Annotated in this window: 51 protein-coding genes and 1 pseudogene (2 of these 52 only partly in view); 40 read left to right on the top strand and 12 right to left on the bottom strand. The window is 60.6% G+C overall.

The genetic code is table 11. The features are described from left to right. The 4 genes from GTQ41_RS27830 to aspA form a co-directional block, all read right to left on the bottom strand. Nucleotides 1-419 carry the beginning of an AraC family transcriptional regulator gene (locus GTQ41_RS27830; protein WP_047297321.1) on the bottom strand. The gene continues 574 nt to the left of window position 1, outside the view, so 419 of the gene's 993 nt are visible here — the first part of the coding sequence; it begins with the start codon at nt 417-419; the stop codon falls past the left edge of the window. A gap of 139 nt (nt 420-558) precedes the next feature. Continuing rightward, the gene (locus GTQ41_RS27825; protein ID WP_047297320.1) at nt 559-1,563 is read right to left on the bottom strand and encodes an asparaginase; all 1,005 of its coding nucleotides are present in this window, start codon (nt 1,561-1,563) and stop codon (nt 559-561) included. A gap of 172 nt (nt 1,564-1,735) precedes the next feature. Next, complete coding sequence (locus GTQ41_RS27820; RefSeq protein ID WP_047297319.1) at nt 1,736-3,181, bottom strand: sodium:alanine symporter family protein; 1,446 nt, start codon at nt 3,179-3,181, stop codon at nt 1,736-1,738. A gap of 486 nt (nt 3,182-3,667) precedes the next feature. Next, entirely contained in the window at nt 3,668-5,092 is a 1,425-nt protein-coding gene (aspA, locus tag GTQ41_RS27815) for an aspartate ammonia-lyase (protein ID WP_041474969.1), read from the bottom strand. Nucleotides 5,093-5,272: 180 nt separating this feature from the next. On the opposite strand from aspA, the gene GTQ41_RS27810 reads away from it, so the two are divergent. The 5 genes from GTQ41_RS27810 to GTQ41_RS27790 all read left to right on the top strand — a co-directional run bounded on the left by GTQ41_RS27810 (nt 5,273) and on the right by GTQ41_RS27790 (nt 9,097). Beyond that, a complete protein-coding gene (locus GTQ41_RS27810) occupies nt 5,273-6,181 on the top strand; it encodes a LysR substrate-binding domain-containing protein (RefSeq protein ID WP_041071648.1) in 909 nt (302 codons plus the stop codon). A 331-nt stretch (nt 6,182-6,512) separates the two neighbouring features. Then, nucleotides 6,513-7,004: a 5-(carboxyamino)imidazole ribonucleotide mutase gene (gene purE / locus GTQ41_RS27805; protein WP_003229641.1), complete on the top strand. Its 492-nt coding sequence runs from the start codon at nt 6,513-6,515 to the stop codon at nt 7,002-7,004. Nucleotides 7,005-7,014: 10 nt separating this feature from the next. After that, the gene (locus tag GTQ41_RS27800; protein ID WP_047297318.1) at nt 7,015-8,097 is read left to right on the top strand and encodes a 5-(carboxyamino)imidazole ribonucleotide synthase; all 1,083 of its coding nucleotides are present in this window, start codon (nt 7,015-7,017) and stop codon (nt 8,095-8,097) included. 116 nt (nt 8,098-8,213) lie between these two features. Further along, nucleotides 8,214-8,459 (top strand): GlsB/YeaQ/YmgE family stress response membrane protein, encoded by a 246-nt coding sequence (locus tag GTQ41_RS27795; RefSeq protein WP_003229635.1) that lies wholly within the window; start codon nt 8,214-8,216, stop codon nt 8,457-8,459. Between the two features lie 101 nt (nt 8,460-8,560). Continuing rightward, entirely contained in the window at nt 8,561-9,097 is a 537-nt protein-coding gene (locus GTQ41_RS27790) for a DUF3299 domain-containing protein (protein WP_007962278.1), read from the top strand. Nucleotides 9,098-9,180: 83 nt separating this feature from the next. Here the strand turns inward: GTQ41_RS27790 and GTQ41_RS27785 are convergent, their stop codons facing one another. Further along, nucleotides 9,181-10,080 (bottom strand): D-hexose-6-phosphate mutarotase, encoded by a 900-nt coding sequence (locus tag GTQ41_RS27785; RefSeq protein ID WP_047297317.1) that lies wholly within the window; start codon nt 10,078-10,080, stop codon nt 9,181-9,183. A 58-nt stretch (nt 10,081-10,138) separates the two neighbouring features. Further along, nucleotides 10,139-10,543 carry an acyl-CoA thioesterase gene (locus GTQ41_RS27780; protein WP_003229628.1) on the bottom strand — a complete coding sequence of 135 codons (405 nt, stop codon included), beginning with the start codon at nt 10,541-10,543 and terminating at the stop codon, nt 10,139-10,141. A gap of 377 nt (nt 10,544-10,920) precedes the next feature. Here GTQ41_RS27780 and GTQ41_RS27775 point away from each other — a divergent pair, with 377 nt between their 5' ends. From GTQ41_RS27775 to GTQ41_RS27740, 8 genes are all read left to right on the top strand, one after another. Then, a complete protein-coding gene (locus tag GTQ41_RS27775; RefSeq protein WP_047297316.1) occupies nt 10,921-12,219 on the top strand; it encodes an MFS transporter in 1,299 nt (432 codons plus the stop codon). A 231-nt stretch (nt 12,220-12,450) separates the two neighbouring features. Next, nucleotides 12,451-13,452, top strand: a complete 1,002-nt coding sequence (locus GTQ41_RS27770) for a phosphate ABC transporter substrate-binding protein PstS (RefSeq protein WP_034152107.1) — start codon at nt 12,451-12,453, stop codon at nt 13,450-13,452. A gap of 454 nt (nt 13,453-13,906) precedes the next feature. Continuing rightward, on the top strand, nt 13,907-15,940 hold the full coding sequence (locus tag GTQ41_RS27765; protein ID WP_174376841.1) for an ABC transporter permease subunit: 2,034 nt from the start codon (nt 13,907-13,909) through the stop codon (nt 15,938-15,940). Nucleotides 15,941-15,955: 15 nt separating this feature from the next. After that, the gene (pstA, locus tag GTQ41_RS27760; RefSeq protein ID WP_041071636.1) at nt 15,956-17,626 is read left to right on the top strand and encodes a phosphate ABC transporter permease PstA; all 1,671 of its coding nucleotides are present in this window, start codon (nt 15,956-15,958) and stop codon (nt 17,624-17,626) included. 184 nt (nt 17,627-17,810) lie between these two features. Continuing rightward, nucleotides 17,811-18,644, top strand: coding sequence for a phosphate ABC transporter ATP-binding protein PstB (gene pstB / locus GTQ41_RS27755; RefSeq protein WP_007962289.1), 834 nt, complete (start codon nt 17,811-17,813; stop codon nt 18,642-18,644). Nucleotides 18,645-18,716: 72 nt separating this feature from the next. Continuing rightward, nucleotides 18,717-19,478 (top strand): phosphate signaling complex protein PhoU, encoded by a 762-nt coding sequence (gene phoU / locus GTQ41_RS27750; protein ID WP_007962290.1) that lies wholly within the window; start codon nt 18,717-18,719, stop codon nt 19,476-19,478. Between the two features lie 178 nt (nt 19,479-19,656). Beyond that, nucleotides 19,657-20,610: a response regulator gene (locus GTQ41_RS27745; protein ID WP_047297314.1), complete on the top strand. Its 954-nt coding sequence runs from the start codon at nt 19,657-19,659 to the stop codon at nt 20,608-20,610. A gap of 186 nt (nt 20,611-20,796) precedes the next feature. Continuing rightward, nucleotides 20,797-21,693, top strand: coding sequence for a M23 family metallopeptidase (locus tag GTQ41_RS27740; RefSeq protein ID WP_041071631.1), 897 nt, complete (start codon nt 20,797-20,799; stop codon nt 21,691-21,693). 171 nt (nt 21,694-21,864) lie between these two features. Here GTQ41_RS27740 and GTQ41_RS27735 read toward each other — a convergent pair whose 3' ends face one another. The 3 genes from GTQ41_RS27735 to phoB all read right to left on the bottom strand — a co-directional run bounded on the left by GTQ41_RS27735 (nt 21,865) and on the right by phoB (nt 25,379). Next, nucleotides 21,865-23,205 carry a hemolysin family protein gene (locus GTQ41_RS27735; protein ID WP_007962298.1) on the bottom strand — a complete coding sequence of 447 codons (1,341 nt, stop codon included), beginning with the start codon at nt 23,203-23,205 and terminating at the stop codon, nt 21,865-21,867. A gap of 123 nt (nt 23,206-23,328) precedes the next feature. Then, nucleotides 23,329-24,615, bottom strand: a complete 1,287-nt coding sequence (gene phoR, locus GTQ41_RS27730; RefSeq protein WP_230679407.1) for a phosphate regulon sensor histidine kinase PhoR — start codon at nt 24,613-24,615, stop codon at nt 23,329-23,331. Between the two features lie 74 nt (nt 24,616-24,689). Further along, nucleotides 24,690-25,379, bottom strand: coding sequence for a phosphate regulon transcriptional regulator PhoB (phoB, locus tag GTQ41_RS27725; protein WP_003229608.1), 690 nt, complete (start codon nt 25,377-25,379; stop codon nt 24,690-24,692). 151 nt (nt 25,380-25,530) lie between these two features. On the opposite strand from phoB, the gene GTQ41_RS27720 reads away from it, so the two are divergent. Next, the gene (locus tag GTQ41_RS27720; RefSeq protein WP_041071626.1) at nt 25,531-25,908 is read left to right on the top strand and encodes a hypothetical protein; all 378 of its coding nucleotides are present in this window, start codon (nt 25,531-25,533) and stop codon (nt 25,906-25,908) included. A gap of 61 nt (nt 25,909-25,969) precedes the next feature. Here the strand turns inward: GTQ41_RS27720 and ubiA are convergent, their stop codons facing one another. Next, nucleotides 25,970-26,860: a 4-hydroxybenzoate octaprenyltransferase gene (gene ubiA, locus GTQ41_RS27715; protein WP_047297312.1), complete on the bottom strand. Its 891-nt coding sequence runs from the start codon at nt 26,858-26,860 to the stop codon at nt 25,970-25,972. After that, complete coding sequence (locus GTQ41_RS27710) at nt 26,860-27,420, bottom strand: chorismate lyase (RefSeq protein ID WP_047297311.1); 561 nt, start codon at nt 27,418-27,420, stop codon at nt 26,860-26,862. Before GTQ41_RS27710 ends, ubiA begins: the two co-directional genes overlap by 1 nt. A 201-nt stretch (nt 27,421-27,621) precedes the next feature. On the opposite strand from GTQ41_RS27710, the gene GTQ41_RS27705 reads away from it, so the two are divergent. From GTQ41_RS27705 to GTQ41_RS27695, 3 genes are all read left to right on the top strand, one after another. Beyond that, nucleotides 27,622-27,789 (top strand): rubredoxin, encoded by a 168-nt coding sequence (locus tag GTQ41_RS27705; RefSeq protein ID WP_041071620.1) that lies wholly within the window; start codon nt 27,622-27,624, stop codon nt 27,787-27,789. 20 nt (nt 27,790-27,809) lie between these two features. Then, nucleotides 27,810-28,958: an NAD(P)/FAD-dependent oxidoreductase gene (locus tag GTQ41_RS27700; RefSeq protein ID WP_217325395.1), complete on the top strand. Its 1,149-nt coding sequence runs from the start codon at nt 27,810-27,812 to the stop codon at nt 28,956-28,958. 190 nt (nt 28,959-29,148) lie between these two features. Next, on the top strand, nt 29,149-29,424 hold the full coding sequence (locus GTQ41_RS27695; protein ID WP_003213368.1) for an HU family DNA-binding protein: 276 nt from the start codon (nt 29,149-29,151) through the stop codon (nt 29,422-29,424). Between the two features lie 95 nt (nt 29,425-29,519). Here GTQ41_RS27695 and GTQ41_RS27690 read toward each other — a convergent pair whose 3' ends face one another. Then, nucleotides 29,520-29,876 (bottom strand): hypothetical protein, encoded by a 357-nt coding sequence (locus GTQ41_RS27690; RefSeq protein WP_047297309.1) that lies wholly within the window; start codon nt 29,874-29,876, stop codon nt 29,520-29,522. Nucleotides 29,877-30,629: 753 nt separating this feature from the next. Here GTQ41_RS27690 and tssA point away from each other — a divergent pair. The 23 genes and pseudogenes from tssA to GTQ41_RS27580 all read left to right on the top strand — a co-directional run. Further along, nucleotides 30,630-32,192 (top strand): type VI secretion system protein TssA, encoded by a 1,563-nt coding sequence (tssA, locus tag GTQ41_RS27685; RefSeq protein WP_047297308.1) that lies wholly within the window; start codon nt 30,630-30,632, stop codon nt 32,190-32,192. Between the two features lie 32 nt (nt 32,193-32,224). Further along, nucleotides 32,225-32,728 (top strand): type VI secretion system contractile sheath small subunit, encoded by a 504-nt coding sequence (gene tssB / locus GTQ41_RS27680; protein WP_003229587.1) that lies wholly within the window; start codon nt 32,225-32,227, stop codon nt 32,726-32,728. Nucleotides 32,729-32,753: 25 nt separating this feature from the next. Further along, nucleotides 32,754-34,229, top strand: a complete 1,476-nt coding sequence (tssC, locus tag GTQ41_RS27675; protein WP_003229584.1) for a type VI secretion system contractile sheath large subunit — start codon at nt 32,754-32,756, stop codon at nt 34,227-34,229. A gap of 9 nt (nt 34,230-34,238) precedes the next feature. After that, complete coding sequence (gene tssE, locus GTQ41_RS27670; RefSeq protein ID WP_047297307.1) at nt 34,239-34,646, top strand: type VI secretion system baseplate subunit TssE; 408 nt, start codon at nt 34,239-34,241, stop codon at nt 34,644-34,646. Nucleotides 34,647-34,657: 11 nt separating this feature from the next. Further along, complete coding sequence (locus GTQ41_RS27665; protein ID WP_047297306.1) at nt 34,658-35,182, top strand: PAAR domain-containing protein; 525 nt, start codon at nt 34,658-34,660, stop codon at nt 35,180-35,182. Between the two features lie 12 nt (nt 35,183-35,194). Then, on the top strand, nt 35,195-36,124 hold the full coding sequence (locus GTQ41_RS27660; protein ID WP_047297305.1) for a DUF6402 family protein: 930 nt from the start codon (nt 35,195-35,197) through the stop codon (nt 36,122-36,124). 52 nt (nt 36,125-36,176) lie between these two features. Further along, the gene (locus GTQ41_RS27655) at nt 36,177-36,590 is read left to right on the top strand and encodes a hypothetical protein (RefSeq protein WP_047297304.1); all 414 of its coding nucleotides are present in this window, start codon (nt 36,177-36,179) and stop codon (nt 36,588-36,590) included. 7 nt (nt 36,591-36,597) lie between these two features. Further along, nucleotides 36,598-37,020 carry a hypothetical protein gene (locus tag GTQ41_RS27650; RefSeq protein ID WP_047297303.1) on the top strand — a complete coding sequence of 141 codons (423 nt, stop codon included), beginning with the start codon at nt 36,598-36,600 and terminating at the stop codon, nt 37,018-37,020. Nucleotides 37,021-37,089: 69 nt separating this feature from the next. Continuing rightward, complete coding sequence (tssF, locus tag GTQ41_RS27645) at nt 37,090-38,877, top strand: type VI secretion system baseplate subunit TssF (protein WP_047297302.1); 1,788 nt, start codon at nt 37,090-37,092, stop codon at nt 38,875-38,877. Beyond that, a complete protein-coding gene (tssG, locus tag GTQ41_RS27640) occupies nt 38,841-39,848 on the top strand; it encodes a type VI secretion system baseplate subunit TssG (RefSeq protein WP_041071592.1) in 1,008 nt (335 codons plus the stop codon). Before tssF ends, tssG begins: the two co-directional genes overlap by 37 nt. Before the next feature lie 11 nt (nt 39,849-39,859). Next, entirely contained in the window at nt 39,860-42,517 is a 2,658-nt protein-coding gene (gene tssH / locus GTQ41_RS27635) for a type VI secretion system ATPase TssH (RefSeq protein ID WP_047297301.1), read from the top strand. 10 nt (nt 42,518-42,527) lie between these two features. Next, the gene (locus GTQ41_RS27630) at nt 42,528-44,048 is read left to right on the top strand and encodes a sigma-54-dependent Fis family transcriptional regulator (protein WP_047297300.1); all 1,521 of its coding nucleotides are present in this window, start codon (nt 42,528-42,530) and stop codon (nt 44,046-44,048) included. 333 nt (nt 44,049-44,381) lie between these two features. Then, entirely contained in the window at nt 44,382-44,522 is a 141-nt protein-coding gene (locus GTQ41_RS27625; protein WP_003229566.1) for a hypothetical protein, read from the top strand. 18 nt (nt 44,523-44,540) lie between these two features. After that, nucleotides 44,541-45,734, top strand: a complete 1,194-nt coding sequence (gene tagH, locus GTQ41_RS27620) for a type VI secretion system-associated FHA domain protein TagH (protein ID WP_047297299.1) — start codon at nt 44,541-44,543, stop codon at nt 45,732-45,734. Nucleotides 45,735-45,739: 5 nt separating this feature from the next. Beyond that, complete coding sequence (gene tssJ / locus GTQ41_RS27615; protein WP_007962325.1) at nt 45,740-46,240, top strand: type VI secretion system lipoprotein TssJ; 501 nt, start codon at nt 45,740-45,742, stop codon at nt 46,238-46,240. Nucleotides 46,241-46,242: 2 nt separating this feature from the next. Beyond that, complete coding sequence (gene tssK / locus GTQ41_RS27610) at nt 46,243-47,574, top strand: type VI secretion system baseplate subunit TssK (protein ID WP_217325394.1); 1,332 nt, start codon at nt 46,243-46,245, stop codon at nt 47,572-47,574. Nucleotides 47,575-47,579: 5 nt separating this feature from the next. Further along, entirely contained in the window at nt 47,580-48,455 is an 876-nt protein-coding gene (gene icmH / locus GTQ41_RS27605) for a type IVB secretion system protein IcmH/DotU (RefSeq protein WP_047297298.1), read from the top strand. Nucleotides 48,456-48,468: 13 nt separating this feature from the next. Next, a complete protein-coding gene (tssM, locus tag GTQ41_RS27600; RefSeq protein WP_047297297.1) occupies nt 48,469-52,008 on the top strand; it encodes a type VI secretion system membrane subunit TssM in 3,540 nt (1,179 codons plus the stop codon). Continuing rightward, nucleotides 52,008-52,736: a PP2C family serine/threonine-protein phosphatase gene (locus GTQ41_RS27595; protein ID WP_047297296.1), complete on the top strand. Its 729-nt coding sequence runs from the start codon at nt 52,008-52,010 to the stop codon at nt 52,734-52,736. Before tssM ends, GTQ41_RS27595 begins: the two co-directional genes overlap by 1 nt. Next, on the top strand, nt 52,733-53,734 hold the full coding sequence (locus GTQ41_RS27590) for a serine/threonine-protein kinase (protein WP_047297295.1): 1,002 nt from the start codon (nt 52,733-52,735) through the stop codon (nt 53,732-53,734). The genes GTQ41_RS27595 and GTQ41_RS27590 overlap by 4 nt, the downstream gene beginning before the upstream one ends. 28 nt (nt 53,735-53,762) lie before the next feature. Then, a pseudogene (locus GTQ41_RS27585) lies at nt 53,763-55,751 on the top strand (type VI secretion system tip protein VgrG); the annotation flags it as partial. Further along, nucleotides 55,728-56,198 (top strand): peptidoglycan-binding domain-containing protein, encoded by a 471-nt coding sequence (locus GTQ41_RS28850; protein ID WP_329957723.1) that lies wholly within the window; start codon nt 55,728-55,730, stop codon nt 56,196-56,198. The pseudogene GTQ41_RS27585 and the gene GTQ41_RS28850, both read left to right, overlap by 24 nt. An 11-nt stretch (nt 56,199-56,209) precedes the next feature. Continuing rightward, nucleotides 56,210-57,671: the 5' portion of a peptidoglycan-binding protein gene (locus GTQ41_RS27580; protein ID WP_080963323.1), read on the top strand. 299 nt of this gene lie beyond the right edge of the window; 1,462 of the gene's 1,761 nt are visible here — the first part of the coding sequence; it begins with the start codon at nt 56,210-56,212; the stop codon falls past the right edge of the window.

Here is a 57,671-nt window from a genome sequence, read left to right as displayed (position 1 = left end):
TCCGCGTTGAACACCGCCATCTCCGGGCTCTCGCGGTAATCGGCAGCGACGAACCAGACGCGCTCGCCATCGTCTTCCAGGCTCAGTTCGAAAAGTGTTCCCAACAGCGCCGGATAGCGAATCGCCAGGCGCAAAGCGTCACCGAAGGTGGCACAGGTCAGCAGCGCGTAACCGAGGATGCCGTAGCAGGAAACGTGCATCCGCCGGCCCAGTTCCAGGCCAATGTCGTGCTTGAGCGCGACCGCGTTGGCGCACACCTGCATTTCCTGATTGGTGGTGATGCGCGTGTCGGCGCGGTTCAGATCCGCCGCACTGATGCCGCTGCCGGCCAATAGCGCCTCGCTCGACAGGCCTTCATCTTTGAAGGTGTTGAGGATAAGAGAGACGGCGTTGAGGGTGGTGAGGTGGGAGTGCAGCATGGGATCTTCCAGCCTTGGGGGTGCTGGAAACGGCAGCAAGTTATATGCCGCACAGAGATCAAAAGGTGGGAGCGCTGTTGTGGCGAGGGAGCAAGCGCCCTCGCCACAGGGGATCACTCCCGCAAGGGGGCGGGTGGTATCAGATCAGCTCGCCACACAGATCGAGTTCGATCAGCCGGCGCACTTCAGCCGATTCCAGGCCAGCACCGAGCAACGCCTGCAACTTGCCGAACGCCGCTTCACGGGTCATGCCGCCACCGGACAACACACCCACGCCACGCAAGCGGCTGCCGGCCTCGTAAACGTCCAGCTCGACCCCGCCTTCATGGCACTGCGTGACCGCGACCACCACCACGCCGTTATCCCGCGCGCGGCCAAGGCTGGCGAGGAACTCGGGATTGTCGCTCGGCCCGGTGCCGCTGCCGTAGCACTCCAGCACCAGACCCTGGATACCGCCGTCGAGCAACCCGTCGACAATCCCGGCGCTGATGCCGGGGAACAGTGGCAGCACAGCGACATTCGCCAATTGTTTTGGCTGGTCGTAGTGCAGCGCTGCCGGAATCGACGTGGCTTTCACGCCGCCACCTTGACGTTCCAGGCGCTTGAACGGATGACGGCCGAAGCTGCGCACTTTCGCGCAACGGGTTGGCGCCAGCAGCTCACCGTGAAAGTACAGGTGCACACCCGGCGCCAGACCTTGGCCGAGAGCGACCAGCGCGCCACCGAGGTTTTCCCAGGCATCGCTGTCAGTCACGCCGGCCGGCAGCATCGAGCCGGTGAAACACACACGGGCATGCAGGCCGAGCAACTGAAAGTTCATCGCCGCAGCGCTGTAGGCCAGGGTGTCGGTGCCGTGCAGGATCAGCACGCTGTCGCAGCCTTGCACGTCCACCGCATCGACCACCGCTTCGCGCAGTTGCTGCCAGTAGGCCGGGGTCATGTTGGCGCTGTCGATCAGCGGCGACATTTCCCGGAAGCGCCACTGCGGCACCACCAGTTCGGGCTGGCTGTGCAGGTACTCGCGCATGCGGGCTTCGAAACCGGACGCCGGGGCCAGACCGTTGGCGCTGGCCTGCATGCCAATGGTGCCACCGGTGTAGAGCACCATGACGTGTTGGGCGGCGGGATAAGTCGACGAATTCATGGGGATTCTCCGAAAGGATGAGGTCCTTGTGGGAGCGAGCCTGCTCGCGATGGCGGTTCATCATTCAGCATTGATGTTGGCTGAAAGACAGCTATCGCGAGCAGGTTCGCTCCTACAGGTTATTGCATCACAATAACTGACGGGCGCAGGGGATGCGCCCGTCATTCACCTGTCAGCGTTGCGCTGCAGGGATGCCTTGCGGCTCGACTGCGGTCTTGCCGGCGGCTGGCGCCTCGGTCGGCCAGGCCTTCAGGTCCAGATCCAGATCGGCAAATTTGCTGGAGTCGAACACCGGCTGCTTGATGCCGGCGCGGCGCTGCTCGTCGTAGTCGCGCATGACACGCATGCCGACCTTGAACAGCATGGCCAGGGCCATCAGGTTGACGAAGGCCAGGCAGGTCATGGTGATGTCGGCGAAGGCGAACACGGTCGAGAGGTCTTGCATCGAACCCCATACCACCAGCGCCAGGACCAGACCGCGGAACAGCATCAGCACAGCGCGGTTGCGGCTGAGGAACTGCAGGCTGTTTTCGCCCAGGTAGTAGTTGTAGAGGATGCAGGTGAAGACGAACAGCGACAGCGCAACGCTGACGAAGATGCGCCCCCAGTCACCGACCACGGCGGCCAGCGAGTTCTGGGTCAGGACGATGCCGTCACCTTCGAAGCCCGGGGTGTAGAAGCCCGACAGCAGGATCAGCAGTGCGGTGCATGTGCAGATCACGAAGGTGTCGAGGAACACGCTGAAGGCCTGAACCACGCCCTGAGCGCCCGGGTGTTTCACCGAGGCCACGGCGGCGACGTTCGGCGCACTGCCCAGGCCCGCTTCGTTGGCGAACACGCCACGCTTCACGCCCATGACGATGGCGCTGCCGAGCAGGCCACCGAAGGCCGGGTCGAGACCGAAGGCGCTCTTGAAGATGGTTTCCAGCATCGCTGGCACGTGCTCGATCTGGGTGCCGATCACGTACAGGGTCACGCCGATATAGGCTAGGGTCTTGACCGGCACCAACAGGTCGGACACCGCAGCGATGCGCTTGATACCGCCGATGAAGGTGATGGCCAGCAGCACCGCCAGGACGATCCCGGTGTGGCGTGGGTCGAAGGCAAAGGCGTTTTGCAGCGAGTGGGTCACGGTGTAGGACTGCAGGCCGATGAAGGCGAAGCCGTAGGTGACCAGCAGCAGGACCGAGAACACCACTGCCATGCCTTTCAACTTCAGGCCGTGCTGGATGTAGTAGGCCGGGCCGCCACGGTACAGGCCGTCGCCGTCGGCGCGCTTGTAGACCTGCGCCAGGGTGCATTCGAAGAAGCTGCTGGACATGCCGACCAGTGCGGTCACCCACATCCAGAACACCGCACCCGGACCACCGAGGGTCACGGCGATGCCGACACCGGCGATGTTGCCTGCACCGACGCGGCCGGCAAGGCTGAGCATCAGGGCCTGGAACGAGCTGAGTTGCCCGCCGCTGCTTTTCAGGCTGTCGCGGAACACCGCGAACATGTGGAAGAAGTGGCGCAATTGAACGAAACGCGAGCGAATCGTGAAGTAGCTACCGAGCCCGACAATGAGCACGATCAGTACTTTCCCTGAGAGGAAGTCGTTGATGACTTCGAGCATGGATTTTTCCTCGCTGTTTTTTGTGTAAGCAAATGCTGGATGTTCAGAAACATCGCGTTACACCGGTTTGCGCGCGGCACGACAGGTGAGGCGAAGGTTTCGTCCCGGATCCATTTCGCGGGTTTGTTATTAGTTCGGGTTTCGCATGGGTTATGGCCTCGTTACCGACGACCGCTCACGCGAAGAGGGGCGGCACTATACCGATCAGTGCGGCGCCCGTCTGCACGCTCGTGGTGCAAGCGACGAAACGAGAGTTGCTGCAAAATCAAAAGATCGCAGCCTTCGGCAGCTCCTACAGGGTTACATCCATCATGTAGGAGCTGCCGAAGGCTGCGATCTTGGCGGTATCAAATACACAAAACATTTAACGTCCTGCCCGCAAAGAAGTTAAAAAAAAGGGCTTGGGGACTGATCCCCAAGCCCTCAAAAGGTGAGAGGTGTCTAGTCCCTCGACCTGGTGAGCGGTGCTACAAATAACGCGTCGGCTCAGGCTTTGAGCGGAACCAGACGCGGGGCAATCATGTTTTCCGGGCGCAGGATGTCGGCGAGCATGGCTTCGTCGAGCAGGCCTTCTTCGCGCACCAGTTCCAGCACGCCACGGCCGCTTTCAAGGGCGATACGGGCGATGCGGGTGGCGTTTTTGTAGCCGATGTACGGGTTCAGCGCGGTGACCAGACCGATCGAGTGCTCGACCAGTTCGCGGCAGCGGGCTTCGTTGGCGGTGATGCCGACGATGCAGTGCTCGCGCAGCATGTCCATGGCGCGTTGCAGCAGGCGGATCGAGTCGAGGATCTTGAACGCGATCAGCGGCTCCATCACGTTCAGCTGCAGTTGGCCGCCTTCGGCTGCCATGGTCAGCGCCAGATCGTTACCGATGACCTGGAAGGCCACCTGGTTAACGGCTTCCGGAATCACCGGGTTGACCTTGCCAGGCATGATCGAGCTGCCTGGCTGACGCGCTGGCAGGTTGATCTCGTTGATGCCGGTGCGTGGGCCGCTGGATAGCAGGCGCAGGTCGTTGCAGATCTTCGACAGCTTGACCGCGGTGCGCTTGAGCATGCCGGAGAACAGCACGAAGGCGCCCATGTCGGAGGTGGCTTCGATCAGGTCGGCAGCGGGCACCAGCGGCTGACCGCTGATCAGCGCCAGACGCTGGACGGCCAGCGCTTGATAGCGCGGGTCGGCGTTGATGCCGGTGCCGATCGCGGTACCGCCCAGGTTCACTTCAGTCAGCAGTTCCGGGGCCAGCGTCTTCAGACGGGCCAGGTCTTCGCCCATGGTGGTGGCGAACGCACGGAACTCTTGACCCAGGGTCATCGGCACGGCGTCTTGCAGCTGGGTACGACCCATCTTCAGGACGTGGTTGAATTCTTCACCCTTGGCGGCGAAGGCCTGAATCAGGCTGTCGAGGCTGGCCAGCAGCGAATCGTGACCCAGCAGCAGACCCAGGCGAATGGCGGTCGGGTAGGCGTCGTTGGTCGACTGCGCCATGTTCACGTCGTCGTTCGGGTGCAGGTACTGGTACTCGCCTTTCTGGTGACCCATTGCTTCGAGCGCAATGTTGGCGATCACTTCGTTGGCGTTCATGTTGGTGGACGTACCGGCGCCACCTTGAATCATGTCGACCACGAACTCTTCGTGGAAATCACCGCGGATCAATCGGGCACAGGCTTCGCTGATGGCAGCGTGCTTGGCTTCGCTCAGATGACCCAACTCACGGTTGGCGTCAGCGGCGGCCTGTTTGACCATCGCCAGACCCACAACCAGTTTCGGGTAATGCGAAATCGGAACGCCGGAGAGACGGAAGTTGTTCACCGCTCGCAGGGTCTGGATGCCGTAATACGCTTGAGCCGGTACTTCGAGGGCGCCAAGCAGGTCGTTTTCTGTGCGGAAAGATGCAGCGGAGGACATGATAGAAATCATCTCGATATGGACCCGGTCTATGCCGGAACGCTGCGAATGCTAGGCTTACAGGATTTTTTGGGCCAATGCTGTTAAACACTGGCCTATGCACATTCGGTATAATGCCCGTGTGACGCCGCCTGCGCGGCAGACGTGTGACCTGTTTTGGTGCGTTCCCGGGAGGGCGTGATGAATCTGGAAAGCAAATGGCTCGAGGACTTCAGTGCCCTGGCCGCCACCCGCAGCTTCTCGCAGGCGGCCGAACGGCGCTTCGTGACCCAGCCGGCGTTCAGTCGGCGGATCCGCAGCCTCGAAGCGGCGCTGGGCCTGACGCTGGTCAACCGCTCGCGCACGCCGATCGAACTGACGGCGGCCGGGCAACTGTTTCTGGTGACCGCGCGCACCGTGGTCGAACAGCTCGGCGAAGTGCTGCGCCACCTGCATCACCTGGAAGGCGGGCAGGGCGAAGTGATGCAAGTCGCCGCCGCGCACTCGCTGGCGCTGGGATTCTTCCCGCGCTGGATCGCGCAACTGCGCAATGAAGGGCTGAACATTGCCACACGGCTGGTCGCGACCAACGTCGGCGACGCGGTGCACGCGCTGCGCGAAGGCGGCTGCGACCTGATGCTGGCGTTCTACGACCCGGACGCAGCGATGCAGATGGACCCGGAAATCTTCCCGTCGTTGCACCTGGGCCAGACCGAGATGCTCCCGGTGTGTGCGGCGGATGCCGAGGGCAAGCCGCTGTTCGATCTGGAAGGTGACGTCAGCGTACCGTTGCTGGCGTACAGCGCCGGGGCGTTTCTCGGGCGCTCGGTAAATGGTCTTTTGCGTCAGCGTCAGCTGCGCTTTACCACCATCTATGAGACCGCCATGGCCGACAGCCTGAAAAGCATGGCCCTGGAAGGCCTCGGCATCGCCTGGGTACCGCAACTGAGCGTGCGCGCCGAGCTGGCCCGCGGCGAACTGGTGGTCTGCGGCGGCCCGCAATGGCATGTACCGCTGGAAATTCGCCTGTACCGCTGCGCACTGGTGCGCAAGGCCAACGTACGGTTGCTCTGGCGCAAACTTGAGGGCGGCGCTGCACAGGCTTCCTGAGCCCACCCAACAACCCTGTGGGAGCTGGCTTGCCAGCGATAGCGGTGGGTCAATCACCGCCTGTGGTTACTGATCTGACGCCATCGCTGGCAAGCCAGCTCCCACAGGTATCGTGGGATGCTGGAGCGCTGACCTTCAAGTCAATAAAACCGGGCCTTTCGCTGATTTGACAGATGGTCGTTTCGGGGGCTGTTTATTGGCATCTTTGCGGTATACTGCGCGGCCTTCGGCCGGTACGTCCGGCCATTTTTCGTACAATCAAGCCACGCAATCCTGCGTGGCTTGTTGTTTTTGACGCGCCTGCGGGCGCCCAGAGAGAAGAGGCGCGACGATGAGTGCACTGGTTGGCGTGATCATGGGCTCCAAGTCCGATTGGTCCACCCTTAGCCACACCGCCGATATGCTGGAAAAGCTCGGCATCCCGTACGAGGTCAAGGTGGTTTCCGCCCACCGCACCCCGGATCTGCTGTTCCAGTACGCCGAAGAGGCTGAGGGCCGTGGCATCGAGGTGATCATCGCCGGTGCCGGTGGCGCAGCCCACCTGCCAGGCATGTGTGCGGCCAAGACCCACCTGCCGGTGCTGGGCGTTCCGGTGCAGTCGTCGATGCTCTCGGGCGTCGATTCGCTGCTGTCGATCGTGCAGATGCCAGCAGGCATCCCGGTTGCCACCCTGGCCATCGGCAAGGCCGGCGCGATCAACGCCGCGCTGCTGTCGGCGAGCATCCTCGGCGCCAAGCATCCACAATTCCACGCGGTACTGAAAACCTTCCGTGCCGAGCAGACAGACAGCGTCCTGGACAATCCAGACCCACGTATTGCCTGAGGTTGTTGAGATGAAGATCGGTGTAATCGGTGGCGGCCAGTTGGGCCGCATGTTGGCGCTGGCGGGCACTCCGCTGGGCATGAACTTCGCTTTCCTCGACCCCGCGCCGGACGCTTGTGCCGCCGCGCTGGGCGAACACCTGCGGGCCGATTACGGCGATCAGGATCACCTGCGCCAACTGGCTGACGAAGTCGACCTGGTGACCTTCGAGTTCGAAAGCGTCCCGGCGGAGACCGTGGCGTTTCTCTCGCAATTCGTCCCGGTCTATCCGAGTGCCGAAGCCCTGCGCATCGCTCGCGACCGCTGGTTCGAGAAGAGCATGTTCAAGGACCTGGGCATTCCGACTCCGGCCTTCGCCGACATTCAATCGCAAGCCGACCTGGACGCCGCCGTGGCTTCGATCGGTCTGCCGGCCGTGCTGAAAACCCGCACCCTGGGGTACGACGGCAAGGGTCAGAAAGTCTTGCGCAAGCCAGAAGACGTGGTGGGTACGTTCGCCGAACTGGGCAGCGTGGCCTGCCTGCTGGAAGGCTTCGTGCCGTTCACCGGCGAAGTCTCGCTGATCGCCGTGCGTGCCCGTGATGGCGAAACCCGCTTCTACCCGCTGGTGCACAACACCCACGACAGCGGCATCCTCAAGCTGTCGGTGGCGAGCACCGATCACCCGCTACAGGCGTTGGCCGAAGACTACTCCAGCCGTGTGCTCAAGCAGCTGGATTACGTCGGCGTGATGGCGTTCGAGTTCTTTGAAGTCGACGGTGGCCTCAAGGCCAACGAGATCGCCCCGCGTGTGCACAACTCCGGGCACTGGACCACCGAAGGCGCCGAGTGCAGCCAGTTTGAAAACCACCTGCGTGCCGTGGCCGGTCTGCCGCTGGGTTCGACCGCCAAGGTCGGCGAGAGCGCGATGCTCAACTTCATCGGTGTGGTTCCTCCGGTCGAGAAGGTCATCGCTATCGAAGATTGCCATCTGCACCACTATGGCAAAGCCTTCAAGGCCGGGCGCAAGGTTGGTCACGCCAACCTGCGCTGCGCCGACATGGCCACGCTGCAGGCGCAGATCGTCAAGGTCGAAGCGCTGATCGCCGAGTAACGACAGTTTCATCTGGCAGCGGCGGAACCATTCAGGGCTCGCCGTTCTCTCATGGCAGGATGCCAAAGTCTGACTAGGCTTTGGCATATCTACCATTGAGTGTCAGAGGGAATGCCATGGGAATTATCGGAACCATCTTTATCGGCTTGATCGTCGGCCTGCTGGCACGCTTCCTCAAACCGGGCGATGACAGCATGGGCTGGATCATGACCATCCTGCTCGGTATCGGCGGTTCGCTGGCGGCCACTTACGGCGGCCAGGCCCTGGGTATCTATCAGGCAGGTCAAGGCGCAGGCTTCATCGGTGCGCTGGTCGGCGCGATCGTGCTGCTGGTGATCTACGGCCTGATCAAAAAGAACTGATCCAAGCGACCAAGTCCTCTCTGCCAACGCGGCAGGGAGGGCTAGAATGCTCGGCGATTCGACGTCCTTCCTTATCCGAGCATCTTTTACCGAGCACCTCCATGCGCCGTCTTTTGTTGACTCTCCTTTTGCTGGGCAGCGGTCTGGCCCACGCCGGCGAACTGCCGGAAACCGACTGGCTGGAACTGATGCCCAAGTCGGACCAGAAAGCCCTCGAGGCCATGCCCGAAATCGACCACAATTCCCCGGAAGCCACCGGCACCTTCACCGAGAAGGGCGGCATGAAGCAGGCCAAGGGTTTGCCGGCGGTGATGTATTCGACCAAGACCGTGGCGTCGATGAACGACAAGCACATCCGCATCGGTGGCTACCCGGTGCCGCTGGAGTCCGATGCCAAGGGGCGCAGCACGCTGTTCTTCCTCGTGCCATACCCGGGCGCGTGCATCCACGTACCGCCACCGCCGCCGAATCAACTGGTGCTGGTGCGTTATCCCAAGGGCTTGAAGCTGGATGATATCTACACGCCGCTGTGGGTGACCGGCACGCTGAAGATCGAGAAGGTCAGCAATGACCTGGCCGACGCGGCGTATGCGCTGGATGCGGACAAGGTGCGGGTGGTGCAGGAGTCTGATCTCTAAAGCAAAAGATCGCAGCCTTCGGCAGCTTCTACATTGGAATGCGTTTCCCTGTAGGAGCTGCCGAAGGCTGCGATCTTTTGATCTTAAAGCGGTTTACTACCGACGCTGACACCCATCGTATGGCTCGCACCCGACGCCAGATTTACCACATCATTCATCACATTCGCCGTCTCGATGCACAGCATGCGCTGCCAGCCGTCGTTGTCCATGTCGGCCAACGCTGCCGCACGGTCTATCCACGGGTTCCAGATCACCGCGGTGCGTGAGCCAGTGGCGGTCAGTACGATGCGCCGCTCCCAGGCCGGGTCGACGATGCTCAGTTGCGGTGGCGCATCAAGATAGATGCGGTCGGTTTCGCCAGCGAAATGCAGGTCACCTTGCTGGTTGTGGGTTTTCCACTCATCCAGCGTCTCGATGTAATCCAGACCGTCCACACCGTCGACGTGCACGTTGCGCACATCGCTGACTGCGAAATAAGTGTGCAGCGCCTGGCTGATGCTGACGGCTTCGGCACCTCGGTTGTGGCTGGTCAGGCTGATGTGCAACTGATCATTCAGATGCAGGGTCAGGATCAGGTCAACCTGATGCGGCCAGCCCGGCAGGCCACCTTCGGGGTAGGGCAGCTTGAATTCGACCTTGACGCCGTCAGCCTCTGATTCGATGCCGCCCAGCTCCCAATCCATCGCTCGCACCAGACCGTGTGCGGGTGCCGGTTGCTCACCGGTGTACATGGCCTGCACGCTCTGCGGGTTGCGTTCGAACTTGCCGAACCATGGCCAGCATACCGGCACACCGGCGCGGATGCTCTTGCCGGTCTTGAACACAGCCTTGTCATTGAGCCAGATGATCGGCGGCTGGCCGTCGATCTGATAACTGAGGATGTGCGCGCCTTGCTGGGCCACCAGCACTTCGGCCTGACCGTGGCGGATGCGCCAGCAGTTCAGTTCATCCAGTTTCACGGCTTCAACGTTGGGCGTGTTCATGGGACAGCTCTCGATCAGACACTTGGGACGACTATCGACCGCAAAACCGCGGTGAGGTTTAACGTGCGCGCGGCGGCACCGAGCGGGTGCGACCGCTGCCGTCGATGGCGACGAAGACGAACACCGCCTCGGTCACTTTACGCCACTCGCTGGACAGCGGATCGTCACTCCACACTTCGACCATCATCTGGATCGAGCTACGGCCGATTTCCAGGGTCTGGGTATAAAAGGACAATTGCGCGCCGACCGCGACCGGCACCAGAAAGGCCATGCGGTCGATGGCCACGGTTGCCACACGGCCACCGGCAACGCGGCTGGCCATCGCGGTCCCCGCCAGGTCCATCTGCGCCACCAGCCAGCCGCCGAAAATATCGCCAAAGCCGTTGGTTTCGCGCGGGAGTGCGGTGATTTGCAAGGCCAGGTCGCCTTGCGGGATCGGATCTTCTTGTTCGAGCTCTATCATGCCGGGGGTGCCTCTGACCCGTGACTCTTCGTTGGTATTGCTGGTGGTAGCCGTCTTAAGGAAAAACGATTCAGCACCGAACATACTGCGTTCGTCACGTTTTCCATAGGCGCCTAAAGGGGAAACTCTGCGAAACCGGCTGATCCCGTTCAAAAACCGGGCCAACGACGTTTTCGCACAGCAACCCCCTACAAACCGGAGCAAGGTTGCGAGTATATCGGTCGGTAGACTCCGCGACGACCATCGGGTTCTGATTTTGACCGGCAAATACGCGCCTCTATGTGCTTTTTCGAACAATTTGCTATGGTGCCGAACCTGCCCAAGCCACAGCCAGCGTTGTTGTGGCGGTAGATCCGCCTATAAGAGAAGCCCTTGCCATGACCACAGCGCCTTCGAGCCTCGCGCAGCCCGAGCAACCTGCACGCCCCCTGACCCGCAATGATTACAAGACTCTGTCGCTATCGGCCCTGGGCGGTGCGCTGGAGTTTTACGATTTCATCATCTTCGTGTTCTTCGCCACCGTGGTCGGCAAGCTGTTCTTCCCGGCCGACATGCCCGAGTGGCTGCGCCTGATGCAGACCTTCGGCATTTTCGCCGCCGGTTACCTCGCGCGGCCGCTGGGCGGCATCGTCATGGCGCACTTCGGCGACCTGCTGGGGCGCAAGAAAATGTTCACCCTGAGCATTTTCATGATGGCCGTGCCGACCCTGATCATGGGCCTGCTGCCAACCTACGCACAGATCGGCCTGTGGGCGCCGATTCTGTTGCTGCTGATGCGAGTGATCCAGGGCGCAGCGATTGGCGGTGAGGTGCCGGGGGCGTGGGTCTTCGTTTCCGAACACGTACCGCAAAAGCACATCGGCTACGCCTGCGGCACTCTGACCAGCGGCCTGACTGCCGGCATTTTGCTCGGCTCGCTGGTCGCCACGGCAATCAACAGCATCTACACGCCAGTGGAGGTGTCCGACTACGCCTGGCGGATCCCATTCCTGCTCGGCGGCGTCTTCGGTCTGTTCTCGGTGTACCTGCGCCGCTGGCTGCACGAAACCCCGGTGTTCGCCGAGCTGCAACTGCGCAAGGCGCTGGCCGAGGAAGTGCCGTTGCGTGCGGTGCTGCGTGACCATCGCGGGGCGATTGCGATCTCGATGCTGCTGACCTGGCTGCTGTCGGCCGGTATCGTCGTGGTGATCCTGATGACCCCGACCGTGCTGCAGACGGTCTATCACTTCTCGCCAACGATGGCGCTGCAATCGAACAGCCTGGCGATCGTGTTCCTCAGCGTCGGCTGCATTATCTCTGGCGCCCTGGCTGACCGATTCGGCGCCGGCCGGGTGTTTGTCTTCGGTAGCCTCGGCCTGCTGATCAGCTCCTGGACTTTCTATCACAGCCTCGCCGATCACCCGAACTGGCTGTTCCCGCTGTATGCGCTGACCGGTCTGCTGGTCGGCACCATCGGCGCGGTGCCTTATGTGATGGTGAAAGCGTTCCCGCCGGTGGTGCGCTTCAGCGGGCTGTCGTTCTCGTACAACGTGGCGTACGCGATCTTCGGTGGCCTGACGCCGATGGTGGTCAGCCTGTTGCTTAAAGAGAGTGCGATGGGCCCGGCCTACTATGTGGCGGTGCTGTGCACGATGGGGATTCTGGTGGGGGCGTGGCTCTGGAAGAAGGGGCGCTGATCCGTAATTTCCTCCAGTAGTACCGGCCCCTTCGCGAGCAGGCTCGCTCCCACATTGGAATGCATTTCAACCGTGGGAGCGAGCCTGCTCGCGAAGGGGGCCACTCGAATCATTCAGCAAGACCCAGATGCTGGCCTTTCATCCAATTGTCATATTTCAGCCATAGAGTGTTCACACGGCCTGCTGATACTTGGCCCCGACTTAACACACCCTATCTGCTAGGAGTAAGGCATGAAACTGAAGCGTTTGATGGCGGCAATGACTTTTGTCGCTGCTGGCGTTGCGACTGCCAACGCGTTCGCCGCTGTTGACCCTGCTATCCCGAGCTACACCAAGACCACTGGTGTGTCGGGCAACCTGTCCAGCGTCGGTTCCGATACCCTGGCCAACCTCATGACCCTGTGGGCTGAGAACTACAAGAAAGAATATCCGAACGTAAACATCCAGATTCAGGCTGCTGGCTCCGCCACCGCGCCACCTGCGCTGACCGAAGGCACCTCCAACCTGGGCCCGATGAGCCGCAAGATGAAGGACACCGAACTGGCGGCCTTCGAACAGAAATACGGCTACAAGCCAACCGCTATTCCGGTGGCCGTGGACGCCCTGGCGGTGTTCGTGCACAAGGACAACCCGATCCAGCACCTGACCATGGAGCAGGTTGACGCGATCTTCTCGTCCACCCGTCTGTGCGGCGCCAAAGCCGACGTGAAAACCTGGGGCGACCTGGGCGTGACCGGCGACCTGGCCAACAAGCCAGTGCAACTGTTCGGTCGTAACTCGGTATCCGGCACCTACGGTTACTTCAAGGAAGAAGCCCTGTGCAAAGGCGACTACAAGCCTAACGTCAACGAACAACCAGGTTCGGCGTCGGTTGTGCAGTCGATCAGCTCCTCGCTGAACGGCATCGGCTACTCGGGCATCGGCTACAAGACTGCCAGCGTGAAGACTGTTGCTCTGTCGAAGAAAGGCAGCACTGACTTCATCGAAGACACCGAAGAAAACGCCCTGAACGGCAAGTACCCTCTGTCGCGCTTCCTCTACGTTTACGTGAACAAGGCTCCGAACAAGCCTCTGGCCCCGCTGGAAGCCGAGTTCGTGAAACTGGTTCTGTCCAAACAGGGCCAGGAAGTGGTGGTGAAAGACGGCTACATCCCACTGCCAGCCAAGGTTGCTGCAAAAGCACTGGCTGACCTGGGTCTGCAGGAAGGCGGCGCTGAAGTCGCAAAAAAGTAACAAACTGAGTCAGGGGTAAACCCCGCCTGACTCATGTGGGAGCGAGCCTGCTCGCGAAGGGGCCTTCAGAACCGGCACTTTCGCGAGCAAGTTCGCCCCACACTCCCCGAATTCTTTTATCCACTGCCAGTGCCCTGCTGGCGGCGGATTTGCTGCGTCACTGCATTGTCATCTTTCTGTCATACAGGATCGCTAGGGTGTGCGCATGAATGATCTGGCCAATTCCAAAATGACTACGAACCCTCCCAAGCGCATTGACTTCAATACGCCTGAGTTGCAACGCAAGCGCCGCATTCGCGCGCTCAAGGATCGCTTCACCCGCTGGTACGTCCTCGTTGGCGGGCTGGCGGTGCTGGCAGCCATCACCCTGATCTTCTTCTTCCTCGCCTACGTCGTTGCCCCGTTGTTCCAGGGTGCCAGCCTGACCGCGAAAGATGCCATTACCCCGGCCTGGATGCAGGACGCCGGCAAGCCGCTGATGATTTCGCTCGAAGAGCAGAATCAGGTGGCGATGCGCGTTTCCGACAAGGGCCAGGCACTGTTCTTCGACATCGACAGTGGCGCTGAATTGAAACGCGTCGATCTGCCGGTTCCTGCTGGCGCGACCGTCACTTCCATTGGCGAAGATCAGCCAGGTCATCCGCTGGTAGCGGTGGGCCTGTCCAATGGCCAGGCGCTGGTGTTCCGTCACACCTATAAAGTCAGCTATCCCGATGGCAAGAAAACCATCACCCCGGCCATCGAATACCCGTACGGCGAAGCGCCGATCGCGGTGAACGAGAGCGGCGGGGCGCTGGAACATGTGAGCCTCAACGCTACCGATTCGACGCTGATGCTGGTGGGTTCGACCGGTGCGCAACTCAATGTGCTGTCGCTGACCAGCGAAGAAAACATGATGACCGGCGAAGTCACCAACGAGCAGAAGCGTATCGAACTGCCGCAGATGACCGAGCCGGTGAAAAACATCTTCGTCGACCCGCGCCAACAATGGCTGTACGTGGTCAACGGGCGCGCCCAGGCCGACGTGTTCAGCCTGCGCGACAAGAGCCTCAACGGTCGCTACAAACTGCTGGAAAACGCTGACGCAGAGGTCACCGCGAGCACGCAACTGGTGGGTGGCATCTCGCTGATCATCGGTGACTCCAAGGGTGGCCTGGCCCAGTGGTTCATGGCCCGTGATACCGATGGCGAACTGCGCCTGAAGCAGATCCGTACCTTCCAGATGGGCACCACGCCGATCGTTGAAATCACTGCCGAAGAGCGTCGCAAGGGCTTCGTGGCCCTCGATGCCAGCGGCAAGCTCGGTGTGTTCCACAGCACCGCGCACCGCACGTTGCTGGTCGAGCCGGTGGCCGAAGGTCAGGGCCTGTTCGGCCTGTCGCCGCGCGCCAACCGGGTGATCGTCGAGGCGGGCGGCAAGCTGCAACCGCTGCTGCTCGACAACCCGCACCCGGAAGTGTCGTGGAGCGCGTTGTGGAGCAAGGTCTGGTACGAGAACTACGACGAGCCTAAATACGTCTGGCAATCGACGGCGGCTAACACCGATTTCGAACCGAAACTGAGCCTCTCGCCACTGACCTTCGGTACCCTGAAAGCCGCGTTCTACGCGATGCTGCTGGCGGCACCGCTGGCGGTTGCTGCTGCGATCTACACTGCGTATTTCATGGCCCCGGGCATGCGCCGCAAGGTCAAGCCGGTGATCGAGCTGATGGAAGCGATGCCGACGGTGATCCTCGGGTTCTTCGCCGGTCTGTTCCTCGCCCCGTATGTGGAAGGGCATCTGCCGGGCATCTTCAGCCTGCTGATGCTGTTGCCGATCGGCATTCTGGTGGCCGGTTTCACTTTCAGTCGCCTGCCTGAATCGATCCGCCTGAAAGTCCCGGATGGCTGGGAAAGTGCGCTGCTGATTCCGGTGATTCTGTTTGTCGGTTGGCTGTCGCTGTACATGAGCCCGTACATGGAGAACTGGTTCTTCGGCGGTGACATGCGCATGTGGATCTCCCACGACCTGGGCATCACCTACGACCAGCGCAACGCTCTGGTGGTCGGTCTGGCGATGGGTTTTGCGGTGATCCCGAACATCTACTCGATTGCCGAAGACGCCGTGTTCAGCGTGCCGCGTGGCCTGACCCTCGGTTCCCTGGCGCTCGGTGCCACGCCGTGGCAGACCATGACCCGCGTGGTGATCCTCACCGCCAGCCCGGGCATTTTCTCGGCGCTGATGATCGGCATGGGCCGTGCGGTCGGTGAAACCATGATCGTGCTGATGGCCACCGGTAACACCCCGGTCATGGAAATGAACCTGTTCGAAGGCCTGCGCACCCTGGCCGCCAACGTCGCGGTGGAAATGCCCGAGTCGGAAGTCGGCGGCAGCCACTACCGCGTGCTGTTCCTTTCGGCGCTGGTGTTGCTGTTGTTCACCTTCGTCATGAACACCCTGGCAGAACTGATTCGTCAGCGTCTGCGCAAGAAATACTCGTCGCTTTAAGAAAGGTAGAAGTCTGTGAAACAGAACTCCCTGAATGGATGGTTCAAGAGCGGCGCCCCGGGCGTCTGGATCAGCGGTGGCGCGGTGTCCATCGCGGTCATCATGACCATTGGCCTGCTGGCGGTGATTGCCGTGCGCGGTCTGGGTCACTTCTGGCCGGCGGACCTGATCCACGCCAGCTACGACGTACCGGGCCAGGCCAATCACCTGGTCATCGGCGAAGTGGTACAGAAAGAAGAAGTACCGCGCGCACGCCTGAAAAGCGCCGGCCTGCCGGTGCCTGATCAGGGCCCGGAATTCATGACCCGCGAGCTGATCAAGGTCGGCAACCGTGACCTCAACGGCAACGACTTCACCTGGGTGGTCGGCGAGTGGTTGACCAAGCAGACCACGCCGCCGGAACTGATGGCGATCGAGCGTCGCGAGTGGGGCAACTTCTACGGCTACCTGGTCAACGTCAAACAGGACGGCAAGGTCATCGCCGAAGGTGAAGCGGCGTGGCCTGAGCTGCAAGCGCGGATCAACCGGGTGAACGGCCTGGCTGCACAGCTCAAATCGCTGGAAAAGACTGACATCGGTGCGATCAACGCAGGGCTGGAACGCATCCGTCTGCACGGGCGCAAGCTGGAACTGGACGGCAAGCTCGACGCCACCGCGCAAGCGGACATGGACGCCGAGCGTGCCGAGCTGAACGCGCGTTATCAGGATGTCGAAGCACGCCTGAGCGATCTGCATGCGCAGTTCAACCGCGACGCGTTGACCGCCCGCGATGCCAACGGCAAAGAGATCGAAATCAGCCTGGGCAAAGTGGTTCACGCTTACCAGCCGAACGCCATGGGCACGATGACCAAGATCGGTTTCTACTTCGGCAAGGTCTGGGAGTTCCTCTCGGATGACCCGCGTGAAGCGAACACTGAAGGCGGGATCTTCCCGGCGATTTTCGGCACCGTGATGATGACTCTGATCATGGCAATGATCGTCACCCCGTTCGGCGTGCTGGCGGCGGTGTACCTGCGTGAATACGCCAAGCAGAACACCCTGACCCGAGTGATCCGCATCGCGGTGAACAACCTCGCCGGTGTGCCGGCGATCGTCTACGGCGTGTTCGGTCTGGGCTTCTTCGTCTACGTGCTGGGTGGATCGGTCGACCGTCTGTTCTTCCCTGAAGCGCTGCCGGCGCCGACGTTCGGCACACCGGGTCTGCTCTGGGCTTCGTTGACCCTGGCGCTGCTGGCGGTGCCGGTGGTGATCGTGGCGACCGAGGAAGGTCTGGCGCGTATCCCGCGCACCGTCCGTGAAGGCTCGCTGGCACTGGGCGCGACCAAGGCCGAGACGCTGTGGAAGATCGTCCTGCCAATGGCCAGCCCGGCCATGATGACCGGCATGATCCTCGCCGTGGCTCGCGCCGCCGGTGAAGTGGCGCCGCTGATGCTGGTGGGTGTAGTGAAACTGGCACCGTCGCTGCCGGTCGACGGCAATTACCCGTACCTGCACCTGGACCAGAAGATCATGCACCTGGGCTTCCACATCTATGACGTCGGCTTCCAGAGCCCGAACGTCGAAGCGGCACGGCCGCTGGTGTACGCCACGGCGTTGCTGCTGGTGCTGGTGATCGCCACGTTGAACCTGTCGGCGGTGTGGATTCGTAACCACCTGCGCGAAAAATACAAAGCACTGGATAGTTGACACAAACCCTGTGGGAGCTGGCTTGCCAGCGATGCAGACGACGCGGTCTGCCAGTAACACCGCGGTGATGCCATCGCTGGCAAGCCAGCTCCCACAGGAATCGCGACAGACACAGAATTTGAGTAACCCGCTGGCGTTGTCCGGCGGTACAACGAACCGAATTTGTTAGCACAGGGAGCCTCCCATGCAGCACGAAACACATACCCACGGCATCAACATGTCGGCCCTGGGTCGCGACAAGCAGAGCCTGAGCCTCGAGCAGGAAACGGTGGCCATTGAAGTCCCGGGCCTGAGCCTGTTTTACGGTGAGAAGCAGGCGCTGTTCGACGTCAGCATGAACATCCCGAAACAGCGCGTGACCGCGTTCATCGGCCCGTCCGGCTGCGGCAAGTCCACGCTGCTGCGCACCTTCAACCGCATGAACGACCTGGTGGACGGCTGCCGTGTCGAAGGTGCGATCAACCTGTACGGCAACAACATCTATCGCAAGGGTGAAGACGTCGCCGAATTGCGTCGCCGCGTCGGCATGGTGTTCCAGAAGCCCAACCCGTTCCCGAAGACCATTTACGAAAACGTGGTCTACGGTTTGCGCATTCAAGGCATCAACAAGAAGCGTATCCTCGACGAAGCCGTCGAGTGGGCGTTGAAAGGTGCTGCACTGTGGGATGAGGTCAAAGACCGTCTGCATGACTCGGCACTCGGCCTGTCCGGTGGTCAGCAGCAGCGTCTGGTGATTGCCCGCACCATCGCGGTTGAGCCGGAAGTGTTGCTGCTCGACGAGCCGTGCTCGGCCCTCGATCCGATCTCGACCCTGAAAGTCGAAGAGCTGATCTACGAGCTGAAGTCCAAGTTCACCATCGTCATCGTGACCCACAACATGCAGCAGGCCGCGCGGGTTTCCGACTACACGGCGTTCATGTACATGGGCAAACTGGTGGAATTCGGCGACACCGACACCCTGTTCACCAATCCGGCGAAGAAGCAGACCGAAGACTACATCACCGGTCGTTACGGCTAGCAGATGGCGGTTGCTCACAGAAATTGACGCTGCGGCCCGCCGCACCTTACCGGACGCTCCAAGGACGCCACCATGATTAGTAAAGAAGGCCTTACCCACCACATCTCCGCGCAGTTCAACGCTGAACTGGAAGAAGTGCGCAGCCACCTGCTGGCCATGGGCGGGCTGGTCGAGAAGCAGGTCAACGACGCGGTCACCGCACTGATCGAGGCCGACTCCGGCCTGGCTCAGCAGGTGCGCGAGATCGACGACCAGATCAACCAGATGGAACGCAACATCGACGAAGAATGCCTGCGCATTCTCGCCCGTCGTCAGCCGGCGGCGTCCGACCTGCGTCTGATCATCAGCATCTCCAAGTCGGTGATCGATCTGGAGCGCATCGGCGACGAAGCGACCAAGATTGCCCGCCGTGCCATTCAGCTGTGCGAAGAAGGCGAAGCGCCGCGCGGTTACGTCGAAGTGCGTCATATCGGCGACCAGGTGCGCAACATGGTGCGCGATGCGCTGGACGCGTTTGCCCGCTTCGACGCCGATCTGGCCCTGTCGGTGGCGCAATACGACAAGGTCATCGACCGCGAATACAAGACCGCGCTGCGTGAGCTGGCCACCTACATGATGGAAGACCCGCGCTCTATTTCGCGGGTTTTGAGCATCATCTGGGTGCTGCGTTCGCTGGAGCGGATCGGCGACCACGCGCGCAACATCTCGGAGTTGGTGATCTACCTGGTACGCGGCACCGATGTGCGGCACCTGGGCCTCAAGCGCATGAAAGAAGAAGTTCAAGGCACAAGCGGCGAAACCGCTAATGTTCCGGGCGATGCTGACGATAAGTAAGATTGCCTGAGAAAAGCGCCCGGCCCTTTGGCCGGGCGTTTTTGTTTATGGCGCTTGAGCAGAAAATCGAATTAAAAAGCAGCACCCGCGAACGAAAAGTCCCGGCGTGACTGAAGATTGTTGGCAATGTGCCATCAGCAAAGCGGTATGCTTGCCGGGATTTTTATAGGGGTGTTGGATGAGCAAGATCAGTGTGTTGGTCGTGGACGACGCTTCGTTCATTCGCGACCTGGTGAAAAAGTGCCTGCGTAATTACTTCCCGGGAATCCGCACCGAGGACGCCATCAACGGCAAAAAGGCTCAGGCCATGTTGGCCAAGGAAGCATTCGACCTGGTGCTGTGCGACTGGGAAATGCCGGAAATGTCCGGTCTTGAACTGCTGACCTGGTGCCGCGAGCAGGACAATCTCAAGACCATGCCATTCATCATGGTCACCAGCCGTGGTGATAAAGAGAACGTGGTGCAGGCGATTCAGGCCGGCGTTTCCGGCTATGTCAGCAAGCCGTTCACCAACGAGCAACTGCTGACCAAGGTCAAGCAGGCGCTGAACAAGGTCGGCAAGCTCGACACCCTGATGAACAGCGCGCCGACCAAGATGAATTCGGCATTCGGCAACGATTCCCTGAGCGCGTTGACCGGTGGCAAGCCTGCAATGGTCGGTGCTGCGCCGGCCGCTGCGGCGGCCAATCCGTTCGCCAAGCCTGCCGCTGCGGCGGCACCTGCTGCGGCGCCGTCCCGCGGCTTGCTCAACAGCCCGCCAGTCCAGGCTCCGGCCGCCTCCAAAGCCCCGGCCGGAGGTCGTGGCCAGGGCCAGTTGCGCCTGCCAGGCGGCACCCAGCAATGCGTGATCAAGGCCCTGAGCATCAAGGAAGCGCTGTTGGTGGTGAAACGCACCGAGACCTTGCCGCAGATTCTCGACAGCGCTGTGCTCGATCTGGAGCAGGGCGACAACGCCGAAATCGCCCGCCTCAACGGCTACCTGCACGCCATCGTTGCCCACGAACAGAAAGCTGACAGCGACTGGCTGCAACTGACATTCCGTTTCGTCGACCAGGATGCGCAGAAGCTCGACTACATCTCGCGCCTGATCGCCCGCGGTACGGCGCAGAAGCACTTCGTTCCGGGCGCGTAAGCGGCGTCTGTGAAAAGATCGCAGCCTGCGGCAGCTCCTACATTGGAATGCATTTCCCTGTAGGAGCTGCCGCAGGCTGCGATCTTTTGCTTTGTGCGCTGGGCAATTTGAAACATCTGTCGACTAGCCTGGTCTGTCTCAGCTGCTAGGCTCTTTTCCAGGCCTTCCTTCGACAGATTCCTGCCCATGCTCGCGCGCCTGCTGTTTCTCTGTGGTCTTTTCCTGGCCTCCACCTCGACTGTGGCCATGACCATCTACAAATCCACCGATGCCAACGGTGTCGTGTCGTACAGCGATCGGCCGAGCAAAGGCTCGCAGGTGTTCGTGTTTCAGGACCGCATGGTCGAACATCTGGAGCGCCAGGTGTACCTCGACATCAAGAAGCAGAAGGGCGCCGACGTGGTGTTCGTGCGCAACGATCTGTATGCACCGGTCGAGATTGCGCTGGCGTTTACCGGGATGAGCAACGTGCGTGGCGTGCCGGCCCAGACCATCCGCCGAGTGCTGCCTGCGCGCAGTAATACCCGGTTGGCACTGCTCACAGCGATTACCCAGGGTCAGCCGCTGGTGTATTCACCGCAATTTCAGTATTCCCTGGGTGACCCTGCAGGCGCCGCGCAAAGCTATCGCTATCCGTTGCCGTGGCGGGGCGGGCCGTTCCGTCTGAGTCAGGGCGCCAATGGCCAGTACAGCCATTACGGGCCGAAGAACCGGTATGCGATGGACATCGCCATGCCGGTCGGCACGCCGATCATCGCCGCACGGGCCGGGGTGGTGGTGAAAACCGAAAATTCGCAGAGCGGGCGCGGCAATGATGCGTCCGGCAATTTCGTCCGGGTGCTGCATGACGACGGCACGATGGGCGTGTACCTGCACCTCAAGCAAGGTTCGGTGAGCGTGCGCGAGGGGCAGCGGGTGACGGTCGGCAGCCCGCTGGCACTGTCGGGCAATACCGGCAACAGCAGCGGTCCGCACCTGCACTTTGTGGTGCAGCGCAATACCGGGCAGGGGCTGGTGTCGATTCCGTATCAGTTCAACCAGCCGCTGGGGGCATTGCCCAACTTTGCGTTGGGCAAACAATAAAGGCGGTGGAGCTCAACTGTGGCGAGGGAGCTTGCTCCCGCTGGGCTGCGAAGCGGCCCCAAAACCCTGAAACCGCGTTCGATCAGATACACCTTGCACGCGCCTTTGCGGCTGCTGTGCAGCCGAGCGGGAGCAAGCTCCCTCGCCACAAAAGCTGTCGTGCAATCGCGATCAATCCAGCATCAACACCTTGGCCAGCACAATCTTCGGCCCTTTCATCTTCTTGATGATGATCCGCAGGCCTTCGACTTCCAGCACTTCTTCCTCTTCCGGGACGCGCTTGAGGGTTTCATAGACCAGCCCGGCGAGGGTTTCCGCTTCGATGTGATCCAGGTCGATACCGAGCAGGCGTTCAACCTTGAACAGCGGCGTGTCGCCGCGTACCAGCAGCTTGCCCGGCTGATACGCGAGGATCCCGCGCTCGGCCTTGCGGTGTTCGTCCTGGATGTCGCCGACCAGCACTTCCAGCACGTCTTCCATGGTCAGGTAGCCGATGATGTTGCCGTCGGCCTCTTCCACCACGGCGAAGTGCGAGCCGCCCTTGCGGAACTGCTCCAGCAGCTGCGACAGCGGCATGTGCCGCGACACGCGCTCCAGCGGGCGGGTCAGCTCGGCCAGGTTGAACGACTCCGGAATGTGGTCCAGCGCCGCCAGCTCCAGCAGCAGGTCCTTGATGTGCAACAGACCGACGAACTCCTGGCGCTCGCTGTCGTACACCGGGTAACGGCTGAACTTGTGGCGGCGGAACATCGCGAGAATTTCTTTCAGCGGCGCGTTGAATTCCAGGGTAATCAGGTCTTCGCGGGAGTTGGCCCAGTCGACCACCTCCAGTTCGCCCATCTCCACCGCCGAGGCCAGCACGCGCATGCCCTGGTCGCTCGGGTCCTGACCACGGCTGGAGTGCAGGATCAGTTTCAGTTCTTCGCGGCTGTAATGGTGTTCGTGGTGCGGGCCGGGTTCGCCTTGGCCGGCGATGCGCAGAATCGCGTTGGCGCTGGCGTTGAGCAGGTAGATCGCCGGGTACATCGCCCAGTAGAACAGGTACAGCGGCACTGCCGTCCACAGCGACAGCAGCTCGGGTTTGCGGATCGCCCATGACTTGGGCGCCAGCTCACCGACCACGATGTGCAGGTAGGAAATGATGAAGAACGCGGTAAAGAACGAAATGCCTTTGACCACTTCCGGCGACTGCACGCCGACCGCGCTCAGCAGCGGCTCGAGCAGGTGCGCGAACGCCGGTTCACCGACCCAGCCCAGACCGAGGGAGGCGAGGGTGATACCGAGCTGACAGGCCGAGAGGTACGCATCCAGTTGACTGTGAACGGTGCGCAGGATGTGCCCGCGCCAGCCGTTCTTGTCGGCGATGGCCTCGACCCGGGTCGAGCGCAGTTTGACCATGGCAAATTCCGCCGCAACGAAGAAGCCGTTGAGCAACACCAGGATCAGAGCGAAAAGAATCATGCCGAAATCGGCGAAAATCGTAGCGAGGGACAAGCCAGGGGAAGGGTCCATGATGGAGTTTTGCAGGTTCCGTGTGATTCGTAAGAGAGAAAAAATCGCGCCTGAAAGGCAGACGCAAGTCAGCCAATGTAGCGGCTGACTTGGCGATTGCCTAGTGGCGCGTGCTGGCCGGTATCACTCGGCGGCGCTGATGGCCCGTGCATGGGCCACCTGGGCCGGGGCGAAGTGGCAGGTGAACGTGCTGCCATGACCAGGCACGCTGCTGATCTCCATCCGTGCGCGGTGGCGCAGCAACACATGTTTGACGATTGCCAGGCCCAGCCCGGTGCCGCCGGTGTTGGAGTTGCGACTGGAGTCGACACGGTAGAAGCGTTCGGTCAGGCGCGGCAGGTGCTTGCTGTCGATGCCGATCCCGGAGTCCTGCACGCTCAGGTGCGCGCCTTGCTCGTCGCCCCACCAGCGAATGCGGATGTTGCCCTCGGCCGGGGTGTACTTCACGGCGTTGAACACCAGGTTGGAGAAGGCGCTGCGCAGTTCCGCCTCGCTGCCCTTGAGCAGGATCTTGCCATCGGCTTCGAGGGTGATTTTCTGGTTTTTCTGCCCGGACAACTGCTGCGCATCGCTTTTGATCGACTGCAGCAGGGTGTCGATCTGCACCGGCTGATTGTCCGACGGGTAATCGGTGGCTTCCAGTTTCGCCAGCAACAGCAGGTCGTTGAGCAGGGTCTGCATGCGCCCGCCCTGTTGCTGCATCTGCTGCAGGGCGCGACTCCAGCGCGGATTCACTTCCTCGACATTATCGAGCAGGGTTTCCAGGTAGCCGCAGATCACCGTCAGCGGCGTGCGCAGTTCGTGGGAGACGTTGGCGATGAAGTCTTTGCGCATCTGTTCCAGCTGATGGATGCGCGTGACGTCGCGCACCAGCATCAAATGTTCATTGTTGCCGTAGCGCGTCAGGTACAGCTGAATGCGCACCCGATCATTGGTCGGCGAAGGGATTTCCAGCGGTTCGGCGTAGCTGTCCTGCTCGAAGTATTCCTTGAAGCGCGGATGGCGCACCAGGTTGGTCACCGGTTGGCCACTGTCCTGCGGGGTCTTGAGGCCGAGCAGGGTTTCGGCAGCGCGGTTCCACCATTCCAGATTGCCGTCGCTGTCGAGCATGATCACCGCATCTTTGAGCGCGGCGGTGGACTCCTGTACCCGGTCGATCACCGCTTGCAGGCGTCCGCGTACCCTTTGGTCGCGGCGTTGCAGGTGGTAGATGCTGTCGAACACCTCGCCCCACAGGCCATAGCCATCGGGCGGTGCTTCATCGGGTTGGTGCAGACGCAGCCATTCGTGCAGGCGCAGCAGTTGCTTGAGCGTCCAGGCCAGATACAGGCCCAGGCCGGCAGCGAGGCTCCAGCCGTAATAGCCGCTGATCAAACCGATCACCAGGCAGGCGGTGACCAGCAACAGCATGTGGCGAATCAGGGTGCCATGCCAGTTTTGATTCACGGAAAATACGGTCCTTGTCAGCGAGTCTGGCGGTCGGATCAGGCCTTGGTGGAAAACCGGTAGCCGGTGCCGCGCACGGTTTGTACCAGATTTTCGTAGGCATCGCCGAGGGCCTTGCGCAGGCGCCGGATGTGTACGTCGACGGTGCGCTCTTCAACATAGACGTTGCCGCCCCAGACCTGATCCAGCAACTGCCCGCGCGTGTAGGCGCGTTCCTGGTGAGTCATGAAGAATTGCAGCAGACGGTATTCGGTCGGGCCCATCTCGGCCGGACGGCCGTCGATGGTCACGCGGTGGCTGATCGGGTCGAGCAGCAGGCCGCCGACTTCGATTGGTGCTTCGCCATCGGTCGGGCCGGCGCGACGCAGCACAGCCTTGAGGCGGGCGACCAGTTCGCGTGGGGAAAACGGCTTGGTGATGTAGTCGTCGGCGCCGACTTCAAGACCCTGAATCTTGTTGTCCTCTTCGCCCTTGGCGGTGAGCATGATGATCGGGATGTCCCCGGTCAGTTCGTCACGCTTGAGGCGGCGGGCCAGTTCGATGCCGGAGGTGCCGGGCAGCATCCAGTCGAGCAGGATCAGGTCCGGTTTGCGGTCAACGATGATGGCGTGTGCCTGCTGCGAGTTCTCCGCCTCGAGGCAGTCATAGCCGGCCATTTCCAACGCAACGGCGATCATTTCGCGAATGGGCGCTTCGTCGTCGACGATCAGAATGCTCCTGCCAACCATGCCTTAATCCTCTTGTCATTTAACTGTCTTGCGCCGCATTAGATAACGGAATTATTGCAGTCGTGTGACAGTATTTTAGTCGTCCGGCGGTTGGCGTGATCCTGGACTAAGCTCTAAGTCCGAATCCTGACAACCACAAAAGAAGGTTTCCATGACTCAAATGACTGCTTCTTTCAAAGCCCTGCTGATGGCTGCTGCCGTTGCATTACCGTCGATGGCGTTCGCCGCCGACCCGGTCATGATGAAAGACGGCATGATGACCGATCACAAAGGCATGACCGTGTACACCTTCGACAAGGACACGGGCGGTAAATCGATGTGCAACGGCGATTGCGCGAAGAACTGGCCGCCGATGATGGCGCCGGCGGGTGCCAAGGCTGAAGGCAAATTCACCCCCATCAAGCGTGATGACGGCACCATGCAGTGGGCATATGACGGCAAGCCGCTTTACACCTTCAAAATGGATGAAAAACCCGGCGACATGAAGGGGGAAGGGTTCAAGGACATGTGGCACATGCCTAAACACTGATTCCTGCAGTAACTACGTCCCTGTGGGAGCGAGCAGGCTCGCTCCCACAGGTTTTTGTGGATCAGCGCAACGCGTAATCCAGCACGATCCCGACAAAAATCGCCAATCCGGCCCAATGGTTGTGCAAGAACGCCTTGAAGCAACGCATGCGGTCGCGATCGCGGGTGTACCAGAACTCCCACGCATAACAGCCAGCGGCCACCAGCAGGCCGAGATGGAACCACGTCCCCAGCTCGAACTTCGACCCGGCCAGCAACAGGCAGCCGAGCGACAGCGCCTGCAACGTCAGGATGATCACCCGGTCCGCATCGCCGAACAGAATTGCCGTGGATTTCACGCCGATCTTCAGGTCATCGTCACGATCGGTCATCGCGTAATAGGTGTCGTAACCCACTGTCCACAACAGATTGGCGATCCACAGCAGCCACGCGGCGGCAGGCAGTTCGCCGGTTTCGGCGGTGAACGCCATCGGCATGCCCCACGAGAACGCCGCGCCGAGCACCACTTGCGGGTAATAGGTGTAGCGCTTCATGAACGGATAGGTGAACGCCAGCGCCAGGCCGCCCAGCGACAGCCAGATGGTCGGCGCATTAGTGCACAGCACCAGCAGGAAACTCACGCCCATCAGCAGCGCGAAGAACACCAGCGCCTCTTTCGAACTGACCTTGCCGCTGGCCAGCGGTCGTTGCGCGGTGCGTTTGACGTGGCCATCAACCTTGCGGTCGGCCCAGTCGTTGATCACGCAACCCCCGGCGCGGGTCAGTACCACACCAAGGACGAAAATCACGATATTGGCCAGCGAAGGCGCGCCCTTACCGGCAATCCATAGCGCCCATAGCGTCGGCCACAGCAGCAGGTAAATGCCGATCGGCTTGTCCATGCGCGTCAACTGAATGAAATCCCAGGCGCGTGGATTCAAACGGTTCAGGGACTTGAGCAGGCTCTGGTACATCAGCAGTTCTCCGGATGGGCGCGGGCGGCGTTCCACAGCGTCGGCAGGAAAATCTCCGCCACCAGCACGCTCAAGGCGCCACGGTCGAAGCGCGAACGGCGGCCCCACAGTTCGGGCGCCTGGCAGGCTGACGGCAACCAGTCCTGCGGGTAGTGGCAGACCTCGATGGCGCGGCGCTGGAAGGCGTGGTCGCAAAACAGCAGTTCGCCCAGCGAGCGGCTGCCCAGTTCATCCATGTGCAAGCCGTCGCCTTGCAGGGCGGCGCGTGACGCCACGCTGCGGGCGAACACCCAGGCTTCGCCGTGACCGCGCAGATACACCTCGCGCACCCAGCCTTCGCTGCCTTCGGCCAGATCCAGCGCCGCGCATTCGTCGCTGCGCAAAGTGTCCCAGCCTTCGAACAGCGGCGTGACACTGAAGCCGTCATTCGACAGCCGCGTCAGGCGGCGGGTCAGCGAGCCTTCGTCGAACAACCAGTTCAGGGTCAACGAATCGGGAAGGGACGTCAGTCGGCTTTGAGTCAGCCAGAGCGGGGCCGGGCAGGCATTTGAATGGTGCACAATGAGTCATTATTGGCCGCAAATGAGGCGGCGAGCTTAACATGGCGTGCTGCGAATTTGATGGATCCGGGTCGCCGTTGCGCCGAACAGGCTTGCATCTGCCCGGCACCCTCAGTACAAAACGCCCTGAGCCGGACGGCAGCACAACCACCATCGACCGTCCGCGCCGACCAAAGCCTGAAACCCTGAGGAAGTACCTGAATGAAAAAGTGGCAATGCATCGTCTGCGGCCTGATCTACAACGAAGCTGACGGCTGGCCGGATGACGGCATCGCGCCGGGCACCCTGTGGCAGGACGTGCCGGAAGACTGGCTGTGCCCGGACTGTGGCGTCGGCAAACTCGACTTCGAAATGATCGAAATCAACTAAGCACCAACAAGGAGTAAGGCATGAGCGCACCTGTCGTCATCATCGGCACCGGCCTGGCGGGCTACAACCTGGCCCGGGAGTTTCGCAAGCTCGACAGCGAAACCCCGCTGCTGCTGATTACTGCAGATGATGGCCGCTCATACTCCAAACCGATGCTCTCCACCGGTTTCGGCAAGAACAAGGACGCCGACGGCCTGAGCATGGCCGAACCCGGCGCGATGGCCGAGCAATTGAAGGCCGAAGTGCGCACCCACACGCGCATCAGCGGCATCGACGCCGGCCACAAGCGCCTGTGGATCGGCGAAGAAGCGGTGTACTACCGCGACCTGATCCTCGCCTGGGGCGCGGAAACCGTGCGGGTGCCGATCGAAGGCGATGGCGCCGAACTGGTATTCCCGATCAACGATCTCGAAGACTACGCACGCTTTCGTGCCGCCGCTGCTGGCAAGCGCCGCGTATTGCTGCTGGGAGCGGGCCTGATCGGCTGCGAATTCGCCAACGACCTGATCCTCGGCGGCTACGAGGTGCAACTGGTGGCGCCGTGCGAGCAAGTGATGCCGATGCTGCTGCACCCGGCCGCTGCGGCCGCCGTGCAGGCCGGGCTGGAAAGCCTGGGCGCGCGTTTTCACCTTGGCCCGGTGCTGACCCGCCTGCAAAAAGTCGCGGACGGGCTGGAAGCGCATCTGTCCGACGGTCAGGTGATTGCCTGCGATGTGGTGGTGTCGGCCATCGGCCTGCGTCCGCGCATTGATCTGGCCGCGGCGGCCGGGGTGCAGGTCAACCGCGGCGTTGTTGTCGACCGGTATCTGAAAACGTCCCACCCCAATATCTACGCCCTGGGCGACTGCGCCGAGGTCGATGGGCTGAATCTGTTGTACGTGATGCCCCTCATGAGCTGTGCGCGTGCGCTGGCACAAACCCTGGCGGGTAATCCGACGGCGGTGAGCTACGGCGCGATGCCGATCACGGTGAAAACCCCGGTGTGCCCGTTGGTCGTTTCGCCACCGCCAAGGGGCAGCGAAGGCGTCTGGACCGTCGAAGGGCAGGGCGCCGACATCAAGGCCCTGTGCCACAGCGCCGAGGGTCAGTTGGTCGGTTACGCGCTGACTGGCGCGGCAGTGATGGAAAAACTCGCCCTGAACAAACAGCTTCCGCCCCTGCTGGCGTAAATACCGGTCGTTCTGTCGGAATCACCCCGCTTTTGCCCCTACAAAGGTCGCGGGGAGACTGGCGCCGCCGGTATCCGCGTGCCATTCTCACTCCCGTCTGCCGCAGAGTAGAGCCTGCGGCGCCTTGGGCGCTGTTCCAACGAGAACAGCACGGACATAACAACAAAAAACCGTCAAAGGGGCTTCACTAATGCGTAAACCAGAACTCGCCGCTGCAATCGCTGAGAAAGCGGATCTGACCAAAGAACAGGCCAACCGCGTTCTCAACGCCGTCCTCGAAGAAATCACCGGCGCTCTGCACCGCAAGGACAGCGTCACGCTGGTGGGCTTCGGCACCTTCCTGCAACGCCACCGCGGCGCCCGCACCGGCAAGAACCCGCAAACCGGTGAGCCGGTGAAGATCAAAGCCAGCAACACCGTGGCATTCAAGCCAGGCAAGTCGCTTAAAGACAGCGTCAATCCTTAAATTGCGGCAAACTCCCTGACAAGCAGGGAGAACTGCAATAAAAATGGGCACACCGATTGCGGTCGGGTGCCCATTTTTTGTGGCTGCCCATCGGCTTACTGACGTCGGAAACAGGCCTTGCCGTTGCCGAAATCCACGGCCAGACAGTTCGGTTCGATGGCCAGTTGCAGATCCTGAAACAGGCCAGACAAATCGCTGTTCGACGCCGCTTTGGTCTCGCTCTTCAGCGTCACGGTGTTGTTCTCCACCCGCCAGGTGCCCTTGGCAAAGCCGTCTGCGCTGCCATACGCCACGCCGGCGTCAAACGTGCCGTCCTTGCGCAACAGCAATTCAGCGCCCATTTCCATTGCGCCGGTCAGATAGTAATGACCATCCAGTGGCGGTGTCTCTGCGGAGGCTTGAGTGACGGGTAGCGACATCAGTGCTGCGAACAACAGGGGTTTCAATTCCATGAGGTAAAGCTCCTTGGCGGCTCCGGGCTCGGGAGCCGAATGAGATGCAGGCTTCGGACCGTGGCTCAACAGTCAGCCGGTCTGGTTGACATTGCCGGTCGAAAAGAATTTACCAAGGCAAGCTGGCAACGTGGGAAATAAAACGATGTAAGAATTATCCCTGACATTTATCAGAGTATTTTCGGCATGGAAGTGTTGCTTAAGGGCTGGAAATGACTGTTGGATCGCACTTCGATAATTATTGAGTTGGCACTGAAGTGCAGCATTCACGAGATGAATAAAGTTTCAGAAAAATGAATTGCCATCAATTTGATGGCACTTTTGTTGTTGCGCGTTGTCGCCAGTGAATTGTTTGTAAAATCCAGCGGGTTTTCGGAAGAATCCTACTTCTATTTTTTTCGAGAGTTGTCATGCTGGCCGCCGTGTAATGGGCCGGATGTTCGATGCGATTTGTGCAAGCTGGATCGGGCCGCTCTGGATCAAGGGTTTTGAGGGCGCAGGGCGAATGTTCACAATATAATTCGCCATCAGGGATTCCCCTGCCATATATAGGGTGATCTCTTACACAGCCCAATGAACACTTCGTCTTGTTGTTTAATCAGATGCTTGCTAGTGGCCATCATAGTGATTACGATGCGCCCACTTGAAAGAGCACATCTCAATTGGATGAGTCGCTTCACCGCTCTTCGATACTGTCCCGCGCCGCGGTAACTCCAACAGGCGCCTGACTGTAATCCTGAATAAAGGCCATGGATGTCCTACTCAAGCAAACTTTCCGCCCATTACCTCGAACTCGCAAAAGTCTCTGTTTCCAAAGAGAATTTCGCGGGCGAAGACGTTCGTTTTTCGAGCGAATTCGAGGCGCTGGAAAGCGAGCTGGCCAAAGCCTCGTCGATGCACGAAAGCGGGCAGATCGACTGGCTGAAAATCCGTGAAAACAGTGAAAACCTGCTGCGTACCCAATCCAAGGATTTGCGTGTCGGCGCCTGGCTGACCTGGTCGCTGTACCAGCGCGAATCCTTCCCCGGGCTGCTGGCCGGCCTCGGTCTGCTGCACCATCTGTCGGAAAACCACTGGGCCGACGTTCATCCGCTCAAACCGCGCACCCGTGCCGCCGCCATCGGCTGGCTGGTGCCGCGCCTGGAGCAGGTGCTCACCGAAAACATCGCGATCAAGGAGCAACTGCCGATGTTCCGGCAGTTGTCCGAGCACCTGGCCGGTCTCGATGCCGCGTGCACCGAACATTTGGGCGACGATGCGCCGCTGCTGTTGCCGCTCTCGCGTCGCCTGAAAACCATGATCCAGCGTGCCGCCGACAATCAGCCGGCCCCTGGTGTGGTGGGTGCGGCGGTGGCGCAGGTCAAGCAGGCCGCGAGCCAGCTGCTGACCCCCGGCGCACCGATCGACAACGAAAAAGACGCTTACAAGGCACTGCGCGCCCAGCAGGAAAGCGCGCGTCCGTTGTGTGCCTGGTGGCTCAAACAGAAAGCCACCGACCTGCGCGCCTTGCGTCTGAACCGCACTTTGCTGTGGCTGCCGATCGACGCGGTGCCCGAGCGCAACGCCGAGCAGATCACCGTGTTGCGGGGTCTGCCGGTGGACAAGCTCAAGCAGTACCAGGATCGCTTCGATCAAGGCAAATACGCCGACCTGCTGGTGGAACTGGAGGCGAGCCTGGCGAAGGCGCCGTTCTGGTTCGACGGCCAGAGGATGGTCTGGGAGTGTCTCCAGAACCTCAACGCCGAGATGGCAATGCGCGAAGTGGAAATCCACTTCGCGCTTTTGGTTCAGCGCCTGCCCGGCATTATCGAATGTCGCTTCCATGACGGTGCGCCGTTTGCCGATCCGTCCACCCGGGCGTGGATCGCCGGCAATGTCATGCCGCACCTGCAAAGCGCCAGCGCGCCGCGCAAGGTCGAAACCGACGACGTCGAGACCCAGCCCGCCTGGGAAAAAGCCCTGCAGGACGTGCTGCCGCTGCTGCGCAAGGAAGGCCTCAAGCCTGCCGTGCAGATTCTCAAGCAAGGCCTGCAAACGGCCCACGGCGGACGCGAGCGGTTCTTCTGGCAGTTCGCCCTCGCGCGGCTGTGCTTCATGGCCAAGAAATACGAACTGGCCAAGAACCAGCTCGAAACCCTCGATCAGACATTACAGGACTCAGGCCTGCACGCCTGGGAGCCCGATCTTGCATTGGAAGTGCTGCACCTGCTGCACAGTTGCTGCGAGCTGTTGCCGCAGAACCATGCAGTGCGTGAACGCAAGGAAGAGATTTATCGCAGGCTGTGCCACCTCGATCTCGAAGTGGTACTCGAATAGGCCCCAGGGCCACAACCGCAAGGAGAAAAGCCATGGCCAAAGAAGGCTCGGTAGCCCCCAAGGAACGCATCAACGTCACCTTCAAACCCGCCACCGGCGGTGCTCAGGAAGAGATTGAACTGCCGCTGAAGCTGCTGGCAATCGGTGACTACACCCACCGCAAGGACGATCGCAAAATCGAAGATCGCAAGCCGATCAGCATCGACAAGATGACCTTCGACGAAGTGTTGGCCAAGCAAGAACTGGGTCTGACGCTGAGCGTGCCGAACCGTCTGCAGGAAGATGGCGAGGCCGACGAGCTGGCTGTGCAATTGCGCGTCAATTCGATGAAGGACTTCAACCCGGCCAGCCTGGTCGAGCAAGTGCCTGAGCTGAAAAAACTGATGGAACTGCGCGATGCGCTGGTGGCCCTCAAAGGCCCGCTGGGTAACGCACCTGCGTTCCGTAAAGCGATCGAAGGCGTGCTCGCCGACGACGAATCCCGCGGTCGCGTACTCGGTGAGCTGGGCCTGAACGCCGCAGCCCCGGACGCCTGAGACTCCAGCCAAGGAAGCCAACACAATGAGCACTAGCGCAGCACAAGAGAAGAGCGCCGAGAGCGGCGAATACAGCATTCTCGACAGCATCATCGCCGAAACCCGTCTGACTCCGGACGACGAAGCCTACGACATCGCCAAGCGTGGCGTCTCGGCGTTCATCGAAGAACTGCTCAAGCCGCAGAACAACGGTGAGCCGGTCAAGAAAGCCATGGTTGACCGCATGATCGCCGAGATCGATGCCAAGCTCAGCCGTCAGATGGACGAAATCCTGCACCACCCGGATTTCCAGGCGCTGGAATCGTCGTGGCGTGGCCTGCAGTTGCTGGTCGACCGCACCAACTTCCGCGAAAACATCAAGATCGAAATCCTCAACGTCTCCAAAGAAGACCTGCTGGACGATTTCGAAGATTCGCCGGAAGTCATGCAGTCGGGCCTGTACAAGCACATCTACACCGCTGAGTACGGCCAGTTCGGTGGTCAGCCGGTGGGCGCGATCATCGCCAACTACTTCATGTCCCCAAGCTCGCCGGACGTGAAACTGATGCAGTACGTGGCCAGCGTTTCCTGCATGTCCCACGCGCCGTTCATCGCCGCGGCCGGCCCGAAATTCTTCGGTCTGGAAAGCTTCACCGGCCTGCCGGATCTGAAGGATCTGAAAGACCACTTCGAAGGCCCGCAGTTCGCCAAATGGCAGAGCTTCCGTACTTCGGAAGACTCCCGTTACGTTGGCCTGACCGTGCCGCGTTTCCTGCTGCGTAACCCGTACGATCCGGAAGAAAACCCGGTCAAATCGTTCGTGTACAAGGAAACCGTTGCCAACAGCCACGAGCACTACCTGTGGGGCAACACCGCGTTCGCGTTCGGCACCAAGCTGACCGACAGCTTCGCCAAATTCCGCTGGTGCCCGAACATCATCGGCCCACAGAGCGGTGGCGCGGTTGAAGATCTGCCGTTGCACCACTTCGAAAGCATGGGCGAAATCGAAACCAAGATCCCGACCGAGGTTCTGGTCTCCGACCGTCGTGAATACGAACTGGCCGAGGAAGGCTTTATCTCCCTGACCATGCGCAAAGGTTCCGACAACGCGGCGTTCTTCTCCGCCAGTTCGGTGCAGAAGCCGAAGTTCTTCGGCATCAGCGCAGAAGGCAAGGCGGCAGAGCTGAACTACAAGCTTGGCACCCAACTGCCGTACATGATGATCGTCAACCGCCTGGCTCACTACCTCAAAGTGCTGCAGCGCGAGCAACTCGGTTCGTGGAAAGAGCGTACCGACCTCGAACTGGAACTGAACAAGTGGATCCGCCAGTACGTGGCCGACCAGGAAAACCCGAGCGCCGAAGTGCGTGGCCGTCGTCCGCTGCGCGCTGCGCAAGTGATCGTCAGTGACGTTGAAGGCGAGCCGGGCTGGTACCGCGTGAGCTTGAACGTGCGCCCGCACTTCAAGTACATGGGTGCCGATTTCACCCTGTCGCTGGTTGGCAAGCTGGACAAAGAGTAAGAGCGACTCATGGACGGATACGGCAGCCTCTTCGAACGCCTCAACGGCGACGTGGAACTACGCAAGGGCAACAGCCTTGAGGCTTGTGCCATGGCGTCAGTGGCTGCCCATCTGGCCAAAATGCTCAGCACCCGGGCCGGCAGCGTGCAAACGCTGGCCGACTACGGGTTGCCCGATCTCAATGACATGCGTCTGAGCCTGCACGACTCCCTGAGTCAGGCCCGTCTGGCCATCGAAAACTTCATCGAAGCCTACGAGCCGCGCCTGAGCAACGTGCGTGTCATTTCCCTGCCGCGTGACCACGACCAGTTGCGGCTGGCCTTCAGCATCGAAGGCCTGCTGGAAGTCGAGGGGTTCAAGCGTCAGGTCAGTTTTTCCGCGCGCCTGGATGGCAGCGGTCAAGTGAAGGTCACCTAAGGAGATTCCCGATGTCTGGCAAACCCGCAGCACGCGTATCCGACCCCACCGCTTGCCCACTTCCAGGCCACGGTACCAACCCGATCGCCGCCGGTTCCGGCGACGTGTTCTTCGACGGCCTCGCGGCCGCCCGCCAGGGCGATGCCTCCGCGTGTGGTGGTGCGTTGGTCGGCGATCTGGCGACCACGGTTTTGATCAATGGCAAACCGGCCGCCACGGTTGATTCGGTGGGAGCCCATGGCAACAAGGTCACGGCGGGTTCCGGGACGGTGATTATCGGTAATTCGCATTCGCCGGCGCCGTTTGTGCCGCCGTTACCGGTGGAGATCAAATGGCCGTTTAACGAGCACTACGTCATCAATTGTCAGGACTCCGGGAAGCCACTGGCGGGAGTGGCATACAGTTTCAAAACCGCCTCGGGGAAAGTTATCAGTGGCGTCACAGGAGCCGACGGGAAGACGCAAAAAATCTCGTCCTCTGTAGCGGAGTCCTATGAGTTGATTATTGAACAGCAATCTGAAGTCGTAATTGGATAAAAGGATTTTGTTATGGCGGATACGAAAATAGCATCAAGTCTGACGCCGGCCAGTAACCAAACTGGTAAGTCTGCAGCTGTCCGTCAATTCAAAATCACAGATATACCTGATGCCATGGATAAGATGAAGTGGCCAGTTGCTGCGAAGCTGATGCGCCATTGGTTTGATGGCAAACCATGGCCAACTGCCGATGGTGCCATGAGTAAAGAGGTTAAAGACCATATTGCTCTTGCTGACATCGCCTACGTAAATGACACCATCGTAAAAATGGCCTGGTTGGAAAAGTTTGAACCTGCGAAAGCTGTCATTGAAGAGCTTAAATCAGCCTGGGATAATCCTGCAGGTCGCAATAATATAAGCAAGAAGATTAAAGATAAGTATCTTGGCTCGGCGCCGGGTGTCTATCCTTTTAAGTTTGCGAGCGCCAGGAAGGTTGAAGAGTTTGGATACAGCAATAATCGAGCAGTTAAATTCGGTCTAATAGAGAAGACTGATGAATTGCGAGCTGCGCTGGCAAACTTTAACGTCCGCGTATTTCCAGAAGGAAAGCTGGTTATTTCCGTAGACAGCATTCAACTGTTTGTAGAGCGAATTGGGTTTTACGCTGAGGATGCGTATGACTTCAATGACGCACCGGATGACAATTTCAGTCAGCCATTGGGGTTCTGGAACTTCGATGGTATAGCCAACCCGGCCTATGCGGCCACTGCAAATGCCGGTGCGGCGCAGATGAAGTCAAACATCGCTTCAAACCCCTATATCAGTGCAGAAGACTCTCAGGCGATGTTTCGGGAAATAGAAAGCTCGCGTTATTTCTATATTACGAATTCTCATTTTGTAAAATATCGAACGGAATTTAAAAAAGGCGGTGATTTCCAGGTTTTGTCTGATATCAAATATCAGAATGTTCCCGTGACAGTTATTAATGTTTGGAATAAATGATGCGAATTTTTTGCTCATATACAATCGCTGTCGAAGTGGGTGTGGCGAAAGAATGACTACGCTTAAAAAGAAATGGCTAGTGGCTATCAGTTTGCTCTTGGCGTTGATTGCATTGATCGTTTATTGCGTAAGCGCAATGCTAGGGTATCCTGCAAGTACAACTACAGTTAGCCCCTCGGGTCGCTACACAATTGAGAATGTGCGTGTCGGCAGGATCTTCATGCTTGGCGGTATGGCGTATTTAAGAGTTGTCGACTCAAAAGAGCCAGGAAAGGTATATCGAACCCCGTTGTATGATACTCAGTCATTGGATATGCGCACGTTCGAAGATGAAACTGAAGTTGGAATTACTTGGATCGCCTTCGAAAAGAAAGATAAGGCTTTTATAATCTCCATGCCGCAATGGGAAGAAAGCTGGCTGAATATTTTCATCAGTAATACACCCTACGAGATTCTGGAAAATTGATAGCAGTATGAACAGCTACGTTCGTCTCGCCCTATGCCTATTAATCCACGCTCTCGGATGCGTGGCGTATGCATTTTTGAATGACGCGGTTGTGCATGCTTACAGGCTTTTTAACGGCGGATTTACCTCCCATGGTGTCGCCATCGGCATTGCGAGTTACGCACTGTTTTACATTTTTCTGGGCGTCAACCTGATCGTTGCGCTGATTCCAGGTCTGGTCGCCAAGCTGGCCATCCTTTTTCTGATGGTGTGCTTCATCCTGCTCTGGATGCTACCCGACAACCCGTTAAGAGCCCTGTTTTACGGCGTAGCTCAAGGCTGCGTCACGTTGCTGGCGATCCTCACCACTCAAGTCATCGAGTTGCGTTGGGCTTTGCGAAACATCGCAGGTCGCATTCAGCCAAGTCAGCCTGCAGGTGCAATCCAATGACCAGGTCGGACATCGAGCGTAATCCGCAGGACAGTTATTCCATGAGTTCCACTACCAGGCAGGTAACCCGTGTCCTTTAACCACTACTACCAAAGCGAACTCACCGCACTGCGCCAACTCGGTCGCCGTTTCGCCGAGCGTAGTCCGGCGTTGGCGCCATTCCTGGGCCAGGCCGGGCGGGATCCGGATGTGGAGCGGTTGCTGGAAGGTTTTGCGTTCCTCACCGGGCGTCTGCGGCAGAAACTCGATGACGAGCTGCCGGAGCTCAGCCACTCGCTGATGCAGTTGTTGTGGCCGAACTACATGCGTCCGCTGCCGGCGTTCAGCATTCTGCAGTTCGATCCGTTGAAACGTTCTGGCCCGGCACTGGTGGTCGAGCGCGATACGCCGATTGAAAGCAAGCCGATCGAAGACGTGCGTTGCCGCTTCCGCACCTGCTATCCGACTGAAGTCCTGCCGCTAAATCTGGCCGCGCTGAATTACTCGGTAAAGGGCGACGGGTCGCTGCTCAGCCTGCGTCTGGAAATGAGCGCCGACGGCCACCTCGGTGAGCTGGAACTGAGCAAGCTGCGCCTGCACTTTGCCGGCGAACGCTACATCAGCCAGATGCTCTACCTGAGCCTGCTGCGCAACCTGGAAGGCATCGAACTGATCCCGCTCGACGGTGCCGGCAAGCCGATCGATGGCGTGTCCGGCAAGCCGATGGCGTTCAAGATTCCCGGTGACCGGGTCAAGCCGGTCGGCTTTGCCGAAGAAGAAGCGTTGATCCCGTATCCGCTGAACACCTTCCGTGGCTATCGCTACCTGCAGGAATACTTCGCCTTCCAGGACAAGTTCCTGTTCGTCGACGTCAACGGTCTGGACATCCTCAAGGCGCTGCCGGAAGACACGCTCAAGCAGATGCGCGGCCTGGAATTGCGTTTCGATATCCGCAAGAGCGGGATCATGCGCATGCGGCCGACCCTGGATAACGTGAAGCTGTTCTGCACGCCGATTGCCAACCTGTTCGCCCACGATGCGCTGCCGATCCGCCTCGATGGCAAACAGGATGAATACCTGCTGCTGCCGGCGGAATACGATCTGGAAAACTGCGGCGTGTTCTCGGTGGAAACCGTGACCGGCTGGAAGCCCGGCGGCCTCGGTTATCAGGAGTACGTGCCGTTCGAGTCGTTCGAGCACGACCCGAGTTTCGACGTGCCCAACAGCCGTCCGCATTACAGCATCCGCCAGCGTTCATCCTTGCTGCATGACGGCCTCGACACCTACCTGAGCTTCGGCATCCGCCACACCGAAGCCCACGAAACCCTGTCGATCGAGTTGATGTGCACCAACCAGAACCTGCCGCGCAAGCTCAAGCTTGGCGACATCTGCATGGCTTGCGAAGAGACCCCGGAGTTCCTCAGTTTCCGCAACATCACCCCGGCCACGTCGAGCTTTGCGCCGCCGCTGAACCGTGACTTCCTGTGGAAGCTGATCAGCAACATGTCGCTCAACTATCTGTCGCTGGCCGACGTCAACGCGTTGAAGGTGATTCTCGAAACCTACGACCTGCCGCGCTACTACGACCAGCACGCGGAGAAGGTCAGCAAACGCCTGCTCGGCGGCCTCAAGCACATCAAGCACCACCACGTCGACCGGCTGCACCGTGGCTTGCCGGTGCGCGGTCTGCGCACCGAACTGACCATCGACCCGGAAGGGTATATCGGCGAAGGCGACCTGTTCGTTTTCGCCTCGGTTCTTAACGAGTTTTTCGCGCTTTACGCCAGTCTCAATTCGTACCACGAGCTGCGGGTAAAAAGCACACAGGGAGAGGTGTACCAATGGACACCACGTATGGGCCTGCAGCCCCTGCTTTAAGCGGGCTGACCAAGGTAATACGCGAGTACTCGCTGTTTCAGGCCGTGCTGCTGGTGATCGACCGGCTGCGCGAAGCACACCCGTACCTGAGCGAAGACGATCTGTACGACCAGGTGGAGTTTCAGGCCAACCCGAGCCTGGGCTTTCCGCGCAGCGACGTCGATCGCGTGGAGTTTTTCGAAGAGCACGGGCAGATGCGCGCACGCATGCGTTTCAACCTGATCGGGCTGGTCGGCTCGGGTTCGCCGCTGCCGGCGTTCTACGGCGAGCAAGCGCTGGGCGACAGCGAGGACGGCAACCCGACGCGCAATTTCCTCGACCTGTTCCACCATCGCCTGCAACGGCTGATGCTGCCGATCTGGCGCAAGTACCGCTATCGCGCCAGCTTCCAGAGCGGTGCGATCGACCCGTTCTCGTCGCAGCTGTTTGCGCTGATCGGTCTGGGTGGCGACGAGATCCGCAAGGCCAAGGAACTGAACTGGAAGCGCCTGTTGCCGTACCTCGGCTTGCTCAGCTTGCGCGCGCACTCCGCGGCGCTGATCGAAGCGGTGTTGCGTTACTACTTCAAGCACGAAGACCTGGTCATCGAGCAGTGCATCGAGCGCCGCGTGGAAATTCTCGACGAGCAGCGCAACCGCCTCGGCCGCGCCAACAGCCTGCTCGGTGAAGACCTGGTGCTGGGCGAGCGGGTGCGCGACCGCAGCGGCAAATTCCGCATTCACATCACCGAACTCGACTGGGAGCGATTCCACGAATTCCTGCCGATCGGTTTCGGTTACCAGCCGCTGTGCGCGCTGGTGCGGTTCACCTTGCGTGACCCGCTCGATTACGACATTCGCCTGGTGTTGCGCCCGGAAGAAATCCGCGAACTGCGCATTGGTGAGAAGAACGACTGTCGCCTGGGATGGACCAGTTGGCTGGGCTGCGAAAAAGCAGACGGCGTGGTCACCCTGGGCAGCAAAATTCATTAAGGACGTGAGCCATGATCAACGTAGACCTGCAACAACTCATCCAGGCGCTGGACGCCGAAACCCGTCGTGATCTGGAGCGTTCGGCCGAACGTTGCGTGGCCCGTGGCGGCAGCAAGATCCTCGTCGAAGACCTGCTGCTGGGTTTGCTGGAACGTCCGAACGGCTTGCTGTCGCGCGCCTTGCAGGATGCGGATGTCGATGCCGGTGAACTGAGCGCTGCGCTGCAATCTCGCGTTGAACACAGCGCCTCGCGCAACCCGGTGTTCGCCCCGGAACTGGTGCAGTGGCTGCAAGACGCGCTGCTGGTGGCCAACCTCGAACTGGGCCAGACCTCGGTGGAAGACGCCGCGCTGATCCTCGCGCTGCTGCGTAACCCGATGCGCTACGCCGGCAGCCGTTACCAGCCGTTGCTCGCCAAACTTAACATCGATCGCCTGAAGGAATTTGCCCTGTCGCAACAGGAGCAACCGGCCGCCAGCGGCAAGCCGGCGGCGCAGGGCGAATCGCTGCTGCAGCGCTTCACCCACAACCTGACCCAACAGGCCCGCGACGGCAAACTCGACCCGGTGCTGTGCCGCGATGGCGCGATCCGCCAGATGGTCGACATCCTTGCCCGTCGCCGCAAGAACAACCCGATCGTGGTCGGTGAGGCCGGGGTCGGTAAAACCGCCATCGTCGAAGGCCTGGCCTCGCGCATCGCGGCCGGTGAAGTGCCGCAGGTGCTCAAGGGCGTCGAGCTGCTGTCGCTGGACATGGGCTTGCTGCAGGCCGGCGCCAGCGTCAAAGGTGAATTCGAGCGGCGTCTCAAAGGCGTGATCGACGAAGTCAAAGCCTCGCCGAAACCGATCATCCTGTTCATCGACGAAGCCCACACCCTGATCGGCGCGGGCGGTAATGCCGGCGGATCCGACGCGGCCAACCTGCTGAAACCGGCGCTGGCCCGTGGCGAACTGCGCACCATCGCCGCCACCACCTGGGCCGAGTACAAGAAATACTTCGAGAAGGACCCGGCGCTGGCCCGGCGTTTCCAGCCGGTGCAGTTGCACGAGCCGACCGTCAGCGAAGCGGTGACCATCCTCCGTGGTCTGGCGCAGGTCTACGAGAAGAGCCACGGCATCTACCTGCGCGATGACGCGGTGGTCTCGGCGGCGGAATTGTCGGCGCGTTATCTGGCCGGTCGGCAGTTGCCGGACAAAGCGGTCGACGTCCTCGACACCGCCTGCGCTCGCGTGCGCATCAGCCTTGCCGCTGCCCCGGAAAGCCTCGAGCGCCTGCGTGGCGAACTGGCCGAAGGTGGTCGTCAGCGTCAGGCCCTGCGTCGCGATGCCGAGGCCGGTCTGCTGATCGACCACGAAGCGCTGGATGCACTGGAAGCGCGACTGGACGAAGCCGAAAACGAAAGGGTCGCGCTCGAAACGCTGTGGATTGAACAGAAACAACTGGCCGAGCGCCTGCTGGAACTGCGCCAGCAACTGGCCAAGGCCCGCGAAGCTGCCGCCGTCGAGCCGACTGTCAGCGTTGAAGAAGACGCCGAAGGCACAGTGATCGAAACCCTCGTGGCCGAAGTCGAGGAAGGCCAGAGCGTTGAGGCGCTGGAAGCCCAGCTCAACGAAACCCACAGCGCCCTGACCGCGGCTCAAGTCAAAGAGCGTCTGGTCAGCTTCGAAGTCTGCCCGCGTCTGGTGGCCGAGGTGATCAGCGCCTGGACTGGCGTGCCGCTGGCGCAACTGGCCCGCGAACACAACGCCAAAGTCGCCAGCTTCGCCACCGACCTGCGCACGCGCATCCGTGGTCAGGAGCAAGCCGTTCACGCGCTGGATCGCTCGATGCGCGCCACTGCCGCCGGTCTGAACAAACCGGATGCGCCGGTCGGCGTGTTCCTGCTGGTCGGCCCGAGCGGCGTCGGCAAGACCGAAACCGCGCTGGCCCTGGCTGACCTGCTGTACGGCGGCGACCGTTTCATCACCACCATCAACATGTCCGAATTCCAGGAGAAGCACACCGTCTCGCGTCTGATCGGTGCGCCACCGGGCTACGTCGGTTACGGCGAGGGCGGCATGCTCACCGAAGCGGTGCGCCAGAAGCCGTACTCGGTGGTGCTGCTCGATGAAGTCGAAAAGGCTGATCCGGACGTGCTCAACCTGTTCTACCAGATCTTCGACAAGGGCGTGGCCAATGACGGCGAAGGTCGCGAGATCGACTTCCGCAACACCCTGATCCTGATGACCTCGAACCTTGGTAGCGACAAGATCAGCGACCTCTGCGAAGACGGCGCTCGTCCGACCGCCGAGCTGCTGGAAGAAACCATTCGCCCGGTACTCAGCAAACACTTCAAACCGGCGCTGCTGGCGCGGATGAAAGTAGTGCCGTACTACCCGGTCGGCGGCCCGGTGCTGCGCGAGCTGATCGAAATCAAACTCGGTCGTCTGGGCGAGCGCCTCAATCGCCGTCAGCTGGATTTCAGCTGGTGTCAGAACCTCGTCGATCACCTGTCCGAGCGCTGCACGCAAAGCGAAAGCGGCGCGCGCCTGATCGACCATCTGCTCGATCAGCATGTGCTGCCGTTGGTAGCTGATCGCTTGCTCGATGCAATGGCCACCGGTGAAAGCCTCAAGCGTGTGCATGCCACGCTCGACGGCAACGCCAGCGTGACGTGCGAGTTCGCCTGAGGTGGGTGTGATGTTCACTCAAGTGCCGCAGCCACTGGTCTACGCCGAAGCGTTGCTGGCGCAGTTCGCCAGCCTGTCGCGCGCGGCGGACGGTGCCGCGCTGCTGAGTGACTTCGTGCGTGGCCTGGCCGAGCTGAGCGGTTGCGAACTGGCGCAGCTGTACCTGCTCGATGCCACCCACACCTGTCTGGGGATGAACGCCGAGTGCCTCGACGGCGCGCTGCAACCGCGCGCCGCCACCAGCTTGCCGGCGGACTACAACGGTGAGCAGCTGCTGCAGTTTGCCCTGTGCCAGAACCGCGTGGTCTGCCTCGACGACCTGAGCGGCAGTCTGCACGAGACCAGTTTTCTGCCGGCTGCGGCGACACCGTGGCAATCGCTGCTGTGCGTGCCGCTGGTCAATCAGCACAAAGCGGTCGAAGGCTTGTTGCTGTGCGCCAGTCGTCGTCGTGTGGACCTGCAAGGCTTTGCCGATTCGCTCGGTCAGCTCGGCTCGTTCGTGCTCGGTCAATTGCACTTGCTGCAGCGTCTGCGCCAGCCGCTGGCCGAGTCGGCCACGGTGGCGCGCAGTGTGCCGAGCATCAGTGGTTATGGCTTGATCGGCAAAAGCGCCGCCATGCGCCAGACCCATTCGCTGATCAGCAAAGTCCTGCACAGCCCGTACACGGTGCTGTTGCGCGGCGAAACCGGGACCGGCAAGGAAGTCGTGGCCCGGGCGATTCACGATTGCGGCCCGCGTCGCTCTCAGGCATTCATCGTGCAGAACTGCGCGGCCGTCCCGGAAAACCTGCTGGAAAGCGAGCTGTTCGGCTATCGCAAAGGCGCCTTCACCGGCGCTGATCGTGACCGCGCGGGGCTGTTCGATGCAGCCAACGGCGGCACGCTGTTGCTCGATGAGATCGGCGACATGCCGCTGTCGCTGCAAGCGAAGATATTGCGCGTGTTGCAGGAAGGCGAGATCCGCCCGTTGGGTTCCAACGACACGCACAAGATCGACGTGCGCATCATCGCCGCGACGCACCGCGATCTGTCGACACTGGTCAGCGAAGGCAAATTCCGCGAGGACCTGTATTACCGCCTCGCGCAGTTCCCGATCGAGCTGCCGGCCTTGCGTCAGCGCGAAGGCGACATCCTCGAACTGGCTCAGCATTTCGCCGAGAAGACCTGCGCGTATTTGCAGCGCGACCCGGTGCGCTGGTCGAGCGCGGCGCTGGAACACCTGTCCGGCTACACCTTCCCCGGCAACGTGCGCGAACTCAAGGCACTGGTCGAACGCGCGGTGCTGCTGTGCGAGGGCGGCGAGTTGCTGGCCGAGCATTTCTCCCTGCGCATGGAGCCGATGCCCGAAGACCACAGCGGCCTGAACCTGCGCGAACGCCTGGAAAAAGTCGAACGCACGTTGTTGCTCGACTGCCTGCGCAAAAACGACGGCAACCAGACCCTCGCCGCCCGCGAACTGGGCTTGCCGCGCCGCACCCTGCTGTACCGCCTCGGGCGGTTGAATATCAACCTGGGTGACTTCGATGGCTGACCTGAACCTGTCTCTTGCAGTGTGCACAACTCCTGTCTTGAACGGCTTCTCTGTGGCGAGGGGATTCATCCCCGATCGGCTGCGCAGCAGTCGTAATCGAGCAAGCGCGGTTCTCCTGCAAGAACCGGTGATCAGGTCTTGGGGCTGCTTCGCAGCCCATCGGGAGCAAGCTCCCTCGACACAGGTTGCTCATTTGCCACAGAAGGTGCGTGCCTCTCGGTGGTCTGGCTCAAGGCCCCGATGCAGAGCCTTCGAGACCACTCAAAGAATTAATTTCAGCGCCGCCCGCAAGGGTCGGCGCTTTGTGCTTTGTCTACCCCTGGAGACCCTCTGATGTCTGTTCGTCACTGGCACGCTGTCCTGCTGACCCTCGTCGTTCTATGCGGCCTTGGCGGCTGCAGCGGCAATTACAAATTCAACGACAACGACTATCGCCCGTTGGGTGATCCGCAAGCGGTCAATCGCGGCAAGTGACCGCAAGGAGCATCAAACATGGAATTGGTTTTCGAAATGCTGAACACCAAGCAGTTCGTGCCCACCGAGTTGTGCCAGAAGACCTTCAAACAGGCCGGCGGCGTGATCGGGCGGGGCGAGGACTGCGACTGGATCATTCCTGACCGCAAGCGTCATCTGTCCAATCACCACGCGATTGTCAGCTACCGCGAAGGCACGTTTTTCCTCACCGACACCAGCAGCAACGGGGTTCAGGACGGCGGCAGCGGCGCTCGCCTGCACAAGGGCGAACCGGTGCGCATCGAGCACGGCAGCACCTACGTGCTCGGCGACTTCGAGATTCGTGCACGGCTGGTGCGTGACCCGGCGACCTTCGACGGTGAAGTCGGCCGTCCGCGTGCCGCCGGCAGCATCATTCCGGACGACGCCTTCCTCGACCTTGATCCGCTGAACGCGATCGAACAGCAAGAGCGCGTCTATTCGGAAATCGACGAACTGTTGGCGCCGACCGCCAAGCCCGAGGACTCCCGTCAGCGTGCCGACTATGCACGCATCGACATGGAAAGCCTGATGGTGCCCGAGCTGGTCGCCCCGGTTGAACCCGAGCCTGCTCCAGCCCCGAAAGCCGTCGAGCGTCAGAGCGAGGGTTTCTGGGAGCATTTCGGCGCGGCACTGGGCGTGGATCTCAAAGGCCTCGATCACGACGCCCGCGAAGCCCTGGCGCTGAACGCCGCGCGTCTGCTGCGCCAGAGCATCGGCGGTTTGCAGCAGAGCCTGCGCACCCGTTCGGAGCTGAAAAACGAACTGCGTCTGGCCCAGACCACCGTGCAAGGCACCAACAAGAACCCGCTGAAGTTCGCCGTCGATCCGAGCGAAGCGCTGGAGATTCTGTTGCAGCCGCACAAGCCCGGGCACCTGCCGGCCGAGCAGGCGATTTCCCGCGCGTTCCGCGATCTGCAGGCGCATCAGGTGGCCTTGCTCACCGCCAGCCGCGCCGCCGTACGCGGCACCCTCGAGCACTTCTCGCCGGAGCAACTGACCCTGCGTTTCGAGCGCGACAACAAGCCGTTGATCGCCACTTCGGGCGGACGCTGGAGAGCGTTCGGCCGTTACCACCAGGCCCTGCGTCAGGACGATGACTGGAGCGAGCGTCTGCTGGCCCGCGATTTCGCCCAGGCCTACGAAGAACAGATCCGCCTGATTTCTACCCTACACACCGACCACCAAGGATGATGCGCATGTCTCGCCGCTCGACCGCTTTTTTCAAGACGCTGACTGCGCTCACCGTGCTGGTGCTGCTCGCCGGTTGCTCGTCGCTGTCGCCGTACTCGAAAGTCACCAAGATCAATCTGAAGCTGACCGGCAGCGATCAGCTCAACCCGGACCTCAACGGCCGTCCTTCGCCGATCGTCGTGCGCCTGTTCGAACTCAAGCACCCGGTGACCTTCGAGAACGCTGATTTCTTCAGCCTCTACGAGCGCGCCAAGGAATCCCTCAACCCGGATCTGGTGGCCAGCGAAGAACTCGAACTGCGCCCGGGTGAAACCGTGGAAATGAAACTCAGCGTGGAGGAGGGCAGCCGCTACGTCGGCGTTCTCGCTGCGTACCGCGATCTGCCGGAAACCAAGTGGCGCTACACCGTGCAGGTCACCCCGCTGGAATTGACCGAGGCCGATCTGACCCTCGATCAGGCCGGGATCCGCAATACCCATGAAGCGCTCGCCAAGGCGGATGACTGAACATGAATACCCATAAAGTCATTTGGCAGGAAGGCATGCTGCTGCGGCCGCAGCACTTCCAGCACAACGATCGCTATTACGATCACCAGATGAAAACCCGCACCCAGTTGCTGGGTGGTTACACCTGGGGTTTCCTCAATCTGGAGATCGACCTGCAGTTCCTCAACATGGGCAAACTGGTGATCAGTGCCGCCTCGGGGATCCTGCCGGACGGCAGCCTGTTCGAACTCGGCGGCAACACCGAGCCGCTGGCGCTGGACGTGCCGCCGAACACCGGCAACACGCCGATCTATCTGGCGCTGCCATTGGTCACCGGCAACCACATCGAGGCGCGCCGCCCGGAGCAGTCCGACGTGCTCGCGCGTTACACCGCGTACGACGCCGAAGTGGCCGACTCCAACGCCGGCGACGATTCCGCCAGCCAGGTCAGCTGTGGTCGCCCGGATTTCAAACTGTTGCTCGGCGAGCAGCAGAGCGATCAGGCCTACGTGAAGCTGAAGATCTGCGACGTGCTCGACACCACGCCCGACGGCGTGATCAGCCTCGACCCGGATTTCGTGCCGACCTACATTCAGGCTCACGCGTCCAGTTACCTGCTGTCGTGCCTCAAAGAAGTCATCAGCATGCTTAACCACCGGGGCGACACGATTGCCGAGCGGATCCGCTCCAACGGCAAGGTCGTTGGCGCGGAAGTCGGCGACTTCATGATGCTGCAACTGATCAACCGCACCGAGCTGCTGCTGCGCCATTACCTCGGTCTGGAGCAGGTGCATCCGGAAGAGTTGTATCGCACGCTGCTGACCATGCTCGGCGATCTGGCCACCTTCTCCAGCGACAGCAAACGCCCGCGTCTGGACAGCCGCTATTCCCACGCCGATCAGGGCGCGAGCTTCCGCAAACTGATGGAAGCGATTCGTCAGGTGCTGTCGATGGTGCTCGAACAGCACGCCATCGAACTGATCCTGCAGGCGCGTCAGTACGGGATCATCGTGTCGCCGTTGCACGACCACAAACTGCTCGGCTCGGCGTCGTTCGTGCTGGCGGCGAGTGCCAACTGCGACTCCGAAGAACTGCGCCATCGCTTGCCGGCGCACCTCAAGGTCGGCCCGGTGGAGCGTATCCGCCAACTGGTCAACCTGCACCTGCCGGGGATCAAGGTCAAACCGTTGCCGGTGGCCCCGCGGCAGATCGCGTTCCACTCGAACAAAACCTACTTCATCCTCGAACTCAGTTCCGAAGACCTGGCGCAACTCGAGCGCTCCGGCGGCTTCGCGTTCCACGTGTCCGGCGAATTCGCCGAGCTTGAACTGAAATTCTGGGCCATCAGGAACTGACCGACATGATCAAGGAAACGGATTACAACCAGGACGACAAAACCGTCCTGCTCGATCGTCAGGGCCACGGACCGGCAGCCAGTCCGCTGACCGACTTCGCCGCGCCGCCGCGCTTCGAGCAACTGGAAGAACGGATGATCTACGCCGCGCGCCTGCGCCCGGCGGAAGCGTTCAACATCAGCCTCAATTCGCTGGTGGCGGCGTCGTCCGAACTGCTCTCGGAAGTGGTGCGCCTCAAGCACAGCGAAACCCGCGAAGACCTCTACGCGCTCAACGAGCGCCTGACCGCCGGGCTCAAGCTGTTTGAAGTGCGCGCGTTGCACAACGGCGCCGAAAGCAGCCAGGTGATGGCCGCGCGTTACGTGCTCTGTACGGTGGTCGACGAAGCTGTAGTGACCACGCCGTGGGGCAACGAAAGCGAGTGGTCACAGATGAGCCTGCTCAGCAGCTTCCACAACGAGACCTTCGGTGGCGAGAAGTTCTTCCAGCTGCTCGACCGGCTGTCGAAGAACCCGGTCAAACACCTGCCGATGCTCGAGCTGATGTACCTGTGCCTGTCCCTCGGTTTCGAGGGCAAGTACCGCGTACAGGCCCGTGGCATGCTTGAGCTTGAAGGCATCCGCGACGCCCTGTACCGGCAGATCCGTCAGTTGCGTGGCGACGTGCCGCGTGAATTGTCGCCGCACTGGGAAGGCCTCAACGACCAGCGCCGCAACCTGGTGCGCATCGTGCCGGCGTGGATGGTGGTGCTGTTCACGGTGGTCTGTCTGGTGGTGATGTATTCGGGCTTCGCCTGGGTCTTGGGCGAGCAGCGCGACACCGTTCTGCAACCTTATCAGCCGCTTGATCCGGCCGCGGTGCAACCGCAGTCGCAGCCGTAAACAGGGACGTGTGATGAAAAAGTTTTTCAAGAAAGTCGGCGCCTTCCTGCGCCAGACCTGGGTCTGGACTCTGCTGCTGGTGCTGTTCGTGGCGCTGCTGGTGTGGTTCGTCGGCCCGTTGTTGGCGGTGGATGACTACAAGTTCTGGGAGAGCTCGACCTCTCGCTTGCTGACCATCGCCGTGCTGTTCCTGATCTGGGGCCTGACCATGGTCTTCGTCAGCTGGCGCGCGGGCATCCGCAAGAAAGCCATCGAAGAAACCGAAGACGGCCAGGATCGCATCCGTCGTGACGAGCTGATCGAAGAAGAACAGAAAGAGTTGAAGGCGCGCTTCAAGGACGCGCTGAAAACCCTGAAGACCTCGAGCCTGTATCGCGGCCGCAGCGAGCGCTGGCGCAACGATTTGCCGTGGTACCTGCTGATCGGTCCGCAGGCTTCCGGCAAGACCAGTCTGCTGGACTTCTCCGGGCTGGAATTCCCGATCAACAAGATCGACCGCAAGCTGACCCGTGACACCCTCGGCACCCGTCATTGCGACTGGTACTTCGCCGACCACGGCGTGCTGATCGACACCGCCGGACGTTACACCACGCAGCCGGACGCGGAAGTCGACGGCAGTGCCTGGACCACCTTGCTCGAGTTGCTGCGCAAGCGTCGTCGCGGGCGTCCGTTGAACGGTGTGCTGGTGACCATTCCGGTGGAATCCCTGATCGGTGGCAGCGAGCAGGACATCGACACCCTGGCGCGTCAGGTGCGCGGTCGTCTGCAAGACGTCTATCAGAAACTGCACGTCGATGTGCCGGTGTATCTGGTGCTGAGCAAGGCCGACAAGCTGCTCGGTTTCGACGAGTTCTTCGATCAACTGACCCGCGAAGAAAGCGATCAGGTGCTGGGCACCAGTTTCCGCAAGGATCAGGTCGGCACCGACGTCGCGGTCCTGCGCGGCGAGTTCGAAGAGCTGCTGCGGCGCCTGAACAATCAGGTGATCATGCGCATGCACTCGGAACGCGATACCCAGCGCCGTGGCCGCATCCTCGACTTCCCGCATCAACTGGGGCAGATCGGCGAGCGCCTGTGCCTGTTCGTCGACATGGCGTTCACTGGCAACCGCTACCAGCGCGCGTCGCTGCTGCGGGGTTTCTACTTGACCAGTGCGCCGCACCTGACCCAGGAAATGGACGCAACCACCGCCGGCATCGGCGCCAGCCTCGGCATGAGTGCCGGCGTGCTGCCGACCCTGCGCAGTGGCCGTTCGCGCTTCATCCATCATCTGTTCAGCCGGGTGATTTTCCCCGAGTCGGATCTGGCTGGTCTCGACAAGCGCGAGCGCAGCCGCATCCATTGGGGCCAGCGTGCGTTGTACGTTGGCGCACTGGCGGCACTGGCGCTGTTCGGCATGCTCTGGGCCGGTGGTTTCTCGGCCAACTACGAGCGTCTGGAAAACCTGCGCGCGCTGGCGCAGAACTGGACTCAGCAACGTTCGGCGCTGAGCCCGCGTGATGACGCGATGGGCGTGCTGAAAACCCTCGACACCAGCTACGCCGCGACTCAGGTGTTCCCGAAGAAGGGCGACGTCTCGTACCACGAGCGTGGCGGTCTGTATCAGGGCGAAGACGTCAATCCGGTGGTCAAGCAAGCCTACGAGCATGAGCTCGAAGCGCAATTGCTGCCACGGGTCGCGACGATGCTCGAAGGGCAGATTCGCGCCAACATGAAGGACCGCGACAAGCTGCTCAACAGCCTGCGTGCGTACCTGATGCTGAACATGAAAGACCGTCGTGACGCGGCGTGGCTCAAGGACTGGGTCGCCACTGACTGGTCGCAGCGCTACACCGGCAACACTGCGGTGCAGAACGGTCTGAACACTCACCTTGAGCGCCTGCTGAAGCAGCCGTTCATCTACCCGCTGAACGATCAACTGGTGACTCAGGCACGTCAGGTGCTGCGCGCCGAATCGCTGGCCACCGTGGTCTACCGCATGCTCCGCGAGCAGGCGCGCAACCTGCCGGAATACCGTTTCAGCCAGCACCTCGGCCCGCAAGGCTCGCTGTTCATCGGTACCGAATACGTGATCCCGGGGTTCTACACCCAGCAGGGTTATCAGCAGTACTTCTCGGTGCAGGGTTCGGCGCTGGTCACCGACATCCTGCGTGACAACTGGGTGCTGGGCGAAGGCGCGGGCATCAGCGACATGGACTTGCGTCGCCTGATGGTCGAACTGGAGCAGCTGTATTTCCGCGACTACGCCAACTACTGGAGCGAAGCCGTTGGCCAGGTGGCCTTGCCGCCGATCAGCGACGCCGGTGAAGGCGCCGAGCAACTGGCGGGCCTGACGTCGGCCAACTCGCCGGTGCTGGCATTGCTCACTGAAGTGCGCGAGAACACGCGCTTCCCGGCCGCCGCCGATCCGGTGGACGAAGCCGGTGATGCTGCCGATGCACTGGCAGGGCAGAAGGGCAAACTGGGCAAGGTCGGTAAACTGGCCTCGGCGGTTGCCGACAAGGCGTCGGCGATGGCCGTGGCGAAAAGCCTGCCGGACACCGCGAAGAAGTCGCTGCAACGGCGCTTCGAGCCGCTGCACCGTTTGCTCGATGACAACAACGGCCCGGCCGCTGACCTGACCCCGGCCATCAGCGCCCTCAACGACCTGCAACTGCAACTGTCCGGTCTGGCCCGTTCCAGCACGCCGGAACAAGCCGCGTTCGAAATGGCGAAAACCCGCATGAGCGGCCAGCGTGATGCGCTGACCAACCTGCGTGCGGCCTCGGGTCGCCTGCCGCGTCCGCTGAGCGTGTGGTTCAACGTGCTGGCCGAAGACTCGTGGCGCCTGGTGCTCAACGATGCTTACCAATACCTGAACGGCCGTTATCAGAACGAGCTGTACAGCGTGTATGGCAAAACCATCAGCAAGCGTTATCCGTTCAGCGCCAGCAGCACCAGCGACGTGGCGATCAGCGACTTCCGCGAGTTCTTCCGCGCTCAAGGTACGGTCGACCGCTTCTTCGACAGCTACATGCGTCCGTTCGTCAGCGGTGATCCGGGCAACTACCGGATGCGCAGCGTCGACGGTCACAGCCTGCCGGTCTCGAAGATGTATCTCGACCAGATGGCAGCAGCCCTGACCATTCGTCAGAGCTTCTTCTCGATCAACCCGGCCGAGCCGACCGTGCAGTTCAAACTGGAGCCGTACACCCTCGATCCGGCCGTCAGCCGTTCCGAGTTCAAGTTCGGCGACAAGACCATGGAATACCGCCACGGTCCGATCCTGCCGATGACGTTCAAGTGGCCGACCGACGCTGAAGACGGTCGCACCAGCCTGGTGATGGACAAGATGGCGGGGCGTCCGATCGGTATCGAGAAGAACTCCGGCCCATGGTCGCTGTTCCGTCTGTTTGACCTGATGCAGACCGAGTACCTGACCGGTCGCGACGTGCTGGTGCTGAAAGCCGACGTGGGTGGCCTGCGCGCCAACTACCTGCTGACCAGCCAGCGCACGCCGAACCCGTTCGACATGGGCGTGCTGCGCACCTTCCGTATGCCGGTGCAGCTCTGATGCTGGTGGCCAGTCCCTGGCGCAGCGCGGCGCGAACCGACCCGGGCAAGGTGCGGGCGCGCAACGAGGATGCCTTCCTCGACTCGCCACAGCAGGGGCTGTGGGTGGTCGCGGACGGCATGGGCGGTCATCAGGGTGGCGACATCGCCAGCCAGTTGATCGTTGCCAGCCTGGCTGAACTGCCGCAACACGAGGACTTCGACGAACGCCTCAAAGCCATCCGCCAGTGCCTGCACTGGCTGAACCGGCGTTTGGGGCAGGAGTTGACGGTCACCGCCGGGCGCCACGACAGCATCATGGGCAGCACCGTCGTGGCGCTGCTGGTGGAAGGCAATCGCGCGGCCTGCATCTGGGCCGGCGACAGCCGTTGTTACCTGTGGCGTGGGCAGCGGCTGTATCAGCTGTCCAAAGACCATTCGCTGCAACAGCAACTGATCGACGAGCAACAGATGAGCGTCGAACAGGCGGCAGCGCACCCGGCGGCTCAGGCGTTGACCCGAGCCGTCGGTGCGGCCGAACAACTGACCCTGGATGTCCTCGAACTCGAGGTCTATCCGGGCGATGCGTTTTTGTTGTGCAGCGATGGTTTGTATCAGGGCCTGAGCAGCGACGCCCTGGGCAACGCCCTCAGCCTCAGCGCGCCGCATGTGGCGCTGGAACGTCTGTTCGACGGCGCCCTGCGTGGCGCCGCCCGGGACAACCTGACTGCCGTGGTGATCCGCCAATGACTGAAATCGAATCCTCAGTCGATGACTTGCTGATGAGCGAAGAGCAGGCCAGCAACCTGACCTACTTCGCCTTCGCCAAGGCAAACAACGCCGAGCCGTTGCTGGCGCCGACCAAGGCCAGCATCGGTGCATTGCCGGACGTACTCGCCGGCCGCTACCACCTCGAGCGTCTGCTCGGGGCGGGCGGCATGGGCGCTGTTTACCGGGCGCGGGATCTGCTGCACGAGCAGTTCGGCGATCCCGACCCTTACATTGCGCTGAAAATCCTCAGCGAAGAATTTGCCGAATCGCCGGACGCCAGTGCCTTGCTTTACAGCGAGTTCGCCCTGACCCGACGCCTGCGCCACGACAACGTCGTGCGTGCACACACGTTTGAAGTCGACACCGACTGCCAGCGGGCCTTCATCACCATGGAATACATGCGTGGCCTGACCCTGGACAAACTGCTCTGCGAGCGGCCGCTGGGCCTGCCGTGGAAAGAAACGCGCGACATCGCGCTGCCGCTGCTCGACACGCTGGCCTACGCCCACCGTCGCGGCGTGCTGCACGGTGACATGAAACCGAGCAATGTCATGCTCAGCGAAGACGGCCTGCGCCTGTTCGACTTCGGTCTCGGCCAGGCCGCCGAGGGCGTGTTGCCCGGCCTGCCGCACCTGAGCCGCGAGCGGTTCAACGCCTGGACCCCGGGCTACGCCGCCCCCGAACTGCTTGAGGGCCAACCGTTGTCGGCCAGCGCGGACGTGTACGGCGTGGCCTGCGTGATCTATGAACTGGCGAGCGGCAAACACCCGTTCCGCCGCTTGCCCTCGACCCAGGCCCGCGACGAGCACCTGGAGCGCGAGCTGCAAGCCCCGGCGAACTTACCGAAACACGGCTGGCCAGCGCTGCGAACCGCGCTGAGCTTCAATGCGGCAGAACGCACCATCACTGCTGCCCAATTGCGTGACGCCTTGGGCGCCACTTCGTCCTGGCTGCAACGGTTGCGACTTCGGGCGTAACGGACGACATTCGAACAGGGAGCGCTTTATGTTCAACCCAGCTAACGAAACCCACTTCAGCCTCAAGGTCGAAGACTACGTGGGCGACCTGCAAGTGCTGTCGTTCACCGGCACCGAAGGCATCAGCCAGCCGTTTCGTTTCGACCTCGAACTGGTCAGCGAAAACCCCGATCTGGACCTGGAAAAACTCCTGCACAAGCAGGCGTTTCTCGCATTCGATCCGCAGGGCTCGGGCATTCACGGCCAGATCTACCGTGTCGCCCAGGGCGATGCCGGCAAGCGCCTGACCCGCTATAAGGTCTCGCTGGTGCCGCAACTGCAATACCTGCATCACCGCACCAACCAGCGCATCTACCAGCAGATGTCGGCGCCGAAAATCATCGCGCTGATCCTCGACGAACACGGGATCAAGGGCAACGCCTACAGCTTCCAGCTGAGCCAGCCGTGCCCGGATCGCGACTACTGCGTGCAGTACGACGAAACCGATCTGCACTTCGTCCAGCGTCTGTGCGAAGAGGAGGGTATTCACTACCACTTCCAGCACAGCGAAAAAGCCCACCTGTTGGTGTTCGGCGACGACCAGACCGTGTTCCCCGACCTCGGCCAGCCGACCGCCTACATACAGGGCAGTGGCATGGTCGCTGAAGAACCGGTGATCAAAGGCTTCAAACTGCGCCTGGAAACCCGCACCAGCCGCACCACGCGTCGCGACTACGACTTCGAAAAACCACGTCTGCAAATGGAAGCCGCGTACAAACCCGATGGCGAGAGCACTGAACCGGATCTGGAAGACTACGACTACCCGGGCCGCTTCATCGACCGCGCGCGCGGCAAGTTCCTCAGCCAGCGTGCCCTCGAACGCCACCGCGCCGACTACCGCCAGGCCGAAGGTCGCGGCGACCAGACCAAACTGGTCAGCGGCCACTTCATGGCCATGTCCGACCACCCGCGCAGCGAGTGGAACGACCTGTGGCTGCTCACCGAAATCTTCCACGAAGGCAAACAACCGCAAGTCCTCGAAGAAGGCGTGACCAGCGACACCACCGACAACAAGGACGACTTCCATCAGGGCTACCGCAACACCTTCCTCGCCACCCCGTGGGACGTGTTCTACCGCCCGGCCCTCGAACACCCGAAACCGCGCGTGCTCGGCAGCCAGACCGCCATGGTCACCGGCCCCAAAGGCGAAGAAATCCACTGCGACCAATACGGCCGCATCAAAGTCCAGTTCCACTGGGACCGCGAAGGCCTGGCCGACGACAAAACCAGCTGCTGGCTGCGCGTCTCCAGCTCCTGGGCCGGCGACCGCTACGGCGCCATTTCCATCCCACGCATCGGCATGGAAGTCCTCGTCACCTTCCTCGAAGGCGACCCCGACCAACCGCTGGTGACCGGCTGCCTGTACCACAAGGAAAACCCGGTGCCGTACGCCCTGCCGGCGAACAAAACCCGCAGTGTGTTCAAAACCCTCAGCTCCCCGGGTGGCGGCGGGTACAACGAACTGCGCATTGAAGACAAAAAAGGCGCCGAACAAATCTTCATCCACGCGCAGCGGGATTGGGATGAAAACGTCGAGCATGACCAGAAGATTCGGGTAGGGAATGAACGCCACGACACCGTGGTGAAGAACACCTACACCGAGCTCAAGGCCGAAGAGCACCGCACCACCATCAGCGACCGCAAGATCGAAGCGAAGCTGGATGATCATCTGACGGTTGGGCAGAACCAGCATGTGAAGCTGGGGACTGCGCAGCTCACCAGCGTGGGCAAAGAGATTCACCTTAAGGCTGGGGACAAGATTGTTATCGAGGCGGGTACGGAGCTGACCATCCTCGGGGGCGGGAGCTTTATCAAGCTTGATGGCGGTGGTGTGACGGTGGTTGGGCCGGTGGTGAAGATTAATGCGGGTGGGTCGCCGGGGAGTGGGACTGGCATCGGGATTAAGCCGCCAGTACTGCCGGGGGCGGCGGATAAGGATAAGGCGGGGAGTTTGATGGATCAGGCGTTGTTGAATGCGCCGCCACCTCCTCCGCCAGCATCCGAGAAAAAGAGCTTCCGTATTCAGATGAAGCGTCCCTATGACAAAAAGGGTATTGCTGGACAGCCCTATACGCTGGAAGTAGATGGAGTGACCTATAAAGGCACAACTTCTAGTGAAGGGTTTGTTGATCAGCCAGTTCCGCCTGATGCGAAAAAGGGCAAGCTTACTTTCTATCCATTTGGCGCAGAATCTCAGCCATGGGTATGGGAGTTGGACTTGAAAGCTCAGTCGGAGGCCTCGGACGTGAAAGGGCTTCAGTCCCGCCTTAAAAATCTTGGGTTCTATGATGGGAAAATCGACGGTGAAAATGGCCCGAAAACGAAGCATGCCACCCGTTGTTTTCACCGTTCTTGTGAGTTGGCAGACAAAGATTATCTTTCTTCGAGCGATATTAAGCGTCTCGAAGAACAGCATATTGCATAAGGGAATGAGCAATGATTTACGGTAATTTTGATCTCCGTAAAAAGGATCATGACGGAAAACCTGCGCAGAACACACCTCCACGTTGGGGAGGTGTTGATAACCCACCAGTTGCTATTACTAATGCTGAAACAGCTGGTGCAGCTTCGGGGAGTAGCGCGGCGTTAGCAGTGCCAGAGCATGTAAGAAAGCTTCAGGAGGACTTGATTGGTCTAGGCTTCTCTGTACTAGGCAAACCTACTGGGGAGTTTGATACTAGGACCGAGTGGGCCGTTCGAGAATTTCAGATATATGCTTCAATGGCACAGGTTGCATGTGTTAGAGCTGAAAAAAAGGGGCAGCTGCTGCTAGATCAGGCTGGTTCCCCCGTGCGGATAAATAACTTGGATGTTTACTATGACGGCTCGGCGGGTATTGTAGCCAAAGCTGGAAAAGCTCCGGTTGTTAGCGGGTCAACTGTAGGTCCTGTAACTTATTATGTTGATAGTCTTCAGTCCATAGCTAACTCTGCAAAGTATGTTGGTCCTGTAAGCGGTGTCGTGAATGAAAAGACCAGAGTGGCGATAGAACATTGGCTCGATAATGACTATCGGTGTCCAGTTGTTTTTGAAGCTTGGAAGATAACGGCTGGAAATAGGACCGAGTTGGCTCAAAAGGGTTGTAATATATGGGCTCATGATAGTTTTACTGAAGGTGCTCCAAGAGTTGTATTCAGAGACTTCAGTAGTTATTTTACTTTTCCTGGCGGTCGCGCCCAGACGGAATATCATGCGGTCGGTTACTATCAAAGTGGTACCTATGGCGGGCCGAATGCAGGAAAAGCGCATAGTTGGTCATCCCAAACTGAAATGTCTGTTGAGAAAATAACTGGTTCACCTGCTAATCCGGCACAACTCAATACTCCAGCACTTTCAACATATCGAACGATTAGGGTGGTTGCGGAAGCGGAATGCTTTGGTCGATTTGATGTTTTAAATGCTTGGGATAATGCCTTGGTTTCTGGCGGGCCTTGTCATTGGACTATGGGGCTGTATGGTGCAAACGCATATGGTAAAGGTGAGCTCCCTGGATTCATGGCTTATCTAAAGGACCGAAACCCTGAAGTTTACAAAAAGGCTTTTGGCGATTTTGGCTTGCACCCAACAATAGATTGGAACGGACAGGGTCTGCATAATACGGATCTAATGACCTATGCAGCTTGGGTGAAGCTTACAAACGATAGTTACGTTGTTTCGCAGCAGGTTCATGCTAATAGTGAATTTACAGAATTGGGTGGGTCACAAGAAGAGGCACACTATCTGAAGACATGGCATTGGTTTTATCGTTTAAGTATGGCTGCGCGGACTATGCCTGCATACAGGGCGGCAATGTGGGCTATGGCGAAAATTCGACTAAGTGAAATATTGAATGATCCGATTAGCTTTACTGTGGGCGGGGTGACTGTGAATAGTACTTTAGGAAGTGTTTATACTTCTG

The organism is Pseudomonas sp. AN-B15 (assembly GCF_019056475.1).
GTDB lineage: Bacteria > Pseudomonadota > Gammaproteobacteria > Pseudomonadales > Pseudomonadaceae > Aquipseudomonas > Aquipseudomonas parakoreensis.
The sequence above is the reverse complement of the archived record's forward strand: the minus strand, read 5'-3'. Positions and strand labels throughout refer to the sequence as shown.

Coding starts and splice junctions, on each gene's coding strand:
- GTQ41_RS27825 (WP_047297320.1), bottom strand. CDS start 1,563: ATGAATTCGTCGACTTATCCCGCCGCCCAACACGTCATGGTGCTCTAC.
- GTQ41_RS27820 (WP_047297319.1), bottom strand. CDS start 3,181: ATGCTCGAAGTCATCAACGACTTCCTCTCAGGGAAAGTACTGATCGTG.
- aspA (WP_041474969.1), bottom strand. CDS start 5,092: ATGTCCTCCGCTGCATCTTTCCGCACAGAAAACGACCTGCTTGGCGCC.
- GTQ41_RS27810 (WP_041071648.1), top strand. CDS start 5,273: ATGAATCTGGAAAGCAAATGGCTCGAGGACTTCAGTGCCCTGGCCGCC.
- purE (WP_003229641.1), top strand. CDS start 6,513: ATGAGTGCACTGGTTGGCGTGATCATGGGCTCCAAGTCCGATTGGTCC.
- GTQ41_RS27800 (WP_047297318.1), top strand. CDS start 7,015: ATGAAGATCGGTGTAATCGGTGGCGGCCAGTTGGGCCGCATGTTGGCG.
- GTQ41_RS27795 (WP_003229635.1), top strand. CDS start 8,214: ATGGGAATTATCGGAACCATCTTTATCGGCTTGATCGTCGGCCTGCTG.
- GTQ41_RS27790 (WP_007962278.1), top strand. CDS start 8,561: ATGCGCCGTCTTTTGTTGACTCTCCTTTTGCTGGGCAGCGGTCTGGCC.
- GTQ41_RS27785 (WP_047297317.1), bottom strand. CDS start 10,080: ATGAACACGCCCAACGTTGAAGCCGTGAAACTGGATGAACTGAACTGC.
- GTQ41_RS27780 (WP_003229628.1), bottom strand. CDS start 10,543: ATGATAGAGCTCGAACAAGAAGATCCGATCCCGCAAGGCGACCTGGCC.
- GTQ41_RS27775 (WP_047297316.1), top strand. CDS start 10,921: ATGACCACAGCGCCTTCGAGCCTCGCGCAGCCCGAGCAACCTGCACGC.
- GTQ41_RS27770 (WP_034152107.1), top strand. CDS start 12,451: ATGAAACTGAAGCGTTTGATGGCGGCAATGACTTTTGTCGCTGCTGGC.
- GTQ41_RS27765 (WP_174376841.1), top strand. CDS start 13,907: ATGCAGGACGCCGGCAAGCCGCTGATGATTTCGCTCGAAGAGCAGAAT.
- pstB (WP_007962289.1), top strand. CDS start 17,811: ATGCAGCACGAAACACATACCCACGGCATCAACATGTCGGCCCTGGGT.
- phoU (WP_007962290.1), top strand. CDS start 18,717: ATGATTAGTAAAGAAGGCCTTACCCACCACATCTCCGCGCAGTTCAAC.
- GTQ41_RS27745 (WP_047297314.1), top strand. CDS start 19,657: ATGAGCAAGATCAGTGTGTTGGTCGTGGACGACGCTTCGTTCATTCGC.
- GTQ41_RS27740 (WP_041071631.1), top strand. CDS start 20,797: ATGCTCGCGCGCCTGCTGTTTCTCTGTGGTCTTTTCCTGGCCTCCACC.
- GTQ41_RS27735 (WP_007962298.1), bottom strand. CDS start 23,205: ATGGACCCTTCCCCTGGCTTGTCCCTCGCTACGATTTTCGCCGATTTC.
- phoR (WP_230679407.1), bottom strand. CDS start 24,615: ATGCTGTTGCTGGTCACCGCCTGCCTGGTGATCGGTTTGATCAGCGGC.
- phoB (WP_003229608.1), bottom strand. CDS start 25,379: ATGGTTGGCAGGAGCATTCTGATCGTCGACGACGAAGCGCCCATTCGC.
- GTQ41_RS27720 (WP_041071626.1), top strand. CDS start 25,531: ATGACTCAAATGACTGCTTCTTTCAAAGCCCTGCTGATGGCTGCTGCC.
- ubiA (WP_047297312.1), bottom strand. CDS start 26,860: ATGTACCAGAGCCTGCTCAAGTCCCTGAACCGTTTGAATCCACGCGCC.
- GTQ41_RS27705 (WP_041071620.1), top strand. CDS start 27,622: ATGAAAAAGTGGCAATGCATCGTCTGCGGCCTGATCTACAACGAAGCT.
- GTQ41_RS27700 (WP_217325395.1), top strand. CDS start 27,810: ATGAGCGCACCTGTCGTCATCATCGGCACCGGCCTGGCGGGCTACAAC.
- GTQ41_RS27695 (WP_003213368.1), top strand. CDS start 29,149: ATGCGTAAACCAGAACTCGCCGCTGCAATCGCTGAGAAAGCGGATCTG.
- GTQ41_RS27690 (WP_047297309.1), bottom strand. CDS start 29,876: ATGGAATTGAAACCCCTGTTGTTCGCAGCACTGATGTCGCTACCCGTC.
- tssA (WP_047297308.1), top strand. CDS start 30,630: ATGTCCTACTCAAGCAAACTTTCCGCCCATTACCTCGAACTCGCAAAA.
- tssB (WP_003229587.1), top strand. CDS start 32,225: ATGGCCAAAGAAGGCTCGGTAGCCCCCAAGGAACGCATCAACGTCACC.
- tssC (WP_003229584.1), top strand. CDS start 32,754: ATGAGCACTAGCGCAGCACAAGAGAAGAGCGCCGAGAGCGGCGAATAC.
- tssE (WP_047297307.1), top strand. CDS start 34,239: ATGGACGGATACGGCAGCCTCTTCGAACGCCTCAACGGCGACGTGGAA.
- GTQ41_RS27665 (WP_047297306.1), top strand. CDS start 34,658: ATGTCTGGCAAACCCGCAGCACGCGTATCCGACCCCACCGCTTGCCCA.
- GTQ41_RS27660 (WP_047297305.1), top strand. CDS start 35,195: ATGGCGGATACGAAAATAGCATCAAGTCTGACGCCGGCCAGTAACCAA.
- GTQ41_RS27655 (WP_047297304.1), top strand. CDS start 36,177: ATGACTACGCTTAAAAAGAAATGGCTAGTGGCTATCAGTTTGCTCTTG.
- GTQ41_RS27650 (WP_047297303.1), top strand. CDS start 36,598: ATGAACAGCTACGTTCGTCTCGCCCTATGCCTATTAATCCACGCTCTC.
- tssG (WP_041071592.1), top strand. CDS start 38,841: ATGGACACCACGTATGGGCCTGCAGCCCCTGCTTTAAGCGGGCTGACC.
- tssH (WP_047297301.1), top strand. CDS start 39,860: ATGATCAACGTAGACCTGCAACAACTCATCCAGGCGCTGGACGCCGAA.
- GTQ41_RS27630 (WP_047297300.1), top strand. CDS start 42,528: ATGTTCACTCAAGTGCCGCAGCCACTGGTCTACGCCGAAGCGTTGCTG.
- GTQ41_RS27625 (WP_003229566.1), top strand. CDS start 44,382: ATGTCTGTTCGTCACTGGCACGCTGTCCTGCTGACCCTCGTCGTTCTA.
- tagH (WP_047297299.1), top strand. CDS start 44,541: ATGGAATTGGTTTTCGAAATGCTGAACACCAAGCAGTTCGTGCCCACC.
- tssJ (WP_007962325.1), top strand. CDS start 45,740: ATGTCTCGCCGCTCGACCGCTTTTTTCAAGACGCTGACTGCGCTCACC.
- tssK (WP_217325394.1), top strand. CDS start 46,243: ATGAATACCCATAAAGTCATTTGGCAGGAAGGCATGCTGCTGCGGCCG.
- icmH (WP_047297298.1), top strand. CDS start 47,580: ATGATCAAGGAAACGGATTACAACCAGGACGACAAAACCGTCCTGCTC.
- tssM (WP_047297297.1), top strand. CDS start 48,469: ATGAAAAAGTTTTTCAAGAAAGTCGGCGCCTTCCTGCGCCAGACCTGG.
- GTQ41_RS27595 (WP_047297296.1), top strand. CDS start 52,008: ATGCTGGTGGCCAGTCCCTGGCGCAGCGCGGCGCGAACCGACCCGGGC.
- GTQ41_RS27590 (WP_047297295.1), top strand. CDS start 52,733: ATGACTGAAATCGAATCCTCAGTCGATGACTTGCTGATGAGCGAAGAG.
- GTQ41_RS28850 (WP_329957723.1), top strand. CDS start 55,728: ATGGATCAGGCGTTGTTGAATGCGCCGCCACCTCCTCCGCCAGCATCC.